At 72.8% G+C, this 56,783-nt stretch carries 49 protein-coding genes (1 of these 49 running past the window's edge); 27 read left to right on the top strand and 22 right to left on the bottom strand.

Annotation, left to right across the window (positions count from 1 at the left end; all coding sequences use genetic code 11):
- From ACFYP4_RS11095 to ACFYP4_RS11005, 19 genes are all read left to right on the top strand, one after another.
- Positions 1-391: the 3' portion of a 3-deoxy-7-phosphoheptulonate synthase gene (locus tag ACFYP4_RS11095; protein ID WP_388784783.1), read on the top strand. The gene continues 812 nt to the left of window position 1, outside the view; only the last 391 of its 1,203 coding nucleotides appear in the window; the start codon falls outside the window, past its left edge; its stop codon occupies positions 389-391.
- A complete protein-coding gene (locus ACFYP4_RS11090) occupies positions 388-1,635 on the top strand; it encodes an acetyl-CoA carboxylase biotin carboxylase subunit family protein (protein ID WP_388784780.1) in 1,248 nt (415 codons plus the stop codon). Before ACFYP4_RS11095 ends, ACFYP4_RS11090 begins: the two co-directional genes overlap by 4 nt.
- A 24-nt stretch (positions 1,636-1,659) precedes the next feature.
- Positions 1,660-2,907 carry an ATP-grasp domain-containing protein gene (locus ACFYP4_RS11085; RefSeq protein ID WP_358850648.1) on the top strand — a complete coding sequence of 416 codons (1,248 nt, stop codon included), beginning with the start codon at positions 1,660-1,662 and terminating at the stop codon, positions 2,905-2,907.
- Entirely contained in the window at positions 2,904-4,349 is a 1,446-nt protein-coding gene (locus ACFYP4_RS11080) for an amidase (protein ID WP_388784776.1), read from the top strand. The genes ACFYP4_RS11085 and ACFYP4_RS11080 overlap by 4 nt, the downstream gene beginning before the upstream one ends.
- 2 nt (positions 4,350-4,351) lie before the next feature.
- A complete protein-coding gene (locus ACFYP4_RS11075; protein WP_358850646.1) occupies positions 4,352-5,602 on the top strand; it encodes an MFS transporter in 1,251 nt (416 codons plus the stop codon).
- Positions 5,603-5,794: 192 nt separating this feature from the next.
- The gene (locus ACFYP4_RS11070) at positions 5,795-7,375 is read left to right on the top strand and encodes an APC family permease (protein ID WP_388784772.1); all 1,581 of its coding nucleotides are present in this window, start codon (positions 5,795-5,797) and stop codon (positions 7,373-7,375) included.
- A 32-nt stretch (positions 7,376-7,407) separates the two neighbouring features.
- Positions 7,408-8,181, top strand: a complete 774-nt coding sequence (locus ACFYP4_RS11065; protein ID WP_388784764.1) for an SDR family NAD(P)-dependent oxidoreductase — start codon at positions 7,408-7,410, stop codon at positions 8,179-8,181.
- 385 nt (positions 8,182-8,566) lie between these two features.
- Entirely contained in the window at positions 8,567-8,893 is a 327-nt protein-coding gene (locus ACFYP4_RS11060; RefSeq protein ID WP_358850643.1) for a gas vesicle protein, read from the top strand.
- A gap of 37 nt (positions 8,894-8,930) precedes the next feature.
- On the top strand, positions 8,931-9,449 hold the full coding sequence (locus ACFYP4_RS11055) for a gas vesicle structural protein GvpA (RefSeq protein ID WP_358850642.1): 519 nt from the start codon (positions 8,931-8,933) through the stop codon (positions 9,447-9,449).
- Positions 9,450-9,451: 2 nt separating this feature from the next.
- On the top strand, positions 9,452-10,201 hold the full coding sequence (locus ACFYP4_RS11050) for a GvpL/GvpF family gas vesicle protein (RefSeq protein WP_358850641.1): 750 nt from the start codon (positions 9,452-9,454) through the stop codon (positions 10,199-10,201).
- A 4-nt stretch (positions 10,202-10,205) separates the two neighbouring features.
- A complete protein-coding gene (locus ACFYP4_RS11045; RefSeq protein ID WP_358850640.1) occupies positions 10,206-10,487 on the top strand; it encodes a gas vesicle protein GvpG in 282 nt (93 codons plus the stop codon).
- Entirely contained in the window at positions 10,484-11,824 is a 1,341-nt protein-coding gene (locus ACFYP4_RS11040) for a histone H1-like repetitive region-containing protein (RefSeq protein ID WP_388784760.1), read from the top strand. Before ACFYP4_RS11045 ends, ACFYP4_RS11040 begins: the two co-directional genes overlap by 4 nt.
- A gap of 6 nt (positions 11,825-11,830) precedes the next feature.
- A complete protein-coding gene (locus tag ACFYP4_RS11035; RefSeq protein WP_388784757.1) occupies positions 11,831-12,970 on the top strand; it encodes an SRPBCC family protein in 1,140 nt (379 codons plus the stop codon).
- 15 nt (positions 12,971-12,985) lie between these two features.
- Positions 12,986-13,327 (top strand): gas vesicle protein, encoded by a 342-nt coding sequence (locus ACFYP4_RS11030; RefSeq protein WP_358850637.1) that lies wholly within the window; start codon positions 12,986-12,988, stop codon positions 13,325-13,327.
- On the top strand, positions 13,324-14,277 hold the full coding sequence (locus tag ACFYP4_RS11025; protein ID WP_388784754.1) for a GvpL/GvpF family gas vesicle protein: 954 nt from the start codon (positions 13,324-13,326) through the stop codon (positions 14,275-14,277). Before ACFYP4_RS11030 ends, ACFYP4_RS11025 begins: the two co-directional genes overlap by 4 nt.
- On the top strand, positions 14,274-14,549 hold the full coding sequence (locus ACFYP4_RS11020; protein ID WP_388784751.1) for a gas vesicle protein: 276 nt from the start codon (positions 14,274-14,276) through the stop codon (positions 14,547-14,549). Before ACFYP4_RS11025 ends, ACFYP4_RS11020 begins: the two co-directional genes overlap by 4 nt.
- Complete coding sequence (locus ACFYP4_RS11015) at positions 14,546-14,842, top strand: gas vesicle protein K (RefSeq protein ID WP_358850768.1); 297 nt, start codon at positions 14,546-14,548, stop codon at positions 14,840-14,842. The genes ACFYP4_RS11020 and ACFYP4_RS11015 overlap by 4 nt, the downstream gene beginning before the upstream one ends.
- An 85-nt stretch (positions 14,843-14,927) precedes the next feature.
- Complete coding sequence (locus ACFYP4_RS11010; RefSeq protein ID WP_358850635.1) at positions 14,928-15,797, top strand: DMT family transporter; 870 nt, start codon at positions 14,928-14,930, stop codon at positions 15,795-15,797.
- Positions 15,798-15,825: 28 nt separating this feature from the next.
- Positions 15,826-16,935, top strand: coding sequence for a YihY/virulence factor BrkB family protein (locus tag ACFYP4_RS11005; RefSeq protein WP_358850634.1), 1,110 nt, complete (start codon positions 15,826-15,828; stop codon positions 16,933-16,935).
- Between the two features lie 148 nt (positions 16,936-17,083).
- On the opposite strand, the gene glgX is transcribed toward ACFYP4_RS11005, so the two are convergent.
- Together glgX and ACFYP4_RS10995 are read right to left on the bottom strand one after the other, a co-directional pair.
- Positions 17,084-19,213, bottom strand: a complete 2,130-nt coding sequence (gene glgX, locus ACFYP4_RS11000; protein ID WP_388785068.1) for a glycogen debranching protein GlgX — start codon at positions 19,211-19,213, stop codon at positions 17,084-17,086.
- 59 nt (positions 19,214-19,272) lie between these two features.
- A complete protein-coding gene (locus ACFYP4_RS10995; protein ID WP_388784746.1) occupies positions 19,273-20,292 on the bottom strand; it encodes an LLM class flavin-dependent oxidoreductase in 1,020 nt (339 codons plus the stop codon).
- A gap of 177 nt (positions 20,293-20,469) precedes the next feature.
- On the opposite strand from ACFYP4_RS10995, the gene ACFYP4_RS10990 reads away from it, so the two are divergent.
- Entirely contained in the window at positions 20,470-21,435 is a 966-nt protein-coding gene (locus ACFYP4_RS10990) for a YihY/virulence factor BrkB family protein (RefSeq protein ID WP_358852110.1), read from the top strand.
- 133 nt (positions 21,436-21,568) lie between these two features.
- On the opposite strand, the gene ACFYP4_RS10985 is transcribed toward ACFYP4_RS10990, so the two are convergent.
- The gene (locus tag ACFYP4_RS10985) at positions 21,569-21,931 is read right to left on the bottom strand and encodes a hypothetical protein (protein ID WP_358852109.1); all 363 of its coding nucleotides are present in this window, start codon (positions 21,929-21,931) and stop codon (positions 21,569-21,571) included.
- Between the two features lie 58 nt (positions 21,932-21,989).
- Complete coding sequence (locus ACFYP4_RS10980; protein WP_388784741.1) at positions 21,990-23,096, bottom strand: PP2C family protein-serine/threonine phosphatase; 1,107 nt, start codon at positions 23,094-23,096, stop codon at positions 21,990-21,992.
- A gap of 546 nt (positions 23,097-23,642) precedes the next feature.
- On the opposite strand from ACFYP4_RS10980, the gene ACFYP4_RS10975 reads away from it, so the two are divergent.
- Complete coding sequence (locus ACFYP4_RS10975; RefSeq protein WP_388784738.1) at positions 23,643-25,307, top strand: alkaline phosphatase D family protein; 1,665 nt, start codon at positions 23,643-23,645, stop codon at positions 25,305-25,307.
- Positions 25,308-25,561: 254 nt separating this feature from the next.
- A complete protein-coding gene (locus tag ACFYP4_RS10970) occupies positions 25,562-26,923 on the top strand; it encodes a carbohydrate-binding protein (RefSeq protein ID WP_388784735.1) in 1,362 nt (453 codons plus the stop codon).
- An 84-nt stretch (positions 26,924-27,007) separates the two neighbouring features.
- On the opposite strand, the gene ACFYP4_RS10965 is transcribed toward ACFYP4_RS10970, so the two are convergent.
- The 6 genes from ACFYP4_RS10965 to ACFYP4_RS10940 all read right to left on the bottom strand — a co-directional run bounded on the left by ACFYP4_RS10965 (position 27,008) and on the right by ACFYP4_RS10940 (position 33,788).
- Positions 27,008-28,102 carry a serine hydrolase domain-containing protein gene (locus ACFYP4_RS10965; RefSeq protein ID WP_388784732.1) on the bottom strand — a complete coding sequence of 365 codons (1,095 nt, stop codon included), beginning with the start codon at positions 28,100-28,102 and terminating at the stop codon, positions 27,008-27,010.
- Positions 28,099-29,019: a DUF6895 family protein gene (locus ACFYP4_RS10960; protein WP_388784729.1), complete on the bottom strand. Its 921-nt coding sequence runs from the start codon at positions 29,017-29,019 to the stop codon at positions 28,099-28,101. The genes ACFYP4_RS10965 and ACFYP4_RS10960 overlap by 4 nt, the downstream gene beginning before the upstream one ends.
- A complete protein-coding gene (locus ACFYP4_RS10955) occupies positions 29,016-30,011 on the bottom strand; it encodes a DUF6895 family protein (protein WP_388784726.1) in 996 nt (331 codons plus the stop codon). Before ACFYP4_RS10955 ends, ACFYP4_RS10960 begins: the two co-directional genes overlap by 4 nt.
- Complete coding sequence (locus ACFYP4_RS10950) at positions 30,008-30,718, bottom strand: hypothetical protein (protein ID WP_388784723.1); 711 nt, start codon at positions 30,716-30,718, stop codon at positions 30,008-30,010. Before ACFYP4_RS10950 ends, ACFYP4_RS10955 begins: the two co-directional genes overlap by 4 nt.
- 13 nt (positions 30,719-30,731) lie before the next feature.
- Positions 30,732-30,920 (bottom strand): hypothetical protein, encoded by a 189-nt coding sequence (locus tag ACFYP4_RS10945; protein WP_358852101.1) that lies wholly within the window; start codon positions 30,918-30,920, stop codon positions 30,732-30,734.
- A gap of 315 nt (positions 30,921-31,235) precedes the next feature.
- Positions 31,236-33,788: a SpoIIE family protein phosphatase gene (locus tag ACFYP4_RS10940; RefSeq protein ID WP_388785066.1), complete on the bottom strand. Its 2,553-nt coding sequence runs from the start codon at positions 33,786-33,788 to the stop codon at positions 31,236-31,238.
- A 7-nt stretch (positions 33,789-33,795) separates the two neighbouring features.
- On the opposite strand from ACFYP4_RS10940, the gene ACFYP4_RS10935 reads away from it, so the two are divergent.
- Complete coding sequence (locus ACFYP4_RS10935) at positions 33,796-33,936, top strand: hypothetical protein (RefSeq protein WP_358852100.1); 141 nt, start codon at positions 33,796-33,798, stop codon at positions 33,934-33,936.
- A 316-nt stretch (positions 33,937-34,252) separates the two neighbouring features.
- Positions 34,253-35,203: a hypothetical protein gene (locus ACFYP4_RS10930; protein WP_388784720.1), complete on the top strand. Its 951-nt coding sequence runs from the start codon at positions 34,253-34,255 to the stop codon at positions 35,201-35,203.
- 22 nt (positions 35,204-35,225) lie between these two features.
- Here the strand turns inward: ACFYP4_RS10930 and ACFYP4_RS10925 are convergent, their stop codons facing one another.
- The 3 genes from ACFYP4_RS10925 to ACFYP4_RS10915 form a co-directional block, all read right to left on the bottom strand.
- Complete coding sequence (locus tag ACFYP4_RS10925) at positions 35,226-37,499, bottom strand: FUSC family protein (protein WP_388784717.1); 2,274 nt, start codon at positions 37,497-37,499, stop codon at positions 35,226-35,228.
- A 178-nt stretch (positions 37,500-37,677) separates the two neighbouring features.
- Positions 37,678-39,303 carry a phytoene desaturase family protein gene (locus tag ACFYP4_RS10920; protein ID WP_388784714.1) on the bottom strand — a complete coding sequence of 542 codons (1,626 nt, stop codon included), beginning with the start codon at positions 39,301-39,303 and terminating at the stop codon, positions 37,678-37,680.
- A gap of 71 nt (positions 39,304-39,374) precedes the next feature.
- Positions 39,375-39,830: an SRPBCC family protein gene (locus ACFYP4_RS10915; RefSeq protein ID WP_358852097.1), complete on the bottom strand. Its 456-nt coding sequence runs from the start codon at positions 39,828-39,830 to the stop codon at positions 39,375-39,377.
- 197 nt (positions 39,831-40,027) lie between these two features.
- On the opposite strand from ACFYP4_RS10915, the gene ACFYP4_RS10910 reads away from it, so the two are divergent.
- The gene (locus ACFYP4_RS10910; RefSeq protein WP_388784711.1) at positions 40,028-40,942 is read left to right on the top strand and encodes an SDR family oxidoreductase; all 915 of its coding nucleotides are present in this window, start codon (positions 40,028-40,030) and stop codon (positions 40,940-40,942) included.
- 437 nt (positions 40,943-41,379) lie between these two features.
- On the top strand, positions 41,380-41,832 hold the full coding sequence (locus tag ACFYP4_RS10905) for a hypothetical protein (protein WP_388784708.1): 453 nt from the start codon (positions 41,380-41,382) through the stop codon (positions 41,830-41,832).
- Between the two features lie 44 nt (positions 41,833-41,876).
- On the opposite strand, the gene ACFYP4_RS10900 is transcribed toward ACFYP4_RS10905, so the two are convergent.
- From ACFYP4_RS10900 to ACFYP4_RS10890, 3 genes are all read right to left on the bottom strand, one after another.
- Positions 41,877-43,172, bottom strand: a complete 1,296-nt coding sequence (locus ACFYP4_RS10900; RefSeq protein ID WP_358852094.1) for a hypothetical protein — start codon at positions 43,170-43,172, stop codon at positions 41,877-41,879.
- 58 nt (positions 43,173-43,230) lie between these two features.
- Positions 43,231-45,315, bottom strand: a complete 2,085-nt coding sequence (locus ACFYP4_RS10895; protein WP_388785064.1) for a transglycosylase domain-containing protein — start codon at positions 45,313-45,315, stop codon at positions 43,231-43,233.
- Positions 45,316-46,131: 816 nt separating this feature from the next.
- A complete protein-coding gene (locus tag ACFYP4_RS10890; protein WP_358852093.1) occupies positions 46,132-47,631 on the bottom strand; it encodes a metallophosphoesterase in 1,500 nt (499 codons plus the stop codon).
- 435 nt (positions 47,632-48,066) lie between these two features.
- On the opposite strand from ACFYP4_RS10890, the gene ACFYP4_RS10885 reads away from it, so the two are divergent.
- Complete coding sequence (locus ACFYP4_RS10885; protein WP_388784703.1) at positions 48,067-48,870, top strand: SigB/SigF/SigG family RNA polymerase sigma factor; 804 nt, start codon at positions 48,067-48,069, stop codon at positions 48,868-48,870.
- 2 nt (positions 48,871-48,872) lie between these two features.
- On the opposite strand, the gene ACFYP4_RS10880 is transcribed toward ACFYP4_RS10885, so the two are convergent.
- The 6 genes from ACFYP4_RS10880 to ACFYP4_RS10855 form a co-directional block, all read right to left on the bottom strand.
- Entirely contained in the window at positions 48,873-49,901 is a 1,029-nt protein-coding gene (locus tag ACFYP4_RS10880; protein WP_388784700.1) for a phosphotransferase family protein, read from the bottom strand.
- A gap of 150 nt (positions 49,902-50,051) precedes the next feature.
- Positions 50,052-50,717, bottom strand: coding sequence for a lactate utilization protein C (locus ACFYP4_RS10875; protein WP_388784697.1), 666 nt, complete (start codon positions 50,715-50,717; stop codon positions 50,052-50,054).
- Complete coding sequence (locus tag ACFYP4_RS10870; protein WP_358852089.1) at positions 50,714-52,189, bottom strand: LutB/LldF family L-lactate oxidation iron-sulfur protein; 1,476 nt, start codon at positions 52,187-52,189, stop codon at positions 50,714-50,716. Before ACFYP4_RS10870 ends, ACFYP4_RS10875 begins: the two co-directional genes overlap by 4 nt.
- Entirely contained in the window at positions 52,186-52,941 is a 756-nt protein-coding gene (locus tag ACFYP4_RS10865) for a (Fe-S)-binding protein (RefSeq protein ID WP_358852088.1), read from the bottom strand. The genes ACFYP4_RS10870 and ACFYP4_RS10865 overlap by 4 nt, the downstream gene beginning before the upstream one ends.
- A gap of 101 nt (positions 52,942-53,042) precedes the next feature.
- The gene (locus tag ACFYP4_RS10860; RefSeq protein ID WP_388784694.1) at positions 53,043-54,479 is read right to left on the bottom strand and encodes a rhamnulokinase family protein; all 1,437 of its coding nucleotides are present in this window, start codon (positions 54,477-54,479) and stop codon (positions 53,043-53,045) included.
- Positions 54,480-54,484: 5 nt separating this feature from the next.
- Positions 54,485-56,524 carry a bifunctional aldolase/short-chain dehydrogenase gene (locus ACFYP4_RS10855; protein WP_388784691.1) on the bottom strand — a complete coding sequence of 680 codons (2,040 nt, stop codon included), beginning with the start codon at positions 56,522-56,524 and terminating at the stop codon, positions 54,485-54,487.
- Positions 56,525-56,783 lie beyond the last annotated feature (259 nt).

Below are 56,783 nucleotides of genomic sequence, written 5' to 3'. Positions count from 1 at the left end.
CCGGCTCGGAGCCGCCGAGACCGCCCGCCGCCTGCCCGCCCTCGTCGAGGCCGCGGCCGACTTCACCGGCCGCGTGGTCTGGCTGTGCGACCCGATGCACGGCAACACCGTCCGCCACTCCTCGGGCCGCAAGACCCGCGTACTGACCGACGTGCTGCGCGAGGTCACCGACTTCTTCGCCGTGCTGCGCGCCCACGGCGTACCCCCCGGCGGCCTGCACGTCGAGATGACACCCGACGACGTGACCGAGTGCGTCGACGACCCGGCCGGCCTCGCCACCGGCGCACTGCCCCGCTTCCGGTCCACCTGCGACCCGCGCCTCGCCCCCGCCCAGGCCCGCGGCCTGCTCATGGCGACAGCCGACCTGCTCGCGCGAAAGGACACCCCGTGACCACCGTGACCACCGCCGACACCCCCCGCCCGCACGTCGTGATCGTCACGCGATGGCAGGAGCGCTACGCCGAATACGGCCACTACCTCGACCACGGCGACCACACGGTCACCTATGTCGCGACCGAGGTGGCGCTCCCGGCGATACCCTCCGCGGCCGCCGACGTCGTCACCGTGGCCAGGACCGACGACCTCGACGAAGTCCGCGCCGCCGTACATCTCCTGGCCGCCCGCCACGGCCGACCCGACCGGATCGTCGCCCTCAAGGAGGACGACCTGCTCATCGGCGCCGCGCTGCGCGTCGAGTGGGACTGCCCGGGCGACCGCCCCGAGGACCTGCTGCGGTTCCGCGACAAGCACCTGATGGTCGAGGCCGTGGCAGCCGCCGGTGTCCCGGCTCCCGCGAGCGCGGCCGTGACCGGCGCCGCCGACGTCGCCGCCTTCGCCGCCGCGCACGGCTGGCCCGTGGTGCTCAAGCCCCGTGTCGGCAGCTCCAGCGCGGGCGTGCTCCTGGTCCGCGAACCCGACGAGCTCGACGGATACGACTGGGCCGAGCCGATGCTCGTCCAGGAGTTCCTGCCCGACGCGATCTACCACGTCGACGGGATCTTCGACGGCGCGGAGCTGATGTGCTGGCGCGCTTCCCGTTACGTCAACACCTGCCTGGGCTTTCGCGAAGGCACCTTCCTCGGGTCCGTCGAGGAGGACGACCCGGCGGTCCTGGCCCCCGTCGGCGAGCACGCGCGCGCGGCCCTTGCCGCGCTCACGGACCGGCCCACCCCCTTCCACCTGGAGGTGTTCTTCGACGCCCGGAGCGGCACGTGCCGCTTCCTGGAGGTCGGGGCACGCGTCGGCGGCGCCGAGATCCCCTTCATCTGGCGGGAACTGCACGGGTACGACCTGATGGAGGCCGCCTTCCGTCTCCAACTCGGCCTGCCGGTCCACCCCGTGGGGCCGGCGCCCGCGGAACAGGTCGGCGGCTGGCTGCTCGTCCCGGCGCCCGAGGCCCGGCCGTGCCGTGTCACCGAGGTCACGCCCATGACGGGCCGGGAACCGGGGCCCTACGCCGAAGTGCTCCTCAAGCCCGGCGAGGTGCTTCCCGCGGCCGACGCCTACTACGAGCACGTCGGCGGACGCTTCCGGTTCCGGGCGGCCGACTCCGCCACCGTCGAGCACGCGCTGACGACGACGGCCACCGCCTTCCGCGTGAGCGCCGAGCCCCTCGCGCTGACCCCCGTACACTGACCCCCGCACCCTGGAGAGCCCCCCATGTCCGTCAAGGGCCACGTCGTCATCGTCGACGCCTACCACCCCACCCGACGCCTCGCCCCGGAGTTCGTCAAGGCCGGATACGCCTGCGTCCGCGTGCAGAGCACTCCCGAGGTGCCGAAGGTGTACCGGTCGACCTTCAGCCTCGACAACTACGCCGCCAACATCGTGCACCAGGGCGACCTGGCCGAGACCGTGCGCGCCGTTTCCGCGTACGAGCCCGTCGCGGTGGTGCCCGGCGGCGAGTTCGGCGTCGAGTTCGCCGACGTTCTCAGCGAGGCCATGTCCCTGCCCACCAACGGCACGGCCCTGAGCCCCGCGCGCCGCGACAAGTACACGATGGTGGAGACCGTCAAGAAGGCCGGCGTCCACGGTTCCGAGCAGATCCTCGTCACCGACGAGGCGGAACTGCGGGACTGGCACACCAAGCTGGGCCGGCGCGTCGTGGTCAAACCGATCCGGTCGACGGGCGGTGACGGCATCCACTTCTGCGACACCCCGGACCAGTCGGTCGCCGCCTACCGGGCGCTGGCCCGCGCCGAGAACTTCTTCTCCGTCGACAACGAAGGCGTCGTCGCCCAGGAGTACCTGGTGGGCGGCGAATACGTCGTCAACACCGTGAGCCGCGACGGACACCACCACGTCACCGACATCTGGAAGACCACCCGCATCACCGCCAACGGCGTCCTCGACCTCTGCGACTCCGTGCACCTGCTGGCCCGCCGCTCGCCCGAGGGCACGGTGCTGGGCCGCTACGCCGAGGAGGTCCTCGACGCCCTCGGCATCCGGCACGGCCCCGGCCATCTGGAGGTCAAACTCACCCCGGACGGTCCCTGCCTGGTGGAGGCCGGGGCCCGGATCGCGGGCGGTGACATCCCGTACTACGCGAGCCTCGGCACCGGCTCCTCGCAGATCGACTGGACGGTCGACGCCTACGTGGCGCCGGAGCGCTTCCACGAGCGCCGCCTGACCGACTACGTCGTCGAACAGCACTTCGCCTCCGTCGCCATGATCTCGCCCAAGTCCGGGACGCTGAAGCGGATCCGGCACATGGACACCATCGGCAAACTGGAGAGCCTCCACGAGATCCGTCCTCTCGTGGAACCCGGCGGCCAGATCCGGCCCACGGTCGACGACCTGACCTACCCCATGATCGTCAATCTGCGGCACGAGGTCGCCGAGGTCGTCCTCCGCGACTACGGAACCCTGCGGTTCCTCGACGGCGAGGGGCTCTACGAACTGTCATGAGCATCCGACCCGACACCGGCCCGGCCGTCCCCGCACCCCGGACGGCCGCCACACCCGCGTCCGCGACCACCCCCCGGGCGATCGGCGACTTCCTGGGCACCACGACCGCCGGTGACGCCCTGCCCGAGATCCTCGCTCTGCCCCTGTCCGAGCGCCACCGCCTCCTGGCCGCGGGGGAGATCGGCGCCGAGGAGTTCCGCGCCCGCGCCGCGCACTGGGCGGCCCGTGCCGACGGCCACTACCGGGCCTGCGCCGAACTGCGCGTACCGACCGGCGGCCTGCGGCTCGGTGTCAAAGACACCGTGGACGTACAGGGGTTCGCCACCCGGCTCGGGTTGCGCCACTACCGGCACCACCCGCGCACCACGGCCGCCGTCCTGCGGGACGTCACGAACGCCGAGGTCGTCGCCAAGGTGGTCACCACCGAATTGAACATCGGCGTCGGCTCGGGGTGCGTGAACCCGTACTTCCCGCACATCGACCCCGCCGGGTCCAGCACCGGCTCCGCGGTCGCCGTGGCCGCGAACATCTGCGACGTGTCACTCGGCACGGACGTTCTGGGCTCCGTGCGCTGGCCCGCCGGGCGCTGCGGCGTCGTCGGACTGCGCGTCACCCACCACCCGCGCAACCTGCCCGGAGTCTTTCCGCTCTCGCCCGCCATGGACGCGCCCGGCTGGGTCGCGCGCACCGCCGACGACCTGGCCTTCGCCTGGCAGCACATGGGGCTCGGCGGCCCCGTGCCCACCGGCGGCCGGCTGCGGGTCGGCGTCCCACGTGAGCTGAGCCGCCCAGGCGTGCTCGACCCGGAGATCACCCGGGCCGTCGCCCACACCGCCGAACTCCTGCGCAGCGCGGGGCACGACGTGGTCGAGGCGGACCTCGGCGAGCTCTGGGACTGCCGCGCGGACGCCTGGCAACTGTGCGCTCGCGACGCCTGGGACGGGTTCCAGCACTGGCGCGCCCACATCGAGGACGACCTCCTCGACTCGACGTTCGCCGCGCTGCGCGCCGGCGCCGACGTCGGGGACGAGGAGTACGCCGTCATCCGGGACCGGATGACGCGGCTGCGTGCCACCCTGCCGGCCCACTTCGCCGACCGGCGCGTCGACGCCTGGCTGCTGCCGCTCGACCCGGCGCTGCCCCGACCGCGCGGAACGGTGCCCCCCGCCGCCTCCACGATCCCCGTACCGGGCGACCCCCGCTACGACCGGGAGATCGGCTTCACCCCCGTCGCCAGCTTCGCCGGACTCCCCGCGATCACCTTTCCCGCCGGTGTCGACCCCGCGTCCGACGTGCCCGTCGCCATGCAGCTCGTGGCGGGCCCGCACCGGGAGGGGGCGCTCATCGCGGCGGCCCGGGACGTGTCCGACACGCTCGGCGACCTCCGACTGCGCCCCCGAGGCGTCGACGTCCCACCCGTACCCGGCGCTTCGAAGGAGTGACCATGGCCACCACACGTCACAAGGCCGGGGGAGTCGGCCTCCTCCACCTGGCTGTCTTCGGCGGGTACGCGGGCCAGCAAATCCTGACTCCGATCCTGCCGCCGCTCGCGCGGGAGCTGTCCATCAGCGAGTTCCAGTACGGCATGGTGATGAGTGCGTCCGCCGCCGTGGTCGCGCTCGTCAGCCCCCTGTGGGGCCGCCGCGCCGACGCCTGGGGCCGCAAGCCCCTCATGGTCGTGGCGCTGTTCGGCGCGGCCCTCGGTCTCGCGGCCTTCGCCGTCTTCGCCCATCTGGGCCTGCGCGGCGTCCTGGGGGCCACAACCGTCTTCGTCCTGCTGCTGCTGGCCCGCGGCATCCTCTTCGGCGGCTCCCTCGCGGCCCTGCCCGTCGCGGCGCAGGCGTACGTCGCCGACACCGCCGTCGAGGAGGAGGAACGGGTCAAGGGAATCGCCCGTGTCGGCGCCGCCATCGGCCTCGCGCTCGTCCTTGGGCCGGGCCTCGGCGGCCTCCTGGGCGACCTCGGCATGCTCCCCGCCCTCTACACCGCGCCCGCGCTGATCGGCCTCGTCGGCGTCGTGGTCTGGGTCTGGCTGCCCGCCGAGGAACGGCACACCGACCGCAAGGCGGCCCCGGGGCGACTCAGCCCGCTGGACCCGCGCATCCGCAGGTTCCTGGTGTCCGGCGCGGGCATCTACCTCTCCACCAGCCTGCTCCAGTCCAGCATCGGATTCCTGCTGATGGACCGGCTCGACCTCACCACGGCGCGGACGGTGGAACTCTCCGGCATGGTGCTCCTGGCCGGCGGCCTGCCCATGCTCGTCGTCCAGGGCGTGATCATCCCCAAGCTGGCGTGGCGGCCGCAGCGCCTCCTCCGCGTGGGCGTGCCGCTGACCGCGGGTGCCTTCGTCGTCATCTGCGTGGCCGACTCGCTGCCGGTCTTCCTGGCCGCCGTCACCCTGTCCGGGCTCGGTCACAGTCTTGCCATCCCCGGCTACAACTCGGCGATGAGCCTCGGCGTCGAGGCCAACGAGCAGGGCAGCGCGGCCGGACTCAGCGCCTCCGTCAACGCGCTCACCCTGGTGCTCGGCCCGCTCGCGGCGACCAGTCTCTACCAGGCCGACCCCGCGCTGCCGTTCGCGGTCGGGGCGGTCGTGCTCGCCGCTCTGCTCGTGCTCCTCGCCCGCCGTACGGCCGTGCCCGGCCCGGCCCCGCAGGACGAGGAACCCACCCCCGCGTCCAGCTCCCCGCGCTGACGGCGCACCCCGCCCGCGCCCCGACAGCCCAGCACACCCGAGCCCGTACGCGCCCGTAGCCCGCCCGGCGCATACGCCCGGGCCCCGCACGCGCCGGCGCGCCTTGTCCGTGCGCCCGGGCCCGGCCTGCACCGCGGCCGGCTCGCGCCTGCCCGAAAACGCGACCGCGACCACCCGACCCGGAGACCACACATGTCCGCACCGCCCCTGCCCCCCGTACTGGACAAGCACGCACCGCAGGCCACCCCGCCCGAGGAGGGGCTCCGGCGTGAGCTGGGCCGATGGAGCCTGACCGCCATCGCCTTCGGCGGCATGATCGGGTCGGGCTGGCTCTTCAGCGCCTACTACGCGGCGCAGACGGCGGGCCCCGCCGCGCTGCTGTCCTGGCCTCTCGCGGGCGCCGCGATGATGCTCGTCGGCCTGGTCCTCGTACAGCTCGGCGCGACGCGCCCCCGGGCCGGCGGCATGGTCCGCTGGCCCCTGGAGGCCAACGGGCCCCTGGTGGGGACGGCCATAGGCTGGGCGGTCCTGCTCTCCGTCGCCAGCGCCCTGGCCGCCGAGGCGTCGGCCATCGCGCAGTACGCCGGCCACTACGTCCCCGGTCTGTACCGGGACGGACAGCTCACGGCGCGGGGCATCGCCGCGGCCGTCGCGCTCCTGGCAGTGCTCGCGCTCCTCAACTGGTTCGGCGTCCGCCTGTTCGCCCGGATCACCACGGCCCTCACCGTCTTCAAGTTCGGTGTCCCGGTGGTCACCATCGCCGTCCTGGTGGCCGCGGGCTTCGACTCGGACAGTATCGAGGCGGGTGGCGGTGTCGCCCCGTACGGCTGGTCGGCAGCGCTCTCGGCCGTGGCCGGTGCGGGCATCATCTACACCTTCAACGGCTTCGCGGCCCCCATCGAGCTGTCCGCCGAGGCCCGCGACCCGCGCCGCGACCTGCCGCGTGCCGTCGTCACGGCCATCGTCCTGGCGATCGTGCTCTACACCGTCCTCCAACTGGTCTTCCTGGTCACGGTCCCGGCCGACTGGCTGGCGGGCGGCTGGCACGGGCTCAACTTCGACTCGCCCTTCGGCCAGCTCGCGCTGGCACTCAACATGGACTGGCTCGCCACTCTGATCTACGCGGACGCCGTCCTCTCACCGACCGGCGCCGCCGGCATCTTCGTCGCCTCGGGCAGCCGCGAGACGTACGCAGCCGCACGCAACGGCGTCCTGCCCTCCTTCTTCGCCTCCGTGCACCCCGCGTCCGGCGTTCCCCGGCGGACCCTGCTCGCCAACTTCGTCCTCGCCACGGTCTTCCTCGTCCCCTTCCGCGGCTGGCAGGAGATCATCGGCGTGGTCGGGGTGCTCTCCCTGCTGACCTACGCGGCCTGCTCCGTCGCCGTGAGCACCTTCCGCGCGACGGACCACGAGGCGCTCACCTGGCGGATGCGGGGCATGGGGTGGATCGCGCCCGCCGGGTTCGTGGTCTCCACGGAGCTGATCCACTGGGCGGGCTGGCACCACCTGCGTGCGGCGATCCCCCTGATGCCGGCCGCCGTCATCCTCTTCGCCGTCAGGTACCGTCAGGACCGTGCCCGGCTGACGGCGGAACTCCGGTCAGGCGCCTGGTTCCTGGGCTACCTGCTGCTGCTCTTCGTCGCGGCGGCCGTGGGGTCCACCGGCGGTTCCGGGCGGGTGCCCGCGCCCTGGGACTCCGTCGCGGTGGGCGGCGCGGCCCTGCTCGTCCACCGATGGGGTGTCCGTTCCGGCGCCCGTCGTGCCCTGAACTGACGGACCCCGCAGACCCGACTCGGAGGCTTTCCATGACACGCACCGTGGTAGTGAGCGGCGGCGGCACCGGCATCGGCCGTGCCGTGTGCGCGGCCTTCGCATCGGAGGGCGCCCAGGTCGTCGCGATCGGACGGCGGGAGGACGTGCTGAACCGCACGGCGAAGGAACTCACCGAACGCCACACGGCGCAGGGTGGCCGGGTACGCGCGCTGCCCGCCGACCTCACGCTCCCCGAGGAGGCCGATCGCGTACGGGACGAACTGCGCGCCGTCCACGGGACGGTGGACGTCCTGGTCAACTCGGCCGGCGGCAACGTCCTGATCGGTGCCCCCGAGGGAGCGGACGAGGGCACGGCCGGAGCATCCTGGCACTGGACGGAGAACTTCCGCGCCAACGTCCTGACCGCCGTCCTGCTCACCGAGGCGGTCCGCCCGGTGATCGCCTCTCCCGGCGGCAGGATCGTGATGGTCAGTTCGATCGCCGCGTACCGGGGCTCGGGAGCCGGCTCGTACGCGGGCGCCAAGGCGGCGCTGCACCCGTACGTCTACGACCTGGCCGCCGCCCTGGGGCCGCGGGGCGTGACCGTGAACGCGGTGGCGCCCGGCTACATCGCACAGACCGAGTTCTTCGGACTCCAGGGACACGCCGGCGCCCGGCACGACCTGCTCGTGAGCCAGACCCACACCGGCCGTGCGGGTGTCCCCGAGGACGTCGCCGGCACGGTCCAGTGGCTCTGCTCCCCGTCGGCCTCCCAGGTCACCGCACAGATCGTCCAGGTCAACGGCGGTGCCGAAAGGGGCCGCTGACCGCGATCCGGTGTCCCTGGATCGGCGTCGCCGTGGCCGAAGGCGCCGATCCGCACCCGGGGCAGCGATGCACAGGGCTCGTCCGCCCGGCCGGCGTGGCCGATCAGGCGCCGGTCCGGTGACACGAGGCCGTCCGCCATGCCCACCCGGGCGCCGACAGGTGCGGCGCCCGGGTCGAGGCATGCCTGGACACGGGCCGGTCGTTCGGCAGCACGCCAATGCCCCTGCCGGGGGACACCGTCGTCCTGAGGCCCCGGACGGACGGTTGCCAGGAGCCCGCCGAGGGGAGGCCGGCCCGGCGGTGCGACGACTCACCGTGCCCGCGCCCACACGGATGGTCTATCTGAGCACGCGCTCGCGTCGGTTCTGAGCCAAGAGTGGAGGCATGGCAGAAACCGGCGAGCGGCGGCGCAGCACGTCCTCATCCACGACGCGTGAGTCGCGCGGACGCAAGGTGCGTGGCGCGCAGGACGCCGCACACCGCGCCGCGGACGCGCTGACCGCACTCATCCGTCACCGCCTCGAAGGGGTCTCCGCGGTGTCCCGCAGCGGGGACGACGGCTGGCTCGTCAACGTCGACGTGCTGGAAGTGGAGCGGATCCCCGACACGACCAGCCTGCTCGCCACCTACGAGGTCGAGCTGGACCCGTCGGGAGAACTGCTGCAGTACCGACGTGTCGCCCGCTACCGGCGTGGTGCCCAGGACCAGTGAACGGCCACCTCGCCCCGCAATCCGGAAGGACCGCCGCATGACCACCTACAGCGACGAGGTCGTGTGCGCTCCGCGCGCCGGGACCCTCTACGACGTACTGGAGCTCATCCTCGACCGCGGCATGGTCATCGACGTCTTCGTCCGCGTCTCCCTGGTCGGCATCGAGATCCTCAAGATCGACGCCCGGATCGTCGTGGCCAGCGTCGACACCTATCTGCGCTTCGCCGAGGCGTGCAATCGCCTCGACCTCGAGTACGACGCGCGCAGCAAGACCGTCCCCGAACTGTTCGGGGGCCCGGTCGCCAGTGCCGTCGGCAAGGCGGGCGCGAAGAAGACGGCCCGCTCGCTCACCGACCGGGTGAAGGGCGCCCTGAGCCCCGGTGAGGAAGACGACGACAACGAAGCCGCCGAGGACGAGGGCGAGGAGCGCGAGCAGCGGCAGGAGCGTCCGCGTCGCCGCCCCGCCGGCGAACGCCGCAGGACCGGCACCCGTGACCGGGACGACGACGAACGTCCCCGCTCCCGCTCCCGCCGGCGCACGGACGAGGAGGGCTGACCGTGACCGCGACGACCTCCACGGCCCTCGACGCCCAGTACGTCTACGGCATCGCTCCCGCCCCCGTCCGGGCGCCGCGCGCCCTCGGTGTGGGTGGTGCCCCGGTGCGGTTGCTGACCGAGTCCGGCCTCTGCGCCGCCGTCTCGGCGGCTCCCGGACAACTGCGGGCAAGGCGACGCGACCTGATGGCCCATCAGGCCGTGCTGGACGAACTGTCGGCCCAGGGCCCCGTCATCCCCATGCAGTTCGCCGTCCTCACCCGTGACGCCGACGCTGTGCGCGCCCGGCTGCGGGACGGGCAGGCCCATCTGTCGGCACAGCTCGACGCCGTCCGGGGACGGGTCGAGATGAACCTCAAGGGCGCGACCGTCCCGGGCTACTTCGCCCGCCTCGTCCACCAGGACGAAGGACTGCGCAACCTGGCCCGCCGCACCCGGCGCAGGCCGGACTACGACGCCAACGTGCGCCTCGGTGAGGCCATCGCCCGCGCCGTGCGCCAGGAGGCGGAGCGCGCGGCGCGCGAAACCCTCGCCCGGCTGGCACCGTTCGCCGAACGGACCGTCCAGGGCGCGCTCGACGACACCCATGTGCTGAGCACGTCGTTCCTGCTGCGCGCCGCCGACGAGAAGCGGTTCCGGGAAGCCGTCGCGGAACTGGCGCACCGGTTCGGGGACCGGCTGGCACTGAGTGTGACCGGCCCCCTGCCCTGCTACAGCTTCGTCGAGACCGCGCCCGCCGCGGCCGGGGCGTGACGCCGTGGGGCTCGTGAGCGGCGTGCTGCTGCTCCCGCTGGCTCCGGTGCGCGCCACCCTGTGGGTCGCCGACCACCTCCTTCAGGAGGCCGAACGCCAGGCCCACGACCCGCGCGCGGTCCAGTCACGCCTGGCCGCGCTCAATCGCGACCTGGACGACGGCGTCATCGACGAGGCGACCTTCGAGCAGGAGGAGGAGCGTCTTCTCGATCTCCTCGACCAACCCGTCCGCTATCTGGGCTGCGCACCCCCGACCGTGGCCTCTTCACTGGGAAGGCACGCATGAACGACACCACCAAAGCGGCCGTGGCGGCCGCCGTGGCAGGCGGGTACGTCCTGGGACGCACCAAGAAGGCCAAAGTCGCCTTCGCCATCGGCACGTATCTCGCGGGACGGCGCTTCAGCCTCGCGCCGGGCCAGCTGCTCTCCCAGGGGCTCGCCAAACTCCAGGAGACACCGCAGTTCCAGGACCTCAGCGAGCAGGTTCGCGGCGAGTTGCTGAGCGTCGGACGCTCGGCGGTCTCCGCCGCCGCCAACCGCCGTCTGTCGACCCTCAGCGACATGCTCCGCGATCGTACGGACGCACTCACCGACTCCGCCGGCAAGGGCAGCCGGGATGACGACGAGTACGACGAATCCGACGAGTACGACGACGACGGGTACGAGGACACGGACAAGGACGAGGAAGAGGACGAGGACGAGGAAGAGGACGAGGAAGAGGAAGAGGAAGAGGACGAGGAGGGCGCCGGGAGGGGCGAGGGGAGGGGACCGGCGGAGGACGAGTACGAGGAGCCCGACGAGGAGGAAGAGGGTCCTCCCGACGAGGACGCGGAGCTGGAGGAAGAGGAAGAAGAAGAGGAAGAGGGCGCCGACGAGGGCCCGGAGGCGGCGGAAGAGGAAGAGGGTCCGGACGACGAGGCGGAGCCGGACGTGGAAGAGGAGGACGAGGAAGGGGAGGAAGAAGAAGCGGGCCCGGACGAGGACGAGGGTCCGGACGAGGACGAGGAGCCCCAGAGGGAGCGTGGCTCGGAGCGGCCCCGGCACGGCCGTGACGAGCGCAGGAGGTCGCGGAGCGAGAAGAGGTCCGCGAGCCGCCAGGCGCCGTCACCACGCAAGAGGGTGGCCGGCAGGACCCCCGCCAAGGAGGCCCCGGCCAAGAAGGCACCGGCCAAGAAGTCCGCTGCCGGTAAGGCCACGGGCGGACAGCGGGCCGGGAAGTCGACCGGCTCGGCCCCGGCGAAGAAGTCGGCGGGCAAGAAGGCCGCCGAGAAGCCCCCGGCCAAGAAGGCGGCGGCCAAGAGGGCGCCCGCCAAGAAGTCGGCGGCGAAGCAGGCGCCCGCCAAGAAGGCACCCGCGAAGAAGTCCGCGCCCGCCAAGAAGGCCGCACCCGCCAGGAGCGCGGCCAAGAGGGCGCCCGCCAAGAAGTCGGCGGCGAAGCAGGCGCCCGCCAAGAAGGCACCCGCGAAGAAGTCCGCCGCCAAGAAGACGGCACCGGCGAAGAAGACCAGCGGAGGGGGCGGTGCGGCGAAGAAGACCGCGCGCCCGTCCGGAAGCAACCAGTCGCGTCAGACAAGCAGATCCGCCGGCGGCGGCCGGGGCTCCGGCGCGCGGCGGGGGAGGTGAGCGGAAATGGCCAACACGCAGGAGAAGTCACCCGTCGACGACCTGAAAGAGGCCCTGACCGGCTATCTCGGGGCGATGGGCGGCAAACTCGCGGACAAGGCCCAGGACAAGCTGGGTGATCTGACCGGCCACCTCTCCGACACCGCCGAGGGATCGGGCCCCGGTCTGCTGGGCGGGGTCGCCAAACGGGTCATGGGCGGTGACTCGCCGGTGAAGGCCCTGATGATGGAGAAGGGCAAGAGCGTCAAGGACAACATCGTCGAGAAGGTCACGGGCAAGAAGGGCGGCAGCGGCTCGAAGAAGGGCAGCAGCATCAAGGCGACGAACATCGTCGAGAGCATCGACGTCGGCGTCCCGGTGCGCACCGCCTACGACCACTGGACGCAGTTCGAGGACTTCAGCAGTTTCACCAAGGGTGTCCGCAGCGTCAGCAAGTCCGGCGACACCGAGTCGAACTGGAAGGCCAAGATCGGTCCGTCCAGTCGCGGCTGGAAGGCGACCGTCCAGGAACAGGTCGCCGACGACCGGATCGTCTGGACCTCCGACGGCGCCAAGGGCAGCACCCGCGGCGCGGTGACCTTCCACGAGCTGGGCCCCACCCTCACCCGGATCGTCCTGGTCATCGAGTACTACCCGGCCGGGTTCTTCGAGAAGACCGGCAACATCTGGCGTGCCGTGGGCCGTCGTATCCGGCTGGACCTCAAGCACTTCGCCCGCCATGTGACCCTGCACGGCGACGAGGAGCTGGAGGGCTGGCGTGGCGAGATCCGCGAGGGCGAGGTCGTCACGTCGCACGAGGACGCCATGGAGGAGGAAGAGCGCCGCGAGCAGGAGGGCGCCGACGAGGACGAGGACGCCGAGGGAGAAGAGGGCGAAGAGGGTGCCGACGACGAGGACGGCGCCGAGGACGCGTACGAGGACGAGGACGCCGAGGACGCCGACGAAGAGGCCGAGGACGGCGAGGACGCCGAAGGTGCGGACCAGGCCGACGAGGACGCCGACGGCTACGACGAGGACGCCGAGTACGACGAGGAAGAGGAGCCCTACGACGAGGAGGAGGACGCCGACCAGGGCGAAGAGGACGAGGAAGAGGACGACGAGGACGAAGAGGACCAGCCCCGTCGCCGGTCCCGTGCGCGTCGCTGATCAGCTGGGAGCACCGTGACCGACGTCAGCAGCTGGAACACGGGCCCGGCCCTGCAGTCCGCCGGGCCCGTGACGGGCAACCTCGCCGACCTCCTCGAACGCGTGCTCGACAAGGGCATCGTGATCGCGGGCGACATCAAGATCGAACTCCTCGACATCGAACTGCTCACCATCCGTCTGCGGCTGTTCATCGCCTCCGTGGACACCGCCAAGAAGGCGGGCATCGACTGGTGGGAGACCGATCCGGCGCTGTCCTCCCACGCCCGGCGTGACGCGCTCGCCGAGGAGAACGCGCAGTTGCGGGCGCGACTGGACGCCCTGACGACCGGCGAAGCCGAAGAGGAGCGCACCCGATGAGCCGGCCCCAGGACGTGCCGCGCGCCCCACTGCGACCGGCTCCCGAGCCCCGGGCGGCCGTCACCGGACAACGCGAGCCCGAGCCCCCCGCCACCGGCCGGAATCCGCGGGCCCGCGAGGCACAGGATCCGGCCGGGCCCGCCGTCACCTACCTCTTCGCCGTGACCCGCACGCCGCCGCCCGACGACGTGCTGGCCGGGGTCGCCGGGCAGGACGGCGGAGGACCGCTGCGCGTCCTGCGGGCCGGGTCGCTGGCCCTGGTCGTCCAGGACGTCCCCGCCGAGGCTTTCGGCAAGGAGGCACTGACGCAACGGTTCAACGACCGCTACCAGCTGGAACGCTGCGCGCGTGCCCACCACCGCGGCGTACAGGCGGCAGCAGGTCACGGTCCTGTGGTGCCGCTGCCGCTGGCGACCCTGTATCTCAGCGACCGCAACGCCGCCGAGGCGGTCGCCTGCCGGGAAACGGCGGTGCACACGCTCCTCGATCGGCTGCGGGGCCGTACCGAGTGGGCGGTCAAGGTGCACGCGGCGGAGCACGACGGCGATCCCTCCCCGGCGCCGGAGGCGGGAGCGGAGAACGCCGCCCCGGGCGGCCGGGCCTACCTGGCCCGGGCCAGCACCCGGCAGCGGGCCCAGCGGGCCCGCCGCGAGGGCGCCCTCGCCCGCGCCCACGCCCTCGACCTGGAGCTGCGCCGGCACGTCGTCGCCGCGACACGGCACAGGACCCAGAGCGAGCAGCTCACCGGCCGGAGCACCCCGCAGCTACTGAACGCCGCCTACCTCGTCGACGACGGACAGCGGGCCGCCTTCGGCCGGGCCCTGGACGGGCTGCGCGCCGACGAGCGGTACCGCGGTCTGGAGATCGACGAGTCCGGGCCATGGATCCCCTACTCCTTCGCCCAGCTGGACGAGGCCCCGGACGATTCGGAATGCGGGGTGGGCGCATGACCACCCCGCACCCGCGTGAGGCCGTGCACACCCCGCACCCGCGTGAGGCCGTGCACACCCCGGTTCCCTGGGACGGCGCCGAACCGTACGCCCCGGTCGGGGTGCCCCTCGTCGACCTGCTGGACCGGGTGCTCGCCACCGGCGTCGTGGTCAGCGGCGATCTGGTCCTCGCGATCGCCGACGTGCCGTTGGTACGGATCTCGCTGCACGCCCTGCTGTCGTCGGTGAACGAGAGGGTGCCCGCCCCGTGGTCGGACAGCGGGCCGCTGTGACGGCGCCGCCCCGGACCGACACGCTGGACCTCGATCCCGAGCGGGTCGCGAACGACCTTGCCGCCCTGGTGCTGACCGTGGTGGAACTCGTCCGGCAGCTCATGGAGCGCCAGGCCGTGCGCCGCTTCGAGGAGGGCACGCTGAGCGCGGAACAGGAGGACCGCCTCGGCACGGCCCTCATGCTGCTCGACGCCCGCATGGACGACCTGTGTGCCCGGCACGGACTGGAGCGCAGCGACCTCAACCTCGATCTCGGCCCGCTGGGCCCCCTGCTCGCGGATCCCGGGGCCTGAGGCCGCCGGCGGCGGAGACCGGCAGGGCGGGTATGCCGAACAGGGCCGCCCCGCGCCGGTCCCAAGGAAGGGACATGGTGGACAAGTGATCGAGCTGGCCGCGCTGTTCGCCGTCCTGGGGGCCGCCAGCAACGCCGCGGGCACCGCCTTCCAGCGCAAGGCGGCGTCCACGGTCGCGCGCGGCGGCGGTCTGCGGCTGATCCTGGAGCTGGCCCGGCGCCCGGCCTGGCTGATCGGGATCGCCGGAGTGGCCGGGGCCGCACTGTTCCAGGCCCTGGCCCTGGTGAACGGGCCGCTCGCCCTGGTGCAGCCGCTGTTCATCCTGGAGCTTCCGTTCGCCCTGCTGATCGCGGTCCCGCTGCTGCACCGGCGGCTGCCCGGTCCGGGCTGGTGGGGCGTCGCGGGAGTCGTCGGCGGCCTCGCCCTGCTCCTCGGCGCGGCCGCTCCCAGCGGGGCCCGCCACCAAGCGAGCATGGCGCGGTGGATCCCGGCCCTGGTGCTGTGTCTGGGCGCGATGGCGGTGGCGGTCGTGCTGGCCCGACCCGGACGCCCGCCGCTGTTCCGCGCCGCCCTGCTCGGCTCCGCGTCGGCCGTCGGCAACGCCCTGACCGCGGCACTGCTGAAGTCGGCGACGGGCACGCTCGCCGACCACGGTTTCCGCGCGTTCCTCGGCGAGTGGCAGACCTACGGATTCGCGCTGACCGGCGTCAGCGCCGTCCTGCTGCTGGAGAACGCGCTGCAGGCCGGCTCGCTGGCGGCGTCGCAGCCCGCGCTGACCGTCGGGGACGCGGTGGTGAGCCTGGTCCTCGGTATCACCCTGTTCGAGGAGAGCGTCCGCACCGGCTGGTGGCTCGTGCCCGAGGTGATCGGAGGCGCGCTGATCCTGTGGGGTGTCCTGCGGCTGACCCGCGTCGTGCCCCACGTCCGGGAAGTCACCGCGCAGCGGGGCGTGTGAGTGCGGCAGGCGCGGTTACTCGGTGCACATGGCGCGGATACCTGGTTTTCATCACGAAGAGAGCGAGGCTCGTCCCGACGAGTCGCGAGATCACGCCGACGGTTCGCGCGGAGAGCCCGGCACACCGTCCGGGGCGGGCACCGTGGGCGACGAGCGGTACGGGCCCGACCCGAGCGTGGAGCGCAGGGCACCGGACGGTCCCACGAAGCTGCCGAAGCAGTCGTGGAAGGCGGCGATGCGCGGCACGCTCCGCGAGTTCAAGGACGACGAGCTGACCGACCGCGCGGCCGCCCTGACCTACTACGGCGTGCTGTCGCTCTTCCCGGCCCTGCTCGTCCTGGTGTCCCTGCTCGGTGTGGCCGGCAGGTCGACCACCGACAAACTTATGGACAACCTCAAGCAGCTGACTCCGGGGTCCGCCCGGGACATCATCACGAACGCCGTCCACCAGCTCCAGGGCAACGGCGGCACCGGCTCGTTCATGGCCGTCCTGGGTCTGGTCCTGGCGGTCTGGTCGGCGTCGGGCTACGTGGCGGCGTTCATCCGCACCGCCAACGCCGTCTACGACATGCCCGAGGGGCGTCCGGTGTGGAAGGTCCTGCCGGTGCGCGTCGGGGTGACCGTAGTGCTCATGGTCCTCGCCGTGATCAGCTCCCTGATCGTGGTCTTCAGCGGCGGCCTGGCCCGTCAGGCGGGCGCCGCCCTCGGTATCGGCGACACGGCGCTGACGGTGTGGTCGCTCGTCAAGTGGCCCGTCCTCGTCGTCCTGGTCATCGTCATGATCGCGATCCTGTACTGGGCCACGCCCAACGCCAAGGTCCGCGGCTTCCGCTGGATCACTCCCGGCAGTCTGCTGGCCCTCGTCATCTGGCTGATCGCCTCCGCCGGCTTCGCGTTCTACGTGTCCAACTTCGCCTCGTACAACAAGACGTACGGCACCATGGCCGGCGTCATCGTGTTCCTGGTCTGGCTGTGGATCAGCAACCTGGCGATCCTGCTCGGCCTGGAGTTCGACGCGGAGACGGCGCGCCAGCGGGCGGTGGCCGGCGGGCATCCCCCGGAGGAGGAGCCGTACGCCGAGCCGCGCGACACCAGCAAGTGGGACGACCAGGACCGGCGCCGGATGGAAAACCCGTGACCGCCGCCCGCTGACGTCCGGGCGACCGGGCGTCACGAGTACCCCCCCGAACGCCGAGCGGCGCGAAGACAGCTGTGGGACCAGCCGGCTTCGCGCCGCTCGGCCCTGTCCCGGGGCGCCGGGCAGCGGCGTCCGCGGGAGCCGTCGGTCAGGCGCCCGGGTCCCGGTGGGGGCGGCTCAGTACGCGCACGCTGTGGGCGTCCAGCGTCAGCCGCACCCCCGCCTTGAACTCGGTCTCGTCGGCCTCCTCGCCGGCGGGATCGGCGGTGTCGGCCACCGTCCGCCACAGGTCGCCGAAGGCCGCGGGCGGCAGCCGGAACTCCACCGGCTCGTGCCAGGCGTTGAACAGCACGAGGAAGGAGTCGTCGCTCAGCCGCTCGCCCTCCGGGCCGCGTTCACTGATGGCGTCGCCGCACAGGTAGACACCCAGCGCGTGGGTGTCGCCGCGCAGCCAGTCCTCGTCCGTCATGGCGTACGCGTCCGGCCGCAGCCACACCACGTCCGCGCGCTCGGGCGGCGTGCCGTAGGCGGGACCCTGGAGGAACCGGCGCCGGCGCAGCACGGGGTGCGCCCGGCGCAGCGCCACGATCTTCCGCGTGTAGGCCAGCAGGCCGCGCTGTTCCTCGTCGAGGTCCCAGTCCACCCACGAGACCTCGTTGTCCTGGCAGTAGGCGTTGTTGTTGCCCTGCTGGGTGCGGCCGAACTCGTCCCCGTGGGCGAGCATCGGAACCCCCTGCGAGAGCAGCAGGGTGGTCAGCAGATTGCGCTGCTGGCGGGCCCGCAGCCGCAGGACGCCCGGATCGTCGGTCGGGCCCTCGGCCCCGCAGTTGAAGGACCGGTTGTCGCTCTCGCCGTCGCGCCCGCCCTCACCGTTGGCCTCGTTGCGCCGCTCGCTGTAGGAGACGAGGTCGCGGAGGGTGAAACCGTCGTGGGCCACGACGAAGTTGACGCCCGCGCGGGGCCGCCGGCGGTCGCGCTGGTACAGGTCGGACGAGCCCAGCAGCCGGCCCGCCAGCTCGGCGACCGTGTGGTCGTCGCCGCGCCAGAAGCTGCGCACGGTGTCGCGGTACCGTCCGTTCCACTCGCTCCACAGCGCCGGGAAGTTGCCGACCTGGTACCCGCCGTCGCCGATGTCCCAGGGCTCCGCGATGAGCTTGACGCGGCTGATGACCGGGTCCTGCTGCACCACGTCGAAGAACGCGGACAGCCGGTCCACCTCGTGGAACTGGCGGGCGAGCGTCGCGGCGAGGTCGAAGCGGAAACCGTCGACGTGCATCTCGGTGACCCAGTACCGCAGCGAGTCCATGATCAGCTGCAGGACGTTGGGATGGCGCATCAGCAGGCTGTTGCCGGTGCCGGTGGTGTCGAAGTAGTGGGCCGGGTCGTCGTCGACGAGACGGTAGTAGGTGCGGTTGTCGATGCCGCGGAACGACAGGGTCGGCCCGTTCTGGTTGCCCTCGGCGGTGTGGTTGTAGACCACGTCGAGGATCACCTCGATGCCGGCCCGGTGCAGGGCCTTGACCATCGACTTGAACTCGTCGACCTGACCGCCCCGGCTGCCCGCCGAGGAGTAGGCGTTGTGCGGGGCGAAGAACCCGATGGAGCTGTAGCCCCAGTAGTTCGACAGGCCCTGGCCGGTCAGGAAGCCGTCCTGGACGAACTGGTGCACCGGCATCAGTTCCACCGCCGTCACCCCGAGCCGCTGGAGATGGCCGACGACGGAGGGGTGCGCCAGACCGGCGTAGGTGCCGCGGATCTCCTCGGGCACGTCGGGGTGGAGCCGGGTCAGGCCCTTGACGTGGGCCTCGTAGATCACCGACTGGTGGTACGGCCGGTCGGGTGAACGGTCGCCCTCCCAGTCGTACCGGTGGTCGGTCACGACACCGAGGGGCACATGGCCCAGGCTGTCGCGTTCGTCCGGCCGACCGGGATCGTCGGGGCGGTGCCCGGCCAGGGAGGGATGCCCGTCGATCTGGCCGTCCACCGCCGTGGCGTACGGGTCGAGGAGGAGTTTGGCCGGGTTGCAGCGCAGGCCCTCCGCGGGGTCCCAGGGACCGTGCACGCGGTAGCCGTAGCGCCGGCCCGGACGCACGTCGGGCAGGAAGCCGTGCCAGACGCCTCCGTCGGCCTCGGGAAGGGTGACGCGCCGCTCCCTGCCGTCGTCGTCGATCAGGCAGAGCTCGACCTTCTCGGCGCACTCCGAGAACAGGGCGAAGTTCGTACCGGAGCCGTCGTAGGAGGCACCGAGCGGGTAGGGGCGTCCTGACCATGTCTGCATGAACGGCAGACAACCACGCCGCAGTTCGGGCCGCGCGGCGACGCCGGGGGCGGCCGCCGTCAGGCCGCCGGACACCAGCCGAGGGCAGGACCGAGACGGGTGGCGATGTCGGTCAGGATCTGGACGTAGTCCTCGTGGCCGAAGGTGAACGGCAGGGCGAACGCGACCTCGTCGATCTCCCGGAAGGCGGCATGGGCGTGGAGCCGCTCGGCGATCTCGGCCGAGCCGCCGACCAGGTCGGGCGCGAACATCAGCCGTGCCGGTCCCTGCGGGGCGCCGGTCCGCGGCAGCCGCCCCGCCGCGTACCTCTCGTACCTGACGCGCTGCTCCGCCGAGGCGCTGTCGGTGGGGATGACGACGAGCCCCTGGGAGACGCGGGCGCGCGCACCGTCGGGATGGCGGGCGCGGAAGGCCCGTACGTGGGAGAGCTGGATCTCGGCGAAGTCCTCGGACTCCTCCGCCTTGACGACACTGCTGGTCAGCAGGTTCATCCCGTGCTCGCCCGCCCACCGCGCCGACCGGAGGCTGCCGCCCCCGTACCACAGGCGCCGGCCGAGCCCCGGGGACTGCGGCTGGACGCGGTCCGAGAACACCTCGAAGCCCTCGCTGCCGCTGAAGGCGGTGGCGGGCTCGCCGCGTACGAAGTCCAGCAGCCGCCGCACCCGGTCGTGGCCGAAGTCCTCGGCGTCCGCGGTGTCCGGGTACAGCGCGTCCTTGACCCGGTCGTAGTGCATCGGCGGGCCGACGCTGACACCGGGGTTGAGGCGGCCCCCGGACAGCAGGTCGACGGTCGCCAGGTCCTCGGCCAGCCGCAGCGGGTTCTCCCACCCGAGCGGGATGACGGCCGTGCCCAGCTCGATGCGGCGGGTGCGCTGCGAGGCCGCGGCCAGGACGGCGACGGGGGAGGAGATGCCGTACTGGAGATGGCGGTGGCGCACCCACGCGCTGTCGAAGCCGAGGCGCTCGCCCAGTTCGATGAGGTCGAGGGTCGCCTCGTGACCGCGGCGGGGGTCGGCCCCGTCGAACAGACCGAGGGTCAGGAAGCCCAGCTTCCGCAGCGGTTGTGAACTGAGTGGCACAAGCTCCTCCGACGTCCCCGGCACCCGGTCGTACACCAGTACTCTTCCGATTGTCTCAAGTGATCGTCCTGCGGAGCGGCTGAACCCCGCGCCGCAGGGGAGACGGAGGGGCGGGCCGTGCTCCCGGCGGGCGGCCCGCCCGCCACAGCCGGCCGGACGACCGAGGAGACGCGCGCCATGGGGACCGCTGTACACGTCCCGCAGACCCGGGACATGATCGGGGAGGAACTGTCCGGCGACGAGGCCCTGACCGCGCTGCGGCACTACGGCGGCCGCCGCCTGCTCGTCGACGCGTTCTCCCGGTTCCGCTACGCCGACGGCTTCACCAGCGCGCGCTCCATGGGTTTCCAGGTGGTCCTCGGCATGGTGCCGTTCACCATCGCCCTGGTCGGCGTGGCCACCACGGTGCACACCGAGAGCGTCGGGCGGATCATCGAGCTCACCCTCGGCCGCATCGTGCCGGGCGCGAGCAGCGGCCTGGTCGAGGACGCGCTGGCGAAGACGCGGACCAATGCCGGTTCCGGGATCTGGAGCGCGGTCGCCATGTGGCTGGGCCTCGGCTTCGCAGTGCTCAACCTGGCCTCGGCGATGGCACAGGTGGAGCGGGGTGCCAACCGGATCTACGGCATCGAACGCGACCGGCCGTTCCTGCGGAAGTACGGCCGGTCCCTGCTGCTCGCCTTCGCCGCCGGGATGCCCATGGTGCTGGGGTTCCTCGTCCTCGTGGCGGGCGAGGCCGTCGGGGAGTCGGTGGTGCAGACCTTCGGCCGGCCCGCTGACAGTCTCGACTGGTGGGGCGCGGTCCAGGTGCCGCTGGGCGTCGCGCTCGCGTGGGTGGCCTCGGCGGTGATCTTCCGCTGGGCGCCCCGCCGGGTCCAGCCGGGCTACACCTGGCTCGCGTTCGGTTCGGCCGTCCACCTGGTGCTGTGGATCGCCGCGACCTGGCTGCTCGCCCTGTACGTCGCCGAGAGCGGCTCGTTCGGCGCGCTGTACGGGCCACTGACTGCCTTCGTCGCGCTGCTGCTGTGGGCCAACCTGACCGGTGTGGCCCTCTTCCTCGGCATCGCCTTCGCCGCCCAGCTGGAAGCGGCGCGTGCCGGTATCACCGACCCGGTGAGGCCGGACCCCGGGCCGGGTCCGTGACGGGGGCGCGCCCGGCCGGAATGCGCGTGCGGGCCGGGCGACGCGACCGGAGCGGGAGACGTGGCCGGAGCCGGGCCGGGGGGCGTAGCCGGGCCGGGTCCGGAAGAGACCGGCCCGGTCACCGTGCTCCGCCTCAGCGCCCCGACGAGGCGGGGACCTCCGTGCGGTGGTCGTAGTACGCCCACGCGGTCACGGCCACCACCGCGGTGAGCCCGACGGTCACCACGCGCAGCGTGCCGGACGTCGTCAGCGCGACCAGCGCGGTGAGACCCGCCCCGGCCAGCATGATCACGCGGCTGAGGAAACGCTGCCACGGCCGCTGCGGTTCCTCGCGGTCCTTGAGATCGTGCAGCGCGTCGCCGGCCGGGTGCCGGGAGCCGCGGCGCACCCGCGCCCGGTACTGCAGGCCGTAGCTGATCACGACGTACAGCACGAGCGCGCCCAGCGCCCAGAGCCAGTTCTCGGGATCGCCACCCGATCCTCGTGCCAGATACATGACACTCTCCTCCCCAATGGCGTCCGTATGCCCGGGAAGACGCGGCACAGGCACCCGTTCAGTCCCGGGGGTTCCCCGGGTGCGGGGTCAGGACCAGGATCGCGACGTCGTCGCGGACGGTGGTGCCGAACCGTACGAGGTCCTCCCACAGCAGGCCCACGAGGGCGTCGGGCGCCGCCTCGGCGAAGGCGCTCAGCCTCTCGGCCAGCGGATAGAAGGCGCCTGCCGCGTCGCGGGTCTCGGTGACCCCGTCGGACGCCAGCAGCAGCCGGTCGCCGGGATTCAGCGGCACCCGGCACTCGCGCGGTGGAGAGAGGCCGAGCAGCCCCACCCCGAGCGGCGCGGCCGGTTCCACGTCGAGTTCGACGGCCTTCCCCTCGCGCAGGAGCAGCGGCTGCGGGTGGCCGCAGGACACGAGCCGCACCGCGTCGGCGTCCCGCGAGAACTCCAGGAGCACCGCGGTCGCGAACAGCTCCGTGTGCTCGGTCGAGGCCGAGTCCACCGACAGCCGGCGGTCGAGACGGCCCGCCACCGCCGTCAGGTCCCGCCGGTCCAGCACCGCTTCCCGGAACGCACCCAGCAGCGAGGCGACCGTCCCGACCGCCGACAGCCCGTGCCCCTGGACGTCGCCCATCACCGCCCGCACCCCGTGGGGGCCGTCGCGCACGTCGAAGAAGTCGCCGCCGACCAGCGTCCCGTCCTGCGCCGCCCGGTACAGGCCGGCGCAGCTCACGGGACCGATGCGTTCGGCGAGCGGCGGCAGGACGGCCAGCTGGACGGCCTCGGCGACACTGCGCACCGTCACCAGCTGCGCGTCGCGCCGGCTGCGCACCAGGGACACGAACACACTGAGCGCCGCGATGAACGTGATGGTCAACAGGTCCGTGTTGCCCGGGTGGTTGATGTGCAGCGCCGGGATGTGCAGCAGGCCGACCACGAGGCAGCCGAACGCGGCGGTCGCCGCCGGCCCGTAGGAGAGCACCGCCAGCGAGGGAATGGCGCCCAGCAGGAAGCCGATGTCCAGCGGCCGGCGGCTCACGAGTTCCGCGATGCCGACGCCCGCCAGCAGTACGACGGGCAGCGCCCGGACCCAGTACGGGGCCGGCGCACCGCGCAGCCAGCCGCGGTCCTCGCCCTCCCCGCGCCGGGGCATGGTCACACCCATGGCAGCCCTCCTCACCCACCACGCTCCTCCGTCCGCGCGCCCAGCGCACCCGGGTGGGGTCCGGGCGCACCGGGTGGGGTCCGGGCGCACCGGGTGGTGTCCGGACGCACCGGGTGGGGTCCGGACGCCCCTCACCGCGAAGGAAGGTTCACTGCGTGAACCCTCGGGCCGGGCCGGGCCGGGCTGGGCCGGACCGGGCCGGCAGCCGGCCGCAGCCGGTCCCCGGTCTCGGTGCCGGGGTGCCCGGCCCGGGACCGTACGCCACCGGCGCCGCCGCCCGCCCGGGTCGCCGGCGACCGCGGCCGACCGGCCCGAACGGTTGCATCGGCGACGGTCGTCGGCCGTGCGGATCACCGGCCGCGCCCGACGCCCCGTCAACTGCGGTGCGCCGCCGAGCGGGCGGAGGTGACGGGCAGGACGCCCGCGAACCTCACCGCCTGCCGGGATTGTGATCATTGTCTGTTTAGCATGCAGGAGTTCGCCGCCCTGTCGTTCGACGTCCGGAAGTCATGGGGCCCCGCGCACGCCACCGTGAGAGGAGACCTCATGACCCGAGCAGGCCGTCACCGAGCACTGCCGCCGCACGCGACCTCCCGCCACCACCCGGAACTGCGGGCCGCCGCCCAGCACTTGGGGCGCCGCCGCTTCCTCACCGTCACCGCCGCGGCCGCGGCCCTCGCCTTCTCCACCAACCTGCCGACGCCCGGCGCCGCCCGCGCCGCGGCACTCGACGCGGCGCGGATCACCGACGACCCCTTCACCCTCGGCGTCGCCTCCGGGGACCCGACGCCCAGCTCGGTGCTCCTGTGGACCCGGCTCGCGCCCTCCCCGTACGAGCCGGGCGGCGGACTGGCCGAGCAGTCCGTCCTCGTGCAGTGGGAGGTGGCGTCCGACGAGCGCTTCGCCCTGCCCGTCCGCACCGGCCTCGCCACCGCCTTTCCCGAGTACAACCACTGCCTGCACGTCGACGTCGACGGCCTCGCCGCCGACCGCGAGTACTTCTACCGGTTCAGGACGGGAACCTGGATCAGCGAGACCGGCCGCACCCGCACCGCGCCCGACACCGCGGCCGCCGCGGCGAAGCTCACCTTCGCCGCGGTCTCCTGCCAGGCGTACCACGACGGCTACTTCACGGCGCACCGCCATCTCGCCGAGGACGACGTCGACCTCGTCTTCCACCTCGGCGACTACCTGTACGAGTACGCCGTGAACTCCGAAGGAGGCGCCCGCAAGTACACCGACCGCACCCTGCCCGACGTCTTCAACCGCGAGGCCAAGACCCTGGAGGACTACCGGCTGCGGTACGCCCTCTACAAGAGCGACCCGGACCTGCGGGCCTCCCACGCGGCACATCCCTACATCGTGACCTGGGACGACCACGAGACCGAGAACAACTACGCGGGCGCCGTCGACGAGAAGAACGACCCGCCGGAGGAGTTCCTGCTGCGCCGCGCCGCCGCCTACCGCGCCTACTGGGAGAACCAGCCGCTGCGCGCCGCCCAGCTGCCGAGCGGCCCCGACGCGCAGCTCTACCGCCGCGTCCAGTGGGGCTCACTGGCCCAGTTCGACGTCCTCGACACCCGGCAGTACCGCTCCGACCAGGCGTACGGCGATGTCCAGCACGTCCCGGGCCCCGAGTCGGACGCCCCCGAGCGCACCATCACCGGAGCCGCCCAGGAGGAGTGGCTGATCGACGGCTGGCGGACCTCGAACGCCCTGTGGAACGTGATGCCGCAACAGGTCTGCTTCTCCCAGCGCAAACTCGATCTGAACGACCCGGCGAAGGTGTCCATGGACGCCTGGGACGGCTACCGCGCCTCACGCGACCGGGTGCTCGCCGGCGCAAGGTCGGCCGGGATCAAGAACCTGATGGTCCTCACGGGTGACGTCCATGTGGGCTACGCCTTCGACATCAAGGACTCCTTCGACGATCCGGGGTCGAAAACCGTGGGCACGGAGATCGTCGCCACGTCCGTCGCGAGCGGCAGGGACGGCGTCGAGCGGCCGGACAACTGGGAGACGTACACGAAGGCCAACCCGCACCTGAAGTTCTACGACGGCCGGCGCGGATACGTACGCGTCGGACTCGGCCGCGCGTCCGCGCGCGCCGACTTCAGAACCGTCTCCGCCGTGACGACGCCGGGCGCGGCGATCACGACGGCCGCGTCCTTCGTCACCGAGGCGGGCGACCCCGGCCTCAAACCGGCGTGAAGCGAGCGGCCCGGCGGAACCCCCGGTGCCTCGGCGGAACCTCCGGTGCCTCGGCGGAACCTCCGGTGCCTCGGCGGAACCTCCGGTGCCTCGGCGGAGCGTCCGGTGCCTCGGCGGAGCGTCCGGGGCTCCGCCGGGCGGGCCCTTCCTGTCGGCCAATGCGCGGAACGGACGGAAAGCAGACATCGTCCGAGTGGTTATCGGCAAAACCTACGGTTTCGAGGCCTTTCCGCTCCGAACCCGAGGAGACACCGATGGTCCACAGATACGCCGGCGCAGGCTGTGCCGCCCTGACCGTGCTCGGCACGCTCGCACTGGCGGGGCTGCCCGCGACCGCGGCCGACGACCCCGTCCCGGCGCCCGGTCCCTCCGCCGCCCGGACGCTCGGCGCCGACCGGCCGTCGACGACGCTGCTGCGCGCCATGCGGCGCGATCTCGGCCTGACGGCCGCTCAGGCCAGGACCCGGCTGGTGAACGAGGCGGAGGCCGGCACCCGCGCGGGGCGGCTGCAGAACTCGCTCGGCAAGCGCTTCGCGGGAGCCTGGGTGAAGGGCCCGACCTCCGCCGACCTCACCGTCGCGACCACCGACGCCGCCGATGTCGCCGCCATCAGGGCCGGCGGCGCCGAGGCCTCGGTCGTGGAGCGGGGACTGGCCGACCTCACCGCCGCCAAGGAGAAGCTGGACCGCGCGACGTCCGGCGCCAAGGCCCTCGACACGCCGGTCAGATACGTCGACGTGCGGACCAACCGGGTGACCCTCCAGGCGACGAGCCGGGCGGCGGCGGACGCGCTCGTCGCGGCCGCCGGAGTGGACCGCGCCCTCGTGGACGTCCGCGTGTCGCCGGACCGGCCGCGGCCCCTGCACGACGTGCGGGGCGGCGACGCGTACTACATCGACGACCAGGCCCGGTGCTCCGTCGGCTTCTCCGTCACCAAGGCCGACCAGCAGGGCTTCGTGAGCGCCGGGCACTGCGGGAAGGCGGGCGCCAGGACCACCGGCTTCAACAAGGTGGCACAGGGCACCTTCCAGGGCTCCGTCTTCCCGGGCCACGACATGTCGTGGGTGGCCGTCACCAGCGACTGGACCGCGACCCCCAACGTCAAGGGCGAGGGGGAGCAGAACGTCGAGATCGCCGGCTCCGTGCAGGCTCTGGTGGGCGCCGCGATCTGCCGCTCCGGTTCCACCACCGGCTGGCACTGCGGCACGGTCGAGGAACACGGCACCAGCGTCACCTACGCCGAGGGCACCGTCGACGGCGTGACCCGCACGACGGTGTGCGCCGAACCGGGCGACTCCGGCGGTTCCTACGTCTCCGGGGCGCAGGCCCAGGGCGTCACCTCGGGCGGCTCCGGGGACTGCACGAGCGGCGGGACGACCTTCTACCAGCCGGTCAACCCGCTGCTCGGCGAGTACGGACTGACGCTCAGGACCGGCACGGCGCAAGACGGCACGCCCACCGCGCAGGAGGGCCAGGACGGCTGGTCGGCGGGCCGGGTCTACGACACCGGGACGCGGGTGAAGTACGACGGCGTCACCTACCAGTGCCTCCAGGCGCACCAGGCGCAGGGCGCATGGCAGCCCGCGCTCACCCCGGCTCTGTGGCAGCGCCTCTGACGTCGTAGCCGCGGGAGGCCACCCCCTCGAACGCCGGCCGGCCGACGCACCTCGGCCCCTCCGGCGTTCGGGGCGCCGCGGCGCCTACTCGGCCAGCAGCGCGTACGCGGTGGGGACGAAGGCGTCGCGGGCGCGGAAGCGGCGCGTGCACACGGCGGCCAGTGCCGTGCCGGTGCCGGGGTGGAAACCGAGGAAGGCCTGCTGCCCGAGTGTCGCCCCGCAGTGGAAGTACATCGGCCCGCGGTCGGTGGGGTGCTGGAACCAGGCCACCGTGTGGAGGTGCCGGTGCCCGAGGCCGCGCCGGAGCACGGGACGGCGTACCGCCCGCAGCGCGCCGGCCAGGGGCGAGGCGGACGGATCGAGATGCGCCTCGAGGAAGGTGAGCAGGTCGTGCGGGGTGGCGCGGACCGCACCTGCCGCCTGGAACCCGCCGACGGCCAGCGGCGGCGTCGGGGTCGCGCCGTCCCTGCGGTGCCCGGTGGCGTCCGTGCCCGGGCCCTCGGCGTGCAGCGCGACCTCGCCCAGCCGCAGCGGCCCGAGCACATGAGCCGTGAGCAGGTCCTCCCACGGGGTCGCGGTGACCGCCGCCAAGGCGTGCCCGAGCACCGAGACGGCGAAGTTGGAGTAGCGCCAGCGGGTGCCGGGGCGGTGCCGTGGCCGGTACCGCAGAAACGCGTCGATCACGCGACCGGCCGGATAGCCGGCGTACGGGTTGGAGCGCCAGGAGGGCAGCGCCCGGAGGAAGAAGTCGGCCGGCAGCGCGGGCAGCCCGGACGTGTGGGTGATCAGGTGCGCGAGCGTGACGGGGTCCCGGGAGGCCGGGCGGCCCGGATCCAGCAGGGCGGCGGCCGGTTCACCGCCGGACAGCACACCCGACTGCGTCAGCCGGGCGAGGAGCAGCCCGGTGAACGTCTTGGAGGCCGAGCCGATCTCGTAGCGCAGGTCGGCGCGGTGCACGGGCGGGAGCGGTGCGGTGCCTCCGCAGCGCACGGTGCGGCGCCCGTGCCGGGACAGGGCGAAGACGACGTCGGGCGCGTCCACGGCACCGACGGCGGCGTCGAGCCGCCACCGCACCGCCTCGTCGTCCGCGGGCCCGTCCGGCGGGGCGCTGCGGAGCGGGAGCGGGCCGGCGGCACCGGGGAGCACGTCGCCCGGCCAGGGCGCGGGGCGGGTGGTCATGCCGGGGCCGTCGCCAGCCGCGACAGCGCGCGGGACGTGGCGAGCACCGAGGCGAAGGCGGCGACCAGGGTCGGATGGTAGACGAGGTCGAACACCTCGTCGGGCTCGCCCTGCGGCATCGTGCGCACGGCGGGCATCGCGCCGTCGGGCTGCTGGGCCGCGGCGAAGCCCTCCCAGGCCCGCTCGTCCAGCGAGGGCCGCGGCAGACAGGCGTCGACGACGAGCAACTCGCCGAGCAGGTCCCAGCGTTGCAGGTCCAGCCAGTCGTCCAGCCAGACCGGCAGCCACAGGGCGAGGTAGTCCGCGATGTCCGCGGGCAGTGCCTCGGGTTTCTCGCCCCAGTCGGTCAGGTGGAAGACGGTGTGGGTGATGTCGTACGCGATGTGCCCTTCCACGGTCCAGGGCTCGGGGGTGCGTCCCAGCCAGGTCGCACCGACGACGTCCGCCTCCGGTGGCCGGGGCGGCAGCCCGAAGCGGCGCTGGAACGCGGAGAGTCCGAGGCGGCGTACGGGCCGCGCCTCGTAGGCGGCACAGCTCAGGAGCCGGTGGTTGAGCCGGACCGCCTCCTCGAGTCCGGGATGGCTGTAACCGAGTTCCTTGAACGGGAGGTACACCTCGAACGGGACGGGGGAGAGGGGCTCGATGCGCTGCCCGTGCAGAAGCAGCCGGCCGCCGTCGAGCGTGTTCCGCCAGGCGTGGTCGAGCAACTGCCGTGCCAGCTCGGCCTGCCGGGACCCGGCCACCCCTTCCCGGAACAGCACCTTGCAGATCAGGGCGAGTTCACCGACCGGCTTGAAGCGGTCGAGGAAGCCCACCTCGGGGTCGACGTCGGGCTCCAGCCGGAACCCCTCGCGGTGCGCGTGCAGCCACTCGATGGCGCCGACTCCGACGGTGTGGATCAGGCGGGTACTGGTCATCCCGGCGCTCCTCGTCCGCCCCGGTCCTGCCGCGCCGCGTGCTCAAGGGGGCGCGGGCCGCCCGGCGCCTCGTCCTCGGTGCCGTTCCAGCCGGGGCGGCCGGTGGTGAGCGCGGCGGCGAAGGCCGCCATCAGCGTCGAGTGGTAGCAGTACCGGAAGCCTCCCGCCGCAGCCCGTCCGTCCCGCCCCGGACCGACTTCGGGTACGGCGCCGGTGGCGTCCTGGGCCGTCGCGAGTGTGCTCCAGGCGTCCTGGAGCACCGCCGGCTCGGGCAGCCGCGGCAGGCTCGCCGCCACGGCCAGCAGTTCGAAGCTCAGGTCCCACTGCTCGTCCTCCAGGCAGGTGTCGAGCCAGGGCGGGAGCCAGTGCCGCAGATAGGCGGCGACCGAGCGGGGTACGCCCTGGGGGACCAGACCCCAGTCGGTGAGGTGGAAGACCACGTGGGTCAGCGTGTATCCGGCGGCGCGTTCGAAGGTCCACGGCTCGGGCAGGCCGCCCAGCCAGGTGTGCCGAAGGCTCTGCGCGGGGTCCGCGTGCTCCGGGATCCCGCTGCGCCGCTCGGAGTTGAGCACACTGAGCCGCCGGTTCGGCTCCTGCTCCGTCACCCGCCAGCCGCGGGTGCGGGCCACCGTCGCGGCGGCGCTCTCGTAACCGGGGTGCCGCAGGCCGGCGGACGCGAACGCGGCGTAGACCTCCAGCGGATAGGTCGCGAAGGGTTCGAGTCGCTGCAATTCACCGAAGAGGGCGCCGTTCCCGGTCTGCCGCCATGCGAACTCCAGCAGGTCGGAGGCGGTTTCGTGCAACGGGTCGCCGGGGGCGGTGGTCCGGCGGACGCAGACGCACACCTGGGCCAGTTCTCCGAGGGGCTTCCAGCTGGTGTTCACGTCCCCGTACGCGGCGAGTGCGCCCTCGTCGAGCCGGAATTCGCCGCGGTTGGCGGAGACCCAGGCCAGCGCGGCCTCGCCCACGCCGCGGACGTCGAGCGCCCTCACACCGGTGCTCCGGCCCGCATCAGCCGCGCCGCCGTGACCTGGAGGGCGACCCGCGGGTCGTCCTGACCCATCTGGGCCACGAACTCCAGGCCGGTCTCCAGACCCAGGGTGTCCGGCACCCCGTCGAGCAGGACCAGCCAGCGCCCCGCGCCTGCCGCCTGCAGCCAGTCGCGGCGGCGGACCGCCCGGACGAACCCGCGGGCGACGTCGACGGGCCGGCGCCGGGCCGCGCGGAACACCGCGCAGTCACCCGCGGGGACCGCGAGCGGTGCCAGCACCGCGAGTTGATGGGTGAGGAACTGCCACGACGCGTCGTCGAGCCAGGTCCCGTCGGGTTCCAGATGGTCCGCGGGGGCGCCGTCGAAGGAGGCGTCCAGCCGCATCAGGGTCTGCCGCATCGCCCAGTGGCTCCACACCGAGGTGGGGGAGGCGCCGGCCGGGGGCGGATAGGCCCGTACGGCCCTGTCGAAGGCGGCCAGGTCGTCGCGGTCGGCCGGGGCGTGGTGCAGGACGGCCGGCAGAAGTACGTCGGCTCCCAGGACGCGGACGGCGGCCAGCGCGGGATCGCCGCTCGCCCCGGCCGGCTCGTGTGCCGTCACCTTGCCGGACAGTCGGAAAGGGTCCCCGCCCCCAAGGGCGGAGACCACGTCCGAAGCAAGGTCCCGCACAGCGCCCGACAATCGGGTCGGCGTGCTTGACTGCTCCATTCAGCTTCCCCCGTCAGCCCTTCTTCGGCCGCGGCGTCGGAGGCGACAGCAGAAGGCTGCCGGATCCGGAGACCAGGGCGAGTGCGGCGCACTCACGGCTGTCACGGAACTGGCCGTCGGCCTCGGCCGGGTCGAGGGCCGCCTCTACGTCGATGCCCTGGACTTCGGTGATTTCGTCGGTCAAGAACTCGGTGGAAGACATACCACCACTCCTTCACGAGAGATACGTAGTTCTCCATCTCCAAGTTGAACGCCTCGGGCGGAGATGCGCAAAAGGAACGCGACCGCCCTGTGACGGCAAGGGATTCCGGGCTCCGTCCGCCGGGAATTCCCGGACTGCGACCCGGAAATGATTGAACGACCGAAATTTGAAAGAAGAACCGTGAGTGGCGAGGGAATTTCCGAGGGGACGGCTTCTTGAACTGACGCATCATCAACATGTCTGTTCAAGCCGGAAGTCGGTTCCGCATTCCGCGCTCGGTGTCCGTGACCCGGGGTGACGCACGGGCACGGTACGTCAGGGCAGCGGCTGTTCCGCCCAGATGACCTTCCCCGTGGGCGTGTAACGGGTGCCCCAGCGGTCGCAGAGCTGGGCGACCAGGAACAGACCGCGTCCGCCCTCGTCCGTGCTCGCCGCGTAGCGCAGGCGGGGCGAGGTGTTGCTGCTGTCGAAGACCTCGCACACCAGACTGCGGTCGCGCAGCACCCGGACCCGGATGGGGGCGCCGCCGTATCGGATCGCGTTGGTGACCAGCTCGCTCAGGACCAGCTCCGTGGTGAAGGCCATGTCGTCCAGACCCCACTCCGCCAGCCGCCGGGTCACCGAGGCGCGCACCTCACCGACGGCCGCCGGGTCGCTCGGCACCTGCCACTCGGCGACGCGGTCGGCCCCCAGCGCCCGGGTGCCGGCCACGATCAGGGCGATGTCGTCGCTGGGACGGGCCGGGAGGAGGGCGTCGAGGACGGCCCGGCAGGTGTCCTCCGGCGACCGGTCCGCCCGCGCCAGCGCGGTGCCGAGCAGTGCGAGCCCGGCGTCGATGTCGCGGTCCCGGTCCTCGACGAGCCCGTCCGTGTAGAGCACCAGCCGGCTGCCCGCCTCCAGTTCGAGCTCGGCCGTCTCGAACGGCAGGCCGCCCACACCCAGCGGGGGACCGGCCGGCACCTCGGGGAACGTGACCGTGCCGTCGGGACCCACCAGCGCCGGCGGGGGATGGCCCGCCCGGGCGACGGTGCACCGCAGCGTGACCGGGTCGTAGATGGCGTACAGGCACGTGGCGCCGGTGATCGCAGCGGCACTGTCCTCCGCGGCCTCGTCCTGGTCGATGCGGCCGACCAGTTCGTCGAGGAGCGCGAGGAGTTCGTCGGGCGGCAGGTCCAGGGCGGAGAAGTTGTGGACGGCGGTGCGCAGCCGCCCCATGGTGGCCGCGGCGTGCAGCCCGTGACCGACGACGTCCCCCACCACGAGGGCCACCCGCGCGCCGGACAGCGGCAGCACGTCGAACCAGTCCCCGCCCACACCCGCCTGCGCGGGGAGGTAGCGGTAGGCGATCTCCAGGGCGCTCTGCTCGGGCAGGTTGCGCGGGAGCAGACTGCGCTGGAGCGTCACGGCCATCGTGTGCTCGCGGGTGTAGCGGCGCGCGTTGTCGATGGAGACCGCGGCCCGCGCGACCAGTTCCTCCGCCAGGGCCACCTCCTCCGCGTCGAAGGCCTCCGGCTTCTCCGACCGCCAGAAGTTGACCACTCCCATCACCAGCGGTCCCACCCGCACCGGCACGGTGATCAGCGAGTGGATCCCGTACTCCACCACCTGCGCGGAACGCTCCAGGTCCTGGGCGAGCCAGCCCGGCGCCCGCTTCAGGTCGGGCTCCACGAGGGCCTGGCCGGTGCGCAGGCTGCGCGCCTGCGGCGAGGTGTTCACGAAGACGATGCGTTCGCCCACCGGGTACAGGGGCGCGTCCTTGCGGATCCCGCCGGACGCCGTGCGGCGGAGTTCGGTGATGACGTCCGGTTCCTCGCCGTTCAGTACCGCGTCCGCCAGGTCCACGGTGACGAAGTCCGCGAACCGCGGCACGGCCAGCTCGGCCAGTTCCTCACAGGTGCGGGCAACGTCCAGGCTGGAGCCGACGCCGACCCCGGCGTCGTACAGCAGCTTCAGGCGCTCCCGAGCCACGTCGGCCCGGCCGGACAGCGCACGCAGCTCGGTGGAGTCCCGCAGCGTCGCGACACTGCCGGGCGGCCCGCCCCTGAGGTCGGTGGGACGCTGGTTGATCGCCAGCAGCCGGTCCCCGACCAGACGCACCTCGTCCGTGACGACGCGCCCCGAGGCCAGCAGGTCCGCGGTGGCGGGGTCGAGGCCGAGCTTTGAGACGTGCCGGCCCTCGGCGTCCTCGGGCAGGCCGAGCAGCCGGTGCGCCTCGTCGTTGGCGAGCACCAGCCGCCCCTCGCCCCCGGCGATGATCACGCCCTCCCGGACGGCGTGCAGCACCGCGTCGTGGTGTTCGTACATCCGGGTCATCTCGTACGGGCCGAGGCCGTGGGTCTGGCGCAGCAGCCGTCTGCTCACGAGCGCCGTACCCGCCGTCGCCAGGACCAGCGCCGCGCCCGCCGCGGCGATGAGGATCGGCAGCTGCCGGTCGGCGGCGCCGCCCACGTTGGCGGTGGTGATGCCCGCCGACACCAGGCCCGCGACCGAACCGTCGGCAGCCCTGACCGGCACCACGGCCTGCACGAGCGGACCGATCGTGCCCGTGATCTCCTCGGTGAAGGACCGGCCGGCCAGCGCGGGCGCGAGAGTCCCGACGAACTTCTTGCCGATCCGGTCCGGTTTGGGGTGCGTGTAGCGGATCCCGTCGGTGTTCAGCACGACGACGAAGTCCACCTTGGACTGCTTGCGGGCCGCCTCGGCGCGCGGCTGGAGCACCGCGGTCGGGTCGGGGCTCCGCAGGGCCTCCAGCGTGCCCGGCGCGTTGGCGAACGTCTCGGCGACGGCCAGCGAACGGTTGCGGGCCTCCTGCGTGCTGTCGTGCCGCACCTGGAGCACCAGCGCCAGCACCGCGGAGACCACCAGCATCAGCACGATGACGACCTGGAACACGAACACCTGGCCCGCGACGCTGCGTCCGCTCAGCGCCGACCACAACCGGGCGGCGGGCCCGCGTCTGCCGGACCCGCCCGAGCCGCGCGCGTCCTGCCGCGCCCGTCCCGCGTGCGTGCCGTGAGCACGCCCGCGCCCGCGCCCGGGGCGCGGGGCGTCGAGCCGGCGGGTCGACCGGGCCCGGGATCGACCCCATAGTCGGACCATGTGCCCATGTCTACACTGCCGGGCGCCAGGAGGCGAGGGGGCCACATGAGGGCTGACGAAAGCCGCCGCCGCCCCCGCGCGACCGGTCGCGGACCCGTCGGGCCGCCGTACGGGACACCCGGAGGACCCGCCCGTCTCGCGCTACGGGCCGGTAACCCCGGGTTGCGGCCAGCATCCGGTAACGATCGTGCCGCGCACCTTGTGACACGTCTCCCCGCTCATAGCATGCGATCATGTCTTTTCTCTCAAGTCGCCGCAGAAAGCCGCGCCTTGCCCCCGAACTCGACGACGGGGACCTCGGCAGGCTGCTGAAGTCTCTGCGCGCGACGACCAGGTCCGGCACGTTCGGCACGACGGACCTGTGCGTGGCCCAGCTGTCCCGCCTCTTCGAGCAGGACCCGGACGACTGGGACCGGCGGGCGCACCGGATGTCCGTCCTCGCGGACTACCTGTCCGACTCGCACCTGCCGTCCGCGTGGGCGACGCGTGAACCGGGCAACGCGAGCGCGCTGGTCCTCAGCGCCTGGGCCGAACTCGTCCGCAGCCGTGCGGCGGGAGGACTGGCGGACGCGTCGGGCACGGCCAAGCAGTGCCTCCGCGCGTCGGAGATCGACCCCCGCGATCCCGCGCCGTGGGTGGTGCTGCTCGGCATCGCCCGCCTGGAGCGCTACGTGCAGTCGGACGTCTTCGGCGCCTGGAACGAGATCCTCGCCCGCGACCGCTGGCACCGGGAGGCATACCTGAGCATGCTGGCCCACCTGTCCCCCGAGGAGGCGGGCTCGCGGGTCCAGGTGCTCGACTTCATCGACTCCATACGCCCCCGGATGCCCGCGAACGCCCCGTGCGCCGCGGTCGAACTCACCGCCCAGGTCATGCAGTACAACGCCGCTCTCGCCCGTGGGGGAGTGGACGCCCTGGTGGCCCGCAACCACTGGACGAACCCGCAGGCCGTCGAGTCGCTGCAGCGGGCGCACCACACCTGGCCGCAGCCCGCGTTCTTCCACCACGCGAAGAAGCTCGCCGACCTGAACCTCCTCGCCTACGCGCTGATGGCCGCCGACCGCAGGCAGCAGGCCGCCCCCGTCTTCGAAGCCATCGGCACCGCCGTCACCGCCTGGCCCTGGAACAGCACCGGCGATCCGCTGGCCGCCTTCGAGCACGCGCGGAACAGGGCGGGCCTCTGAGGCACCGCCCGAGGGACCGCCCTCACACCGCGGCGGAGCGCCGGGACGCGGACTGGTCGGGGGTGGAGACGGGCACACCGAGCGGGCGGGCGAGGCCCACCACCCCCTCGTCCAGCCGCTGCAGATGCCGCAGCACGCGGCCGGTGACCCGGTCGTGCCGCGGAACACCCGACCGGTCGGTCTCCAGCATGGACGCGAGACTGGCGCCGGTCTCCACCGCACCCGCGTCGTGCCGGTCCTCGACATGGGCCACCAGTGCGTCGATGTTCTGCGCGATGCGCCGGCCGGCCCGCTTCAGCCGCGGATCCGCGGCGACCGTCCTGCTGTGCGGGAGGAGTTCCGCCGTCGCCGCCAGCGACCGCGCGTGGTACGCGCACGTCTCCAGCAGCGCCACCAGGTAGCGGGCGGTCTGCCGCCGGGAGCGCAGCGGAGTGATCGGGTGCGTGAGCGGCTGCGTGGAGGCCCGCAGGTCCTCCAGCGCCGTGTCGAGATCGCGTGCCATGTCCAGCAGGTCGAGCGCGGGTCCGCCGCTCAGCTGCTCCACCGCGGCGCCGGTCACGTCGCCGAGGCGTTCCAGCACCGTGGCGAGCAGTTCGTCGGTCCGGTGGTCGGTGTGCACCGGCAGCACCAGCGCGGCCGCGACGACACCGCAGACGGCACCGAGCGCGGTCTCCTCGATCCGCAGGACGAGCACCTCGGGACTGTAGGTGTTGAGGAGCGTGTACAGCAGGCCCAGCATCGCCGTCACGAAGAACGACATCAGGGCGTACGACAGCGGCGCGGTGAAGAACATCGCGAAGATGAACAGCAGGACCAGCCCGAACGCCGTCCACGTGTGGTTGCCGACCACGCCCGCGAGCAGGACACCGGCGACGACACCGAAGACGGTGCCCAGCAGCCTGCGGTAGCCCTTCACGAGGATCTCGCCGGTGGAGGCCGTGTTCAGGAAGACCACCCAGCAGGTCAGCACCGCCCAGTACCAGCGCTGGCTGGACAGGAACTCGCCGCCGACGATGGCCAGCGCCGACCCCACCGACACCTGGACGGCGGCCCGGGTCGTGGGGCGCCGCAGCCCCGTACGGTCCTCGTCCTCCCGCTGGTTGTCCTCGGCCCCCGCGATGGCGACGTCCTCGGCGTCCAGCTCCTCCCGCGAACGGGTCGTGGCCGGTGAGTCGTCGGACTCGTCCTGCGGCCCGTCGAAGGCGAGCCGCAGGCCCAGCACCGAGCGCGCCGCCTCGCCGATACCGCGGAAGACGTCCTGGACGGCGGCCGGGGCGTGCGGCAGGTTCTCCTCGTCGCGGTAGGCGAGCAGCCGGTTGCGCACGTGCGCGAGCGCGGTGCCGCGGCCGCCGGGCCGGGCGACGAGCATGCGCAGCGCGTCGAGGTCGCGGCGCAGTACGGCCGTGATGTCGTCGTGGGCGCGCAGCCGGTTCCCGGCGGCGGGCACCGGGGCGTTGGGCAGGTGCAGGGTGAGGGTGTCGGCGCGTTCGGCGCTGCGCGCGGTGAGCAGCAGGACCCCCAGCCGCTCGGCGGCGATCTCCGCGTCGGCGACCCGGCGCTGCACGTGCGAGGCGGCGGCGCTGTCGCTGGTCCCCTCCTCCAGCCGGCCCTGGATCATCATGGCCGTCTCGTGGAGGCGGGCGGTGTGCCGCCTCACCTCCTCCAGGGCCTTCTCCATCCGGTCAGGTCCCGCGTCCAGCAGCTCGGTCTGCGCGGACACCAACTGTGCCAGGCGCGCCCGGAAGGCCTCCCGCAGCCGCTTCAGGATGCGTTCGGGTGTCTCCGCCACCAGGCCGAAACGCGCGGCGGCGCTGCACGCGAAGGCGAGCACCAGGGTGAGGCACAGCCCGGGCAGCGTGCCGGAGTCGGCCTGTACGAACAGTGAGACGAAGTAGACCTGGAACCCGATGAGTCCCAGGGCCGTCCCGCGGTCGCCGAACCGGCGGCTGTAGACCGCGCCGAAGATCAGGGCGAGGAAGAAGAGGTCACCCGCGATGACGTGGGTGTTCAGCAGGGCGCCCAGCGACATCGCCGCGAGGGACACGGGCAGGCCGAGCGCGAGGGTGATCGCCTGTTCGCGCCGCTGCTTCTCCCGGATGGCGAAGGTGGCGACCATGGCCGCCATGGCCCCGGCCACCATGTGCGTCACATCGGCGTCCATGAGGGCCAGCACGGCGAGTGCGAGCGCGATGGCGCCCACGGTCCGCAGGCCGGCCATGAGCCGCAGCAGCCCCGGGTCGGACGCCGCGAATCGGTCCCAGGTACCCGTCCAGGTCGGCCGTGTCGCTTTCCTCACCCTGCCGTACGTCCTCGCTCGCCGTCATGATCCGCAAGCTCCAGCATGTCACGGCGCCCCGGCCACGCGGGGCCCCGGGGCGGCGGGCCGTGGTGCGGACGGCGCGGGGCGGCGGGCCGTGGTGCGGGCGGCGCGGGGCGCGCGCCCGCTCAAGGGGGGCGACGCCGCACCACGCGCGTCAGGTCGCGGTCCGCTCGCCCTTGCGGTCGCGGCGCGTGAGGACGCGCTGGATCCGGGTGAGACCGGTGGGGAGGCGTCCGTGCAGGGCGGCCCGTGCGGCGTTCGCACCCGGGGCGCCGTGGACCCCGCCGCCGGGATGCGCGCCGGCGGAGGCGAGGAACAGCCCCTTGACCGGGGTCTCGGGACGCCCGCTGCCCGGCACGGGACGGAAGACCAGCTGCTGGTGCATCGCCGTGGTGCCGCCGTTGATGGCGCCACCGCGCAGATTCGCGTTCATGCTCTCCATCGTGGGCGGCGCCAGGATGCGACGGGCCCGCACGAGGGCGCGGAATCCGGGGGCGAACCGCTCTACCTGGGCCTCCACCCGGTCGGCCATCGCCTCCTGCTCGCGCCGGTCCCAGGCACCGGTCAGTCCGTCGTCGCCCGCGTCACCGGTGATCCGCTGCGGCACGTGGGTGTAGGCCCACGCGGATTCGGTGCCGAGGGGCGAGCGGGTCGGGTCCGCCGTGGTCATCTGACCGAAGATGGCGAACGGCCGGTCGGGGACCTGATGCATGGCGATCTGTGCCGCGAACCTGGTCAACTCGTCCACGCCGTCGGCGAGATGGACCGTGCCCGCCGACGCCGCCCGCTCCGCGGTCCACGGCACGGGCCCGTCGAGGGCCCAGTCCACCTTGAAGGTGGCGAAGTCCCACTGGAAACGGCGCAGGTCGGCGAGGAGTTGCGCGGGCAGGTGCGCCTCGTCGACGAGAGCGCCGTAGAGCATGGGCACGGAGACGTCGGCCAGGACGGCGCGGTTCGCGGCGACGGCCTCCCCGGCGGCCGTGCGCACGCCGACGGCCCTGCCTCCCCGCACCACCACCTGGCTGACGCGCTCACCGCAGCGGACCACGCCGCCGCGCTTCTCCAGCCGGCGCACCAGGGCGCGGGTGAGGGCGCCCGCTCCGCCGGCCGGCACCGGGAAGCCGTACGTCTGGCCCAGCATGGACATCAGCCAGCCGAAGCCGCCGCTGCCCGCGGCCTCGGGGGCGAGGTCGGCGTGCAGGGCGTTTCCCGCGAGCAGGAGCCTGCCGCCCTGACCCTCGAACTCCTCCTCGCCCAGCCGCCGTACCGGCAGTACCAGGGACCGGGCCAGCCGCAGGCCGCCCGCCCCGCGCAGCCGCACGGCCAGCCGTGCCCCGGCGCGCACGGGCGGGAAGGGGGTGAACAGGGCCTCGACGATGTCGGGCCCCAGCCGTGCCCAGATCCGGTGCAGTTCCCGCCAGGCATCGCCGTCCGCGGGGCTGAACTCGCTCAGGGCGGCGGCGGTGTCGTCGAGGTCGCGGCCCAGCAGGGCGCAGCTGCCGTCGGTCAGGGGGTGGGCCAGCACGTACGGGGCGTGGCTCCAGCGCAGTCCCTCACGTTCGAGGTGCAGACCGGCCAGGACCGGGGACGCGGCGGCCAGCGGATAGAACGAGCTGAACAGGTCGCTGACGTAGTCGGGGTGTACCCCGCGGTCGTGCCGGACCGCGCCGCCCGGTTCGCTCTGCTCCTCCAGGACCTCCACGCTCCAGCCCGCGTCCGCCAGCAGGTTGGCTGCCACCAGACCGTTGGGCCCGGCGCCGATCACCACCGCGTCCGGCATGTTCTGCCTCCTGTGTCGCCGGGGCGGGCCCGGCCGCGGGCGGAAGGCGCCGCGGTGGGGTCCGCCGGGTCCTACCGGCTCGCGAGCCCGGTGAGGGAACGGTTCTCGCACAGGTCCGCCAGCCGGTTGAGCATCGCGCGATGGCGCAGCTGGACCAGTACCTCGAAGGCGGCGTTGTGCAGCGTGCCTCCGGCACCGCGCAGCGGGTGCTCGTCGACGATCAGCAGGGTGTCGTCGCCCCATTCCCGGACGTCCAGGGCGATCCTGGCCGTGCCCAGGGGGCCGGAGTTGGCTTCGAGTTCGAGCTGCCGCGGGGGTTCGCAGCGGCGTACGACGGTCTGGTTGCTCACCGTCCAGGGACCCATCCGCACGTCGAAGGTCAGGGCCGCCCCGACCTCGGGCCACCGTCCCTCGGCGGGCCGGGTGTCGGACGTGCCGACCACCCATTCGCTGTAGCAGTCGGGGTCGGCCAGGACGGCCCACACCACGTGGGGAGGCCTCTTGATGAGCTGGTGCCGCACAGCCATGCAACCCTCCTGGGGGAAACCGGTGTTCGCAGCTCGGCGCTGTCCGTCCGAGATGGCTGCACTCAGGTTTCCATCTTTGGCGGAGTTACGCCTTTTCTGCCGGGACCGGCGGCACGGGCCCTCGCGCTCCCGCTCCCCCCGGGGGCGGGACGGACGTCCGCAGGCCGTCCTCGCGGCCCGCGGTTAGCGTGGTGACCATGCCTGATGCCGATTCGCGTCGTACCGGCCCGCTGGCGGGCCGCGTGGTGGTGGTCACCGGAGCCTCCCGCGGCCTCGGGGCGGCCATGGCACGCGTCCTCTCCGAGCGGGGCGCCGTCGTGGCCCTGCTGGGGCGGCAGCCGGAGACGATCTCGGCGGTCGCGGACACGCTGCCCTGCCGGGCGGGGTGGTGGGAGGCCGACGTCACCGACGACGCCGCCATGGAGCACGCCGCCGCCCGGATCCGCGTACGCCTGGGCACCCCGTCCGCGGTCATCGCCAACGCCGGCGTCGCCGAGGGCGGGCCGTTCGCCGAGTCCGACCCGGCGACCTGGCGGCGCGTGATCGACGTGAACCTGACGGGCAGCGCGATCACCGCCAGGGCGTTCCTCCCGGACCTCGTCGCGACGCGCGGCCACTACCTGCAGATCGCGTCCCTGGCCTCCATCGGGGCCTCCCCGATGATGAGCGCCTACTGCGCCTCGAAGGCCGGCGTGGAGTCCTTCGCGCACGCCCTCCAGGCCGAGGTGGCCCACCAGCGCGTCGCCGTGGGGATCGCCTACCTCAACTGGACCGACACGGACATGATCCGGGACGCGGACCGGCACGCCGTACTGCGGGAACTGCGGGCGCACATGCCGGCTCCGGCCCGGAAGGTCTACCCGGTCGAGCAGGTCGCCGAGCGCATGGTGACGGCCGTCGAACGGCGCTCCCGTGCCGTCTACGTACCCGGCTGGCTGCGGTTCGCCCAGATCACCCGGGCGGTCCTGCCGCCCCTGGTCACCCGGATCTCCCGGACCGAGCTTCCCCGGCTGGCGGCCGCCGCCGAGTTCGAGGCGACCGGCCTGCTGGGAGCGGGGGCCCGCGACGACCCCGCCGCCAGGCGCGGGGGCAGCGCACAGCGGCCGGGGTGACGCGGGCCGGACCGTCGTCAGCACGGACGGACGCGAGACCGACGCGACCGTCCGCGGGCGTCTAGGTGAGGGGCCCCGGGTGCGGGGTCGGCGGCACGGGGTCCGGGCCGGCCGGCTGCGGAGGGGCCGGCGGGACCGGGTCCGGCGCCGGCGCGGGCACGGGACCGGGCGCGGGGCCGGGCTGCGGATCCGTCGGTCCGGGCGGCGGAGTCGGGTTCGGCGGGGTGGGGTCGGTCGGCGGGAAGCTCATCGGCCACCTTCTCTCTCGGCGGACAGGGATCGCCTCACGGGTTCCCCGCGCACCACGATCATGCCTCCGACACCCCTTTCGCACGGATGTGCCGCCGGCGGAAGGCTCACCGTGTGCGGTCCCGCCAAGCGGATCATCTCGGGCGTTCCCTGGTATGAGCCGCCGGAGTGCGGGGATCTGGGGATCCATGAACGTTCCTCAGCACCAAGAAGGACCCGACCGCGCCCACCGGCGGCCGGACGGCGTCGACGACACCACCGTGGAAGCCCTCGGCGCCCTCTCGAAGGCGCTGGAGACGACGGAACGGGCCCGCGGTCACCTCTACGCGTTCCACCAGCTGACCGGCACGGCCGACCTGGAGCTCGACCGGGCGGTGGCGCTGCTGCGCAAGGCCGGGCACGGCGAGTACGGCGACCGGGTGGAGCGGGACATCCTGGGCCGCAACGTGATCCCCGGGCACTGGACGTTCCAGATCGTGGAGGCCTACAACGCCACCTACTACGAGCCGTTCAAGGACCTGGAGAAGCAGGCGCGGGACGACCTCGTCGAAGGACGCGACCACCTGTACGAGGCGGAGATGAAGGAGGACCGGCGCACCACGGGCCACCCGGACCACGCGGCGAGGCCCGGCCGGGCCTGACCCGGCGGCGGTGAGCGGCGCCCCCGCCCGGGGGCGCCGCGGCGCTACTTGACGACGGTCGACCAGTCGGGCGACTGCGCGGGGTCCAGGCTGCGCAGGCGTTCCAGCACGGCGGGCTTCTGCGCGTCCATCCAGTCGGCCAGCTCACGGAAGGACACGCAGCGGACGTCCTTGCGGACGCACACCTTCTTGATCACGTCGTCGACGGACTTCATGTAGATGCCGCCGTTCCAGTTCTCGAAGTGGTTGCCGATGAACAGCGGGGCCCGGCTGCCGTAGTACACGCGGTTGAAGCCGTTGAGATAGGTCTGCGTGGTCTCCTCGCGCCACTTGTCGTACTGGGCCGGTTCGCCGTCGGTCTCACCGTCGGACTGGTTGTAGAGGAAGTTGAAGTCCATGGACAGGCCCTGGTACTTGCCGCCCTCGTACGGAAGCATCTGCAACGGGAAGTCCCAGACGCCGTCCTTCTTCGCCGGCCAGATCTGGAAGTCGCCCGCCGAGCTGGCGTCGTAGCGCCAGTCGAAGCTCTTGATCGCCTTGAGCAGGTTCTTCTGGCCCTCCAGGCACGGCGCGCGACCGCCCACGATCTCCTTCTCCGCGTCGAAGGGCAGGGCCGGCAGGTCGCTGTAGCCGGTGTTGGTCTTCCACTTCTCGACGAACGAGTAGAACTGGCTGATCTCGCTCTTCCACTCCGCGACGCTCCAGTCGCCGCCGCCCTTTGCTCCGCAGAAGTGGCCGTTGAAGTGGGAACCGATCTCGTTCCCGTCCTTCCACGCCTTGCCCAGCTCCGTCAGCGTGGTGCGGATGTGCTCGTCGGTCGGGTAGCTGATCGCCGAGTCGCCCGGGTCGTGCATCGGGGGGTGGTAGAGCGTCTTCTTGTCCTTAGGCAGCAGGTAGATGCCGGTCAGGAAGAACGTCATGTGGGCGTTGTACTCCTCGGCCATCTCCCGGTAGTGCGAGAAGAGCTGGTCGTCGCCCTGCAGTGCGCCGTCCCAGGAGAAGACCACGAACTGGGGCGGCTTCTCGCCGGGCTTGAGCGGCTCGGCCTTGAGCCCGCCGCGCTGCGGCCCGGTGTAGGAGGTGGAGCCGTCCCCGATCACCTTCGTCCTGCCGTCCCACCGGGGTTCCTTCCCCTTGGCGGTCCCGGCGCCGGGCGACTTGCCGACCGCCGACCCGCTGGGCGCCGGGTCGTCCTTCATGCCCCACACGACCAGAGGCACGGTGATGCAGGAGACGACCAGGGCGACGGCCGCCATCAGGATCCTGGGGCGGGCCTTCAGTCGGCCGAGGACGTCGGCGGCGCTGCGGCGGCGGCGCCGGCGGTGGGCGTTGGAGTTCATCGGTGGCGCATTCTGCGAGGAGGGAGAGCGGAGCGGAATGGTGCCGTCGGCGCTCGCGTCAGCTGAGCGGGCTCATGGCACGCGACCAGATGTCGTAGGGGACGGAGGTGGCGGGCGTACCGGCCACGCCTTTCAGCGGGAGGGGTTCCAGGCTTTCGGACAGGTCCATGCGGTAGGTGACGACCGCCGTGGACACCGAGCGGTGGGTGCCCACGTACCAGCCGGCGGTGTCCTTCTGGGTGGTGCCGCCCTTGCCCGCGACCGTCGTCGAGGCCGGCGCCGCGTCCGGGTGCTGGGTGCGGAAGGACTCCCTGAGCGCCTCGGTGACCTGGCCCGCGACCTCGGCTCTGATCGCTCGGCGGGGTTTGGGTGTGCTCAGCGCGACGACACTGCCGTTGCGGGTGATGCGGCGCACCGAGTAGGGCTCGGTGTGGGTGCCCTCGGCGGCGAAGGTGGCGTATGCGCTGGCCATGCGGATCGCGCTGGGGGTCGAGCTGCCCAGCGACAGCTCGGGGACCTGCGGGCCCATGCTGGAGGACAGCAGTCCGGCCGCCTGAGCGGTCAGGCGCACCTTGTCGAGGCCGGTGTCCAGGCCGAGCTGCATGAACGGCGCGTTGACGGACGAGGCGAGCGCCTTGTGCAGGGGGATCTGTCCCCAGGACTTGCCGTCGTCGTTGTGGGCGGTCACCTTCTTGCCGCTGCGGTCCCAGTAGGGGCCCTCGGGCGTGGTGACGGGCACGTCGTCGTCCCCGTTGTAGACGGAGTCGGGGCCGATGACGGTGGTGGTCGTCGTGTCCCGCTCCTTGCGCACACCGTGTTCCAGTCCGGCCGCGTAGACGAACGGCAGGAACGCGGAGCCCGCCGGGACGGTCGTCGCGTTGGACTCGTTGTAGCCCTGCTTGCGGTGGTCCGGGCCGCCGTGGACGGCGAGGATCCGGCCGTCGTCGGCGACGGAGGCGGCTCCGTAGTGCGCGGTCTTCGCCTTGTCGGGGTCGTCCTTGCGGGCTGCCTTGCGCGCGCGGGCGACGGCCGCGGTCAGGGCGTTCTCCCGCTTGCGGTCGAAGGTGGTGTAGATCTGGTAGCCGCCCAGGTCGAATTCCTGGTCGGAGATGTGCGCGGACTTCTTGGCGTACTGGGTCGCCAGCTCGACGAGGTAGTCGCTCTGGTGGCCGGTGTCGTAGACCTGGGACTGCTTGAGGGGCTCGGGGAACTCGGTGTACTTCGCCCGCTGGGACGCCGACAGCTTGCCGGTCCTCACCATGCCGTCGAGGATCCAGGACCAGCGTTCCACGGCCCGGGCGTGGTTGCCGCCGCTGAGCGAGGGGTCGTAGAGGCCGGCACCCTTCAGCAGCGAGGCGAGGAAGGCGGCCTCGCTGACGTTGAGTTCGCTGACCTCCTTGCCGTAGTACGCCTGCGCGGCCCGCTGGATGCCGTAGGTGCCCCGGCCGAACCAGCTGGTGTTGAGGTAGCCCTCCAGGATCTGGTCCTTGCTCATCTTCTGGTCGAGCTTGATGGCCATCATGGCCTCGGTGAGCTTGCGGCCCACCGACCGGTCCTGGGAGAGGTACACGTTCTTGACGTACTGCTGGGTGATGGTGGAGCCGCCCTGCGTGTCGCCCTCGCCGACGGTGCGCCACAGCGCGCGGGTGATGCCGCTGGCGGAGATGCCGGGGTCGGAGTAGAAACTCTGGTTCTCCGCGGCCAGCACGGCCCAGCGCACCTGCTCGGGGATGTCCTTGAGCGGCATCTCCTGGCGTCGCACCCACCCGGTACGGGCCATGGGCGTCCCGTCCGACCAGAAGTAGACGTTGTCCTGCTGGGTGGCGTACGTGTTGAGGTTGTCCGGGATCTCCGTGGTGGCGTAGGCGACGCCCAGGAGGGAGGCGGTGGCGGCGAAGAGCGTCAGGAAGGCGCCCAGCCACTGGCGCCAGGACGGTATCCAGCGCCGCCAGTCGGTGCGGCCCGGCCGCGGGTACTTCGGACGCAGCCGCCGGGCGTAGGGCGCGGCGCCCTCGAGGACGGGGGCGAGGCGTGCGGAGACGGCGGCCGCCACGACGCCCGAGGCCTTCGACGGTCCGGGTTTGCGGCGGGGCCCGCTGCGCGGCTCCACGGGCTTCGGCAGGTCCGACACCCGGAGCGCCATGGTGGCTTCCGGGTCGGTGCGGGCGGGCCGGCCGGGGGAGGCCGCGGGGGTGTCACCGGTACGCGGCGGCTTCGCGGCACCCGGCTTCGGGGCGCCCGGCTTCGGAGCGCCCGGCTCTGCGGCACCTGACTTCCCGGCACCGGACCTGTCGGCGCCCGACTGCGCGGCGCCGGACCTGGCGGCGCCCGGCTTCGCGGCGTCCGGCTTCGGGTGCAGGGCCCGGGCCCTGGCCGCGAGCGCCTCGAGGTCGGGCGTCCGGAGGGCCATGGTGGCCTCCGGATCGGTGCGCTCCCGCGGGCGGGGTGCGGGCTCCGGGGCGTCCGGGACCCGCAGCGCCATGGTGGCTTCGGGATCGGTGCGCGGCGGCGCGTCGGCGTCCCGGCCGGACCGCTCCGCGGCGCCGGGGCGGGACGGTGCCGGTTCCTCGCCGTCGGACGGGGGCGTGCGGCGGGCGGGCTCGGGGGAGCCGGACTGCTGCGGGGCGTCCTCGCGACGGTGCGGGCCGCCGCTCTCCTCGGGTCTAGCCATGGAAGGTTTCCGGCCGCGGCCCCCCGCCGGGGTGCACCTCGCGTATTCGCTGCCATGACGTGGACATGCCTGCGTCTCCCTCGCACTCAGTCTTGCTCGCGCGGGTCGATGCAGCTGCCGCGCACGCGGCTGCGAGCCCCCCTCCCCGACCTTTCGGTACATCGCGGCACCCACAAATTATCAGTGGTCACAGTGATCTCTTCCGTCGGATACCAGACAGAAAGCGGACAGTTGCATTCCGTTTCGGTCACGTGAAGGACGCGGCGGGCCGCCGAGCCGGTTCCCGGTTCACCGCAGCGGGATGATCACTTCGTCCTCGACGGGCGGCTCCAGTTCCTGAGCACGGTTCCCGGTGGCCGAAAAACAGCGCAGGCGGACCGCGTCCGGGCCGACGTCCAGGCGCAGGAAGCACTTGAAGAAGGGCGGACTGTACGTCGCCGATCCCGGCGAGAAGAGCTGCGTGTACGTCTTGCGCACGGGGAGCCGGAACCCTGCGTGCCGGCCGGGGCGGCGGCCCGCGCCCAGCAGCCCCGCCACCAGCCGGGCGCGCCGGGTGATGCGCACGGGCGTCCCCGGAGTGCGGGTCGGACGGATACCGAGCCGCTCGGCGATCACCGCGGTCGCCTCTGCCTCGCCGAGCGTGAAGAAGCGGCGCATCCGCAGCCGCCGTCCGTAGAGCCTGCTGTAGAAGGCCAGCGAGTCACCGCGCAGGGGGTAGCAGCGGAAGTCGTCCTCGGTGACGCCGGCGACGGAGACCCGGGGAATGGTGTGGGTGGCGTGCATGAACGCGCCGCCGCCCCCGGCGACCACGTACTGGACGGTGCGGCCGTCCACCCGCACCGGGTAGCGCTGGTAGTTGTGGATGTCCCCGCCTATCGCCGCGACGTAGTGGTGGCGGGGGTCGCGGACGATGTCGTCGACCGTGCCGCCGCCCTCGATGGCGCAGGGATGGTGCTCCCCGTCCACGTACAGGGGGGAACCGGTGATCAGGATCTTCGGGACGTCCCCCGCGGACACCTCGCGCAGCCACCGGCCCTGCTCGGCGTCGACGGTGCCCAGGAGCCCGGTGTCGATGCCGACGATGCGCACAGGTCCCGCGTCGATCGCCCAGTACGGGCCGGGCTGCACGGCCTGTTGAGCCGGTGCGGAGCGCAACGCGCGTGCCGCGGCGAGGCGTTGCTCGTCGACCGGGCGTGGCCTGTGCCACAGCAGCGAACGCAGCCACGCCGACGCCGGTCGGCGGGAGGCTGGCTGCGGGGCGAGGGGCGGGGCGTCGCAGAAGACGCGCATGAAGCCCTGGAGGTCCTCGTACCAGTCGTGGTTGCCGGGTATCGCGTAGACGGGTGCCTGATAGTCCTGGTACGGCCGGAAGAACTTCGTGCCGTACTCGTCGGCGCTGCCCACCGGATAGACCACGTCGCTGGCCAGGACGGCGAAACTCGTGTCCTGACCGACCTTCAGAAAGCCCGGCACGACGGCGTACTGGGAGTCGTCGCCCTCGCCGGTGTCCCCGATGACCATGAAGGAGAAGCGGTCCGGAACGTCGCGCCGGATCACGCGGTCCGCGGGGGCGCCGGCGGCCGCGCGCTGCCGTGCCCAGCGGCTGCGGGTGCGGCCCGTGGGGTCCCCGAACCACGACGCCAGCACGCCGTTGCGGGCCGGCCACAGCGTCCTCGGGTCCAGCCACGACAGTTTCTCGACCCGCTGCGGCATCAGGCGCTTGTAGTCCCCGGGCTCCGAGGCGCCCCAGCCGGCGCCCCCGGCGGTGTCCCGTGAAGAGTCAGCCATCGGGGAACCGTAACAACGAGTCCGTCCGCCCCGGCGGCCGGGCCATGCCTTCGGCCCACGCACCGGACGCCGGACGCCCCTCCCAACTCGCCTCGTATCCCGCCCACTTCGCGCGCGCGGCACGGCAACCGGCCCTGTTCGAAAAGGTCATGTGAAATCCGGTAGGCGTCCCCGAGGGGAATTCCCGCTGTCAATGTTCTCGCCATTGAAAAGCACCCTTTTCAATCACTCGATCACGCCTCGGAATCAGCCCGTTGCCGCGAGTCAACCCGGGCGGCTATTTGTTTCGATCATTTCAGGAACGGGAATTTCCCCTTTAGTGCTTCGGACAGGAGGCACGTCCGTGGGAGCTGGCTCAGAAACCCGGGTGTGTCCCGTACCTCCTCAGGCGCCGCTCCCCAGGTGACGTTCACCTTTCGAAGGAGTTGCCCCACCATGAGTGTCACGGTCCGAATCAAGCAGCATCCGCACGACGACGCTCCCGACACCGCCGCCGCCTTCGAGCACCTGCGCGGCCTGCCCGACGGCCCGGAGCGACAGGCCCTGCGCGAGGAACTGGTCGGGGCCTGGCTGCCGATGGCCGAGCGCATCGCGGGCCGGTTCCGGGGCCGGGGCGAATCCGCCGAGGACCTGTGCCAGGTCGCCGCCCTCGGTCTGGTCAAGGCCGTCGACCGCTACGACCCCGCCCGCGGCAACGCCTTCGAGAGCTACGCCATCCCCACCATCACCGGTGAGATCAAGCGCCACTTCCGTGATCACATGTGGCTGCTGCATGTACCCCGGCGCGTCCAGGACCTGCGGAACCGCGTCCGTACGGCGGTGAAGGAACTGTCGCAGACAGCGCCCGGGCACAACCCGTCCCTCGCCGAGATCGCCGCCGAGGCACAGCTGACCGAGGACGAGGTGCGCACAGGCCTGGAGGCGCTCGACAGCTTCACCGCTCTCTCGCTCGACGCCGAACTGCCCGGGAGCGACGACGGCTACGCGCTGGGGGACGCGCTCGGCCAGCCGGACGCCGGATTCGACCTGGTCGTCGACCGGGAGTCCGTGAAGCCCTGCCTGCGAGCCCTGCCGGAACGCGAGCAGACCATCCTCTACCTGCGGTTCTTCCGCGGCATGACGCAGAGCGGGATCGCGCAGCAGCTCGGTATCTCGCAGATGCACGTCTCCCGGCTGCTCAGCGGCTGCTACGACAAGGTGCGCGCGGGCACGCTGGCGGAGGAGCCGGAGCGGGAATGAGGTCAGGGACGCTCGGCCGGGACGGGCCGAAGCGCGGGCCAGCGGGCGAGCATGCGCCGGCGCATTTCGGTGCAGAGACTGCTCACGCCGCTGAGCGAGGGGTGCTCGGCCGTCATCCGGCCGACGACCCCGAGGCGGTGGACGAGCCGTTGCCGGGCGGTCGCGGTGCCCCACGTCCAGTCCTGGTGCGGAATCCGGGCCAGATGATCGGTGCCCTCGCGGTGTGCCCGTTCGACCAGCGCGTCACCGCGGAGCAGCCAGCCGGCGCAGGCGTCGGCAAGGCCGTCGGGGATCTCTGAGCCGGTCACGAGACGCCACTCCTTCCGGTACGCGCTCTCCGCCCGTGCCAGCAGCGCCTCCGGCGCCGACGTGACACACCAGCACGTCGGGAAACCGATGCGCAGGTAGGCAAGTTCCATCAGGCCGTTGCCCAGCGACGCCTGCTCGAAATCGATGAACCTGATCCCCGCGGCGGTGTGGAGGTCGTTGCCGGGACAGGGATCCCCGTGCAGAAGGGCATGGCCGGGTGCCTGGCCGAGCCGGTCCACGAGGCCGGTGAGCTCCCCGGACACGCCGGCGCCGACAGGAACCTCCAGAGCCCCGGCCAGCCGCAGGAAGGACTCGGCATCGGCCTGATTCGGGCCCTGCCACCGGGGGAGCACCCCGGCGTCCTCCGGACGGCCGGTGGCATGCAGCCGCGCCAACGCGGTCGCGTAAGCGACGATCCAGTCCCCGGCCGGGCGCCGGTGGGCCAGGTGCTCGAGCACCAGGATCCGCCGGCCGGGATCGGTGGCCAGCATCGTGGGCACGACGGGCCGCCCGGCCCGGGCGGCGAGGCGCAGCGCGGCCACCTCGCGGGCGTACCGCTCGTCGGCGTCAGGACCGCCGACGACCTGCTTCAGCACGGCCGTCGTCTCCGGCAACTCGACGCGCCACACGCGTGAGCGAGGGCTGCTGTCCAGTGCGTGGAAGCGCCGGGGCGCTCCCAACTCGGCCCGCAACCCGTCCCCGAACGGCAGTCGCCCCCACATGGGCTCATCCTGCCACGCGGCCGGACGACGTGGCCGGAACGCCGGGTGGCGCGGCCGCATCGGGTCGCACTCCGCGTCGGGGGGCGCGGCCCGGTGCCGATGGCCCGTACGGGCCACCACAGCGCGTCGGTCCCGCCCGGACGGGTGCGGTCACTGGGCCCGCTCGTCACCCCCCGCGCTCACCAGCACCACCTCCAGGGTCCGTGGGCCGTGCACGCCCTCGACCCGGTCCAGCTCGATGTCGCTCGTCGCGGACGGTCCGGAGATCCAGGTCAGCGGGCGCTTCGGGTCCAGGCGGCCGAGGGCCAGGGGGACGGAGGAGACGACCTGGTCGGGCACTCGTACGACGCAGACGTGGTGGTCGGGGACCAGCGTGATCCGGCGGCGGCCCTGGTCGGGGCCGCCGTCCAGGACGATGGTGCCGGTCTCGGCGATCGCCACCGCGCAGCCCGTGACGACGCTCTCCACCCGGTCCAGCTCGTGCGCGGTGCTCACGGCGCGGTCGTGGATCCGGGTGGGGTCGGCGGCCGACATCCACTCGGGCGGCAGCCCCGGCGGCACGAGGACGTACCGCGACCCCCGCGCGGCCAGCAACCGCATGATGAGGTACGGCAGTTCGCCGGGATCCGTGCGGTGCACCACCGCCCGGTAGTCCGCGAGGTTCTCCGCCAGCAGATCCACCGTCTCGGCGACGCTCCGCTCCCCGTGCTCGCGCAGATAGTCCCTCGCGAAGGCCTGCTCGTACGGCGTGTCGTCCGGCCGGACGTCGGCGATCGCGCGCCGTACCCGGCCCAGGATCACGTCCCTGCTGCTCACTTGGGGTCCTTTCCGCCGTGCGTACGCTGCCACCAGTCGCGGAACGGTTCCGCGGGAACCGCCGGCAGCTCACGGCCGGCACTCCACGCCCTGCCGGGGCCGGGCAGCGTCCGCGGATGGAAACGGCGCGTCCGCGACGCCAGCCGCTGGCCGGCGCGCAGCGCGCCCGGACGGGTGAACGTCCACCGTGCCGCGCGCATCGCGGCCCGTTCCGCGGCGTGCCCCTTGGCGGGTTTCAGGACGACCCTGGCGCCGTCGCGGGTCACCGCGCCGCCCTCGACCACCCGCTCCCGCAGATGCACCAGCACCTCGGGGATGTCGATGGCGACGGGGCAGACGTCGTAGCAGGCGCCGCAGAGGGAGGAGGCGTAGGGCAGCGAGGCGTCGATCTCGCTCCCGGTGCCCCGCAGTTGGGGACTGAGGATCGCGCCGATCGGGCCCGGGTACACCGAGCCGTACGCGTGCCCGCCGGCCCGCTCGTACACCGGGCAGACGTTGAGACAGGCGGAGCAGCGGATGCAGCGCAGGGCCTGCCGGCCGACCTCGTCGGCGAGCGTGTCGGTGCGGCCGTTGTCCAGGAGGACCAGGTGGAAGTGGCGGGGGCCGTCCCCCTCGGCGGTGCCGGTCCACGTGCTGGTGTACGGGTTCATGCGCTCGGCCGTCGAGGAGCGGGGGAGGGTCTGGAGGAACACCTCCAGGTCCTGCCAGGTGGGCACGAGCTTCTCGATGCCGACGACCGAGATCAGCGTCTCGGGCAGGGTCAGGCACATCCGGCCGTTGCCCTCGGACTCCACGACCACCAGGGTGCCGGTCTCGGCGACCATGAAGTTGGCGCCGGAGATGCCGACCTTGGCGCGCAGGAACTTCTCCCGCAGGTGGAGGCGGGCCGCCTCGGCCAGCTCGGCGGGCGTGTCGGTGAGACCCTCGGGCGCCGGGCGGCCCCATTCGCCCATCTCCCGCGCGAAGATCTCCCGGATCTCCCCGCGGTTGCGGTGGATGGCCGGGACCAGGATGTGCGAGGGCCGGTCCCTGCCCAACTGCACGATGAGCTCGGCGAGGTCGGTCTCGTACGCGCGGATGCCCTCGGCCTCCAGCGCCTCGTTCAGCCCGATCTCCTGCGTCGCCATCGACTTGACCTTGACGACCTCGCTCTCGCCGGTCGCCTTCACGAGGTCCGCGACGATCCGGTTGGCCTCGTCGGCGTCGGCGGCCCAGTGCACGGTGCCCCCGGCCGCCGTGACCGACTCCTCCAACTGCACCAGGTAGCGGTCGAGGTGACGGAGTGTGTGGTCCTTGATCCGCTTGCCCGCCTCGCGCAGGGCCGCCCAGTCACCGAGTTCGGCGACCGCGTGCGCGCGCTTGGCGCGGATCGTGTGCGTCGCGTGGCGCAGATTGCCGCGCAGCGTCGGGTTGTCGACGGCCTCGCGCGCCGCCGCGGGGAAGGCCGGCATGCCGACGAAGGTCCCGCTCATGCCAGGGGCTCCTCTTCCGTGCTCGCCAGGATCTCCGCGATGTGCACCGGCCGCATGTCCGTGCGGAGCCGGGCCATGGTGCCGCCGATGTGCATGAGGCAGGAGTTGTCCGCCGCGCACAGCACCTGCGCGCCCGTCGACTCGGCGTGGCGCACCTTGTCGGTGCCCATCGCCATCGAGACGTCGGGGTTCTTCACCGCGAAGGTCCCGCCGAAGCCGCAGCACTCCTCCGCACCCGGCAGCTCACGCAGTTCGAGCCCCCTCACCGCCTCCAGCAGCCGGCGCGGCCTCGCTCCCAGGCCCAGGCCGCGCAGCCCGTGACAGGTCGGGTGGTACGTCACCGTGTGCGGGTAGTACGCGCCGACGTCGGTCACCCCGAGGACGTCGACGAGGAACTCGGTGAGCTCGTACGTCTTCGGCACGACCGCGGCGAGCCTCGCCGCGAGGGCGCCCCCGCGGCCCTCCGACCGCGCCCGCGCACCCATCCGCGGATACAGCTCCCGGACCATCGCGCCGCACGACCCGGACGGCGTCACGATCGCCTCGTAGGCACCGAACACATCGGAGAAGTGCCGGGCCATCGGCTCGGCCTCGTGCCGGTACCCGGTGTTGTAGTGCGCCTGCCCGCAACACGTCTGCGCCATCGGGAAGTCGACCTCGACCCCCAGCCTGGTCAGCAGTTTCACCACGGCGCGGCCCGTGTCCGGATAGAGCGTGTCGTTGACACAGGTCAGGAACAGGGCGACACGCATCGCGGCTCCTCGGGGTCGGTCATCGGATGGGTACTGGGTCCCGCCCCACGCGCTCAGCGTAGTGGGGGACCGGACGGGCGGCGCGGCACGGGCGTCCTCGCTCACCGGCCGGTGAGGCGGCTCTCCGCCGCTTCCCACGCCGCCGGGTCGCCGCACGGTTCGTACCGCACCAACGGCTGCGTGTGTGCGAGGAGTTCGCGCATGGCGGCGCGGTCGCCGACCAGGCCCCGGGCGCGGGCCTGGACGAGGACGTTGCCCAGGGCCGCCGCCTCGGACGGGCCTGCCACGACCGGCAGGCCGCAGGCGTCCGCGGTGAGCCGGCACAGCAGGGCGTTGCGGGTGCCGCCGCCGACGATGTGCACGACGTCGACCGGATGGTCGGCGAGCGCCTGCGCCTCGGTGACCGCCCTCCGGTGCGCGAGCGCGAGGGAGTCGAGGATGCAGCGGGTGATCTCCGCCCGCGACTCGGGCACCGGCTGGCCCGACGCCCGGCACGCCTGCGCGATCCGGGCCGGCATCCGGCCGGGCGCGAGGAACGCCGTGTCGCCCGCGTCGACGACGGAGCGCAGCGACGGCACCTCGGCCGCGTCCCGGAGCAGCCCGGCCAGGTCCGGGCCGCCCCATTCCCGTACGCACTCCTGGAGCAGCCACAGGCCCATGATGTTGCGCAGGAAGCGGACCGTGCCGTCCAGCCCCAGCTCGTTGGTGAAGTTGGCCGCGCGGCTCTCCTCGGTGAGGACGGGCGCGTGCAGTTCCAGGCCCGCCAGGGACCAGGTACCGGTGCAGATGTACGCGAAGCGCTCACCCGCGGCGGGGACGGCGGCCACCGCGGACGCGGTGTCGTGCGAGCCGACGGCCGTCACCGGCACCGGCCCCGTCAGCCCGGTCTCCTGGAGGACGTGCGGCCGCAGCAGTCCCGCGGGGTCGCCGGGTCTGCGCAGCGGGGCGAACAGCTTCAGGTCGATGCCGAGCCGGTCCGCCACGTCGCGGGACCAGTCGCGTGTGCGCGGGTCGATCAGCTGCGTGGTGGAGGCGTTGGTCAGCTCGGTGCCCGCCTCGCCGGTGAGCCAGTACGTCAGCAGGTCGGGGATGAGCAACAACCGCTCGGCATAGGCCAGTTGGGCCGATGGCCGGGCGGCCGTCAGCTGGTAGAGCGTGTTGAAGGGCGCGTACTGCAGCCCGGTCGCCGCGTACAGCTCGGCGGCCGGCACCGTCTCCCACACCCGCTCCGCGACGCCCTGCGTGCGGGGGTCGCGGTAGTGCACCGGATTGCCCAGCAGCGCCCCGTCCGCGTCGAGCAGCCCGTAGTCCACCGCCCAGCTGTCGATGCCCACGGAGTCGACCTGCCCCGCGGCCCGCAGGCCGTCCAGGACACCCGCGTACAGCGCGAGGATGTCCCAGCGCAGCCCCTCGGGGACGCGCACCGGGCGGTTGGGGAAGCGGTGCGCCTCGGTGAGCTCCAGCGACCCGGGGCCCACGCGGCCGACCATGACGCGCCCGCTGGACGCGCCCAGGTCGACCGCGGCGTACGTCTGCACGGCCGTCACCGCAGGAAGGCGGCGGCCACGCCGGCGTCGACCGGGACGTGCAGGCCGGTGGTGTGGGTCAGGTCGCCGCCCGTCAGGGCGAACACCGCGTTCGCGACGTGCTCGGGCAGCACCTCCCGCTTCAGGATGGTCCGCTGGGCGTAGAACTCGCCGAGCTTCTCCTCCTCGATGCCGTACGTGGCCGCGCGCTGCGCGCCCCAGCCCCCCGCGAAGATTCCGGAGCCGCGTACGACGCCGTCCGGGTTCACGCCGTTGACCCGGATGCCGTGCTCTCCCAGCTCGGCTGCCAGCAGTCGCACTTGGTGGGCCTGGTCGGCCTTGGTCGCGGAGTAGGCGATGTTGTTGGGGCCGGCGAAGACCGCGTTCTTGGAGGCGATGTAGACGATGTCGCCGCCCAGCCGCTGCCGGATCATCACGCGGGCCGCCTCGCGCGAGACGAGGAAGGAGCCGCGGGCCATGATGTCGTGCTGGAGGTCCCAGTCGCGGGCCGTGGTCTCCAGGAGCGGCTTGGAGATGGAGATGCCCGCGTTGTTGACCACGAGGTCGATGCCGCCGAAGGCGAGCACGGCCGCCCTGAACGCGTCGGCGATCTGCTCCTCGGAGGTCACGTCGACGGCCACGGCGACGGCCTTGTCCGGTCCGCCCAGCTGCTCGGCGACCTGTGCCGCGCCCTCCGCGTTCAGGTCGGCGACCACCACACAGGCACCCTCGGCGACCAGCCGCTCGGCGATCGCCCTGCCGATCCCGCTGCCGGCTCCCGTCACCAGTGCCACACGCGTGGCGAGCGGCTTCGGCTTCGGCATCCGCCGGAGCTTGGCCTCCTCCAGCGCCCAGTACTCGATGCGGAACTTCTCCGACTCCTCGATCGGCGCGTACGTGGAGACCGACTCGGCCCCGCGCATCACGTTGATCGCGTTGACGTAGAACTCGCCCGCCACCCGCGCGGTCTGCTTGTCCTTGCCGAAGCTGAACATGCCGACGCCGGGGACCAGCACGATCGCCGGGTCCGCGCCGCGCATGGCGGGGGACTGGTCGTCGGCGTGCCGGCTGTAGTAGGCCGCGTACTCCTCGCGGTACTCGGCGTGCAGCTCCCCGAGGCGGGCGACCGCGTCGTCGAGGGAGGCGGACGGCGGCAGGTCCAGGACGAGCGGCCGGACCTTCGTGCGCAGGAAGTGGTCCGGGCAGGAGGTGCCGAGGGCGGCGAGCCGGGGGTGCTCGGCGCTCGCCAGGAAGTCCAGGACGACCTCGGAGTCCGTGAAGTGGCCGACCTGCGGGCGGTCCTGGGAGGCGACGGCGCGCACGTACGGCGCGAGAGCGGCGGCCCGCTCCCGGCGCTCGGCGTCGGGCAGCGCCTCGTACCCGGGCAGCACCGGTCCGAACGGCTCGGCCTTCCCGCGCTCGGCGAGGAACGCCTCCGCGGTGCGGATGATGTGCAGCGAATTGCGCTCGCACTCCTGCGCGGTGGCGCCCCACGCCGTGATGCCGTGGCCGCCGAGGACACAGCCGACGGCCTGCGGGTTGGCCTCCTTGACGGCCGCGATGTCCAGGCCGAGCTGGAAGCCGGGGCGGCGCCAGGGCACCCACACCACGCTGTCGCCGAAGCACTCGGCGGTGAGCTTCTCGCCGTCCGCCGCGCAGGCCAGCGCGATCCCGGAGTCGGGGTGCAGATGGTCGACGTGCGCCGCGTCCACCAGTCCGTGCATCGCCGTGTCGATGGAGGGGGCCGCGCCCCCCTTGCCGTGCAGGCAGTAGTCGAACGCGGCGACCATCTCGTCCTCGCGCTCCACCCCCGGGTACACGTCCGTCAGGGCGCGCAGCCGGTCGAGGCGGAGCGCCGCGAGACCGGATTCGGTGAGGGTGCCGAGGTCGCCGCCGGACCCCTTGACCCACATCAGCTCGACGTCGCCGCCGGTCACCGGGTCGGTCTCGGTTCCCTTGGCGGACGTGTTGCCGCCCGCGTAGTTCGTGTTGCGCGGATCGGCGCCGAGCCGACGCGAACGGGCCAGCAGAGCGGCGGCTTCGGGATGGGGTGCCATGTTCCGGGTCCTTAGAGAGAGTGTGAACGAGTACGCGTGTCGTACGAGAGGCGCGGACTTCCGCGCGTTGAGCTGTGCCCCGCAAGGGGCGCGGGGAACTGCGCGACCGGCCCACCCCGACCGGGGGGCGGCCACCGGCTTCAGGCTCTACGGCGAGCGTCCGGCTGTGCCCCGCAAGGGGCGCGGGGAACTGCGCGACCGGCCCACCCCGACCGGGGGGCGGCCACCGGCTTCAGGCTCTACGGCGAGCGTCCGGCTG

Source organism: Streptomyces sp. NPDC005551 (assembly GCF_042871785.1).
Classification (GTDB): domain Bacteria; phylum Actinomycetota; class Actinomycetes; order Streptomycetales; family Streptomycetaceae; genus Streptomyces.
This window is presented reverse-complemented; position numbering and strand designations above follow the sequence as displayed.

What these genes read in the sequence shown, in the direction of transcription:
- ACFYP4_RS11060 (WP_358850643.1), top strand. Translation starts at nt 8,567, where the DNA reads ATGGCAGAAACCGGCGAGCGGCGGCGCAGCACGTCCTCATCCACGACG.
- ACFYP4_RS10985 (WP_358852109.1), bottom strand. Translation starts at nt 21,931, where the DNA reads ATGTATCTGGCACGAGGATCGGGTGGCGATCCCGAGAACTGGCTCTGG.
- ACFYP4_RS10900 (WP_358852094.1), bottom strand. Translation starts at nt 43,172, where the DNA reads ATGAACTCCAACGCCCACCGCCGGCGCCGCCGCCGCAGCGCCGCCGAC.
- ACFYP4_RS10970 (WP_388784735.1), top strand. Translation starts at nt 25,562, where the DNA reads ATGGTCCACAGATACGCCGGCGCAGGCTGTGCCGCCCTGACCGTGCTC.
- ACFYP4_RS10855 (WP_388784691.1), bottom strand. Translation starts at nt 56,524, where the DNA reads ATGGCACCCCATCCCGAAGCCGCCGCTCTGCTGGCCCGTTCGCGTCGG.
- ACFYP4_RS10940 (WP_388785066.1), bottom strand. Translation starts at nt 33,788, where the DNA reads ATGCTGGTGGTCTCCGCGGTGCTGGCGCTGGTGCTCCAGGTGCGGCAC.
- ACFYP4_RS11035 (WP_388784757.1), top strand. Translation starts at nt 11,831, where the DNA reads ATGGCCAACACGCAGGAGAAGTCACCCGTCGACGACCTGAAAGAGGCC.
- glgX (WP_388785068.1), bottom strand. Translation starts at nt 19,213, where the DNA reads ATGCAGACATGGTCAGGACGCCCCTACCCGCTCGGTGCCTCCTACGAC.
- ACFYP4_RS10870 (WP_358852089.1), bottom strand. Translation starts at nt 52,189, where the DNA reads ATGAGCGGGACCTTCGTCGGCATGCCGGCCTTCCCCGCGGCGGCGCGC.
- ACFYP4_RS11055 (WP_358850642.1), top strand. Translation starts at nt 8,931, where the DNA reads ATGACCACCTACAGCGACGAGGTCGTGTGCGCTCCGCGCGCCGGGACC.
- ACFYP4_RS11080 (WP_388784776.1), top strand. Translation starts at nt 2,904, where the DNA reads ATGAGCATCCGACCCGACACCGGCCCGGCCGTCCCCGCACCCCGGACG.
- ACFYP4_RS10950 (WP_388784723.1), bottom strand. Translation starts at nt 30,718, where the DNA reads ATGGAGCAGTCAAGCACGCCGACCCGATTGTCGGGCGCTGTGCGGGAC.
- ACFYP4_RS11070 (WP_388784772.1), top strand. Translation starts at nt 5,795, where the DNA reads ATGTCCGCACCGCCCCTGCCCCCCGTACTGGACAAGCACGCACCGCAG.
- ACFYP4_RS10935 (WP_358852100.1), top strand. Translation starts at nt 33,796, where the DNA reads ATGACGACCTGGAACACGAACACCTGGCCCGCGACGCTGCGTCCGCTC.
- ACFYP4_RS10980 (WP_388784741.1), bottom strand. Translation starts at nt 23,096, where the DNA reads ATGGGTGTGACCATGCCCCGGCGCGGGGAGGGCGAGGACCGCGGCTGG.
- ACFYP4_RS10905 (WP_388784708.1), top strand. Translation starts at nt 41,380, where the DNA reads ATGAACGTTCCTCAGCACCAAGAAGGACCCGACCGCGCCCACCGGCGG.
- ACFYP4_RS10930 (WP_388784720.1), top strand. Translation starts at nt 34,253, where the DNA reads ATGTCTTTTCTCTCAAGTCGCCGCAGAAAGCCGCGCCTTGCCCCCGAA.
- ACFYP4_RS11020 (WP_388784751.1), top strand. Translation starts at nt 14,274, where the DNA reads ATGACCACCCCGCACCCGCGTGAGGCCGTGCACACCCCGCACCCGCGT.
- ACFYP4_RS11040 (WP_388784760.1), top strand. Translation starts at nt 10,484, where the DNA reads ATGAACGACACCACCAAAGCGGCCGTGGCGGCCGCCGTGGCAGGCGGG.
- ACFYP4_RS10890 (WP_358852093.1), bottom strand. Translation starts at nt 47,631, where the DNA reads ATGGCTGACTCTTCACGGGACACCGCCGGGGGCGCCGGCTGGGGCGCC.
- ACFYP4_RS11075 (WP_358850646.1), top strand. Translation starts at nt 4,352, where the DNA reads ATGGCCACCACACGTCACAAGGCCGGGGGAGTCGGCCTCCTCCACCTG.
- ACFYP4_RS10880 (WP_388784700.1), bottom strand. Translation starts at nt 49,901, where the DNA reads ATGTGGGGGCGACTGCCGTTCGGGGACGGGTTGCGGGCCGAGTTGGGA.
- ACFYP4_RS11085 (WP_358850648.1), top strand. Translation starts at nt 1,660, where the DNA reads ATGTCCGTCAAGGGCCACGTCGTCATCGTCGACGCCTACCACCCCACC.
- ACFYP4_RS10965 (WP_388784732.1), bottom strand. Translation starts at nt 28,102, where the DNA reads ATGACCACCCGCCCCGCGCCCTGGCCGGGCGACGTGCTCCCCGGTGCC.
- ACFYP4_RS11025 (WP_388784754.1), top strand. Translation starts at nt 13,324, where the DNA reads ATGAGCCGGCCCCAGGACGTGCCGCGCGCCCCACTGCGACCGGCTCCC.
- ACFYP4_RS10885 (WP_388784703.1), top strand. Translation starts at nt 48,067, where the DNA reads ATGAGTGTCACGGTCCGAATCAAGCAGCATCCGCACGACGACGCTCCC.
- ACFYP4_RS10920 (WP_388784714.1), bottom strand. Translation starts at nt 39,303, where the DNA reads ATGCCGGACGCGGTGGTGATCGGCGCCGGGCCCAACGGTCTGGTGGCA.
- ACFYP4_RS10895 (WP_388785064.1), bottom strand. Translation starts at nt 45,315, where the DNA reads ATGGCGCTCCGGGTGTCGGACCTGCCGAAGCCCGTGGAGCCGCGCAGC.
- ACFYP4_RS10910 (WP_388784711.1), top strand. Translation starts at nt 40,028, where the DNA reads ATGCCTGATGCCGATTCGCGTCGTACCGGCCCGCTGGCGGGCCGCGTG.
- ACFYP4_RS10865 (WP_358852088.1), bottom strand. Translation starts at nt 52,941, where the DNA reads ATGCGTGTCGCCCTGTTCCTGACCTGTGTCAACGACACGCTCTATCCG.
- ACFYP4_RS11065 (WP_388784764.1), top strand. Translation starts at nt 7,408, where the DNA reads ATGACACGCACCGTGGTAGTGAGCGGCGGCGGCACCGGCATCGGCCGT.
- ACFYP4_RS10960 (WP_388784729.1), bottom strand. Translation starts at nt 29,019, where the DNA reads ATGACCAGTACCCGCCTGATCCACACCGTCGGAGTCGGCGCCATCGAG.
- ACFYP4_RS10990 (WP_358852110.1), top strand. Translation starts at nt 20,470, where the DNA reads ATGGGGACCGCTGTACACGTCCCGCAGACCCGGGACATGATCGGGGAG.
- ACFYP4_RS10915 (WP_358852097.1), bottom strand. Translation starts at nt 39,830, where the DNA reads ATGGCTGTGCGGCACCAGCTCATCAAGAGGCCTCCCCACGTGGTGTGG.
- ACFYP4_RS10945 (WP_358852101.1), bottom strand. Translation starts at nt 30,920, where the DNA reads ATGTCTTCCACCGAGTTCTTGACCGACGAAATCACCGAAGTCCAGGGC.
- ACFYP4_RS11005 (WP_358850634.1), top strand. Translation starts at nt 15,826, where the DNA reads ATGGCGCGGATACCTGGTTTTCATCACGAAGAGAGCGAGGCTCGTCCC.
- ACFYP4_RS10975 (WP_388784738.1), top strand. Translation starts at nt 23,643, where the DNA reads ATGACCCGAGCAGGCCGTCACCGAGCACTGCCGCCGCACGCGACCTCC.